The organism is Paenibacillus sp. LjRoot56, assembly GCF_964253335.1.
Classification (GTDB): Bacteria; Bacillota; Bacilli; order Paenibacillales; family NBRC-103111; genus Paenibacillus_E; species Paenibacillus_E allorhizoplanae.
This window is the reverse complement of the sequence record NZ_CAXURV020000003.1, coordinates 597,844-654,574: the sequence shown is the minus strand read 5'-3', so window position 1 is coordinate 654,574 and position 56,731 is coordinate 597,844. Positions and strand designations below refer to the sequence as shown.

The window sequence follows — 56,731 nt, the reverse complement described above, 5'->3', positions numbered from 1 at the left end:
TTTGGCCCAGACATCCCGATCAGATTACTTCCTGTTGGTAGTGTGAAGGTGGATTTAAACACACGAACTCAAAATGCTGGTATTAATATGGTGATGTTTGAAGTATATGTACACATTGTTGCTGAGGTTTCAGTTATAATCCCTTTTGATTCAGAAACTGAAATTGTAGAAACCGAAATTCCTATTTCATATTCGCTTGTTGTGGGGGATGTACCTACTTACTACTATGATAATAAAGGTAATCCAGTGGGAAGTTCGAAGGATGGCAGTCCACCGAGCATAACGTTACCAACTATTCCGCTCTCAGGGGCAACGAATTCAACGCCAAAGGAGGGCGCTATCAAGCCATAAGCCCCAAAAAATAAACCCACCGTGAAAAGTGGGTTTATTTCTTTTTACTTCGATCTTCGCGCTCCCATCTTCGTAAGGATGGATAAGGATCGTAGCTCCACTCTGTTGAGCCGTTATCACGGTATAGTCCGAAATGAAGATGAGGAGGAAATTTACCAGATGTACCTGGTTTTCCATAACCGGAGCTGCCGACCCAACCGATGGTTTGTCCGGGTTTGACGATATCGTTTATTTTGAGCGTTTTTTGAAAGCCGGAAAGGTGGGCGTAGTAGTGATAAATGTTGTTTAGATCACGAATGCCTACCCGCCAGCCACCGTATGGGTTCCATCCTTTGATTTCAACGATGCCATAGCAAGTGCTTCTAACAGGAACACCGTAGCCAGCGAACAGATCAGTGCCTTCATGAGTACGGTGCCCCCCCCAGCCGCGACTATCTCCCCACGTGCTGCGATAAGAATAGTCGGATGTAACAGGCAGTGGGAATGCATGAGCATTTGCTTCTAAAGTGCCTAAAGACTCATAGATCGCAGCGAATTGACGGATGCGTTCTACGCTACGTGCGTTGTGGTAATAATTCCAAAGGTTCATTTGTAAGTTATCGACTTTCGTTCCATTGTTGCCTAAGATCGCTGCCATAGCCGCTAGTACATCTAAATCGTTGGCCCTATCAGCGATGCCATCCCCCGATCCATCCCGCCCTAAACCATGGAAAAAGGTAATACTTTTCAAATTGGAATCTTGTGGATCTGGATTGAGCATACCCACCCAAACAAGTTCTGAAAAATAAATATTCGTGATGCTTTGTTGAACTGTTCTTTTTTTGGCAGTGTTCATTGTTTTCTCATATTGATCTACAGCAGCTAGGTATGTCCAGGGGATACCCGTGAGTAAGCCTATTTTTTCAAAAAGCTCTTTTCGCTCCGCTTGTGAAGGTTTGGTCGTTTGGGAGCTAGATATTGGAGCTATTTGGTCAGTTGTCATAGCTGCTGATACATCAATATTTGAAAAAGATGGTAATGTAATTGCTAATAGGAGGAGGCTAAGGACGAGAACCTTTGACCAAAATGCTCTGCTTTGCATCTCTATCATCCTTCCTGAAATGTTAGTTCTTAGGATGTACGGATGTCTTGTTGTTTATCCTTCGATCTTTCGTTGCCTCGAAATATTTGCTATGATGCCAATAAGAGGTGGGAAAAGTGACTTTTAACCATAGAGAAGAGCATGTTGACGATCATATGTTATTAGTTCAAGCCAATTTGGATGATATGAATCCTGAGTGGATGACTTATGTGATGGATAAGCTTTTTGATGCGGGTGCAAATGATGTATATATGGTACCCATAATTATGAAACGAGGACGTCCTGGAATCATGCTGAATGTATTAGTGGATGAAGGACGATTGTCTCTGATTGAGGAAATTATTTTTAGTGAAACAACCACACTTGGCATTCGATATCTGCATGCATCTTGTCATCGATTAGCCAGAGAATTTGAGCATGTAGAAACACCTTGGGGACACTTGACGGTAAAAGTTGGTTATCACGCAGGGAAACTGGTGCAATATGCACCTGAATTTAAGGAATGTGAACAAGTAGCAAGGATGCATGAAGTACCTCTGAAGATGGTCTATGAGGAAGTTAGGTTATTATTTATGCAACAACAGCGACAAAAAAACGCTCTTCCATTGTGATGGAAGAGCGTTTGTCATGTCTAATGCTATTGTGGGGTGCCAGGTGTGGCATCGCCATGATGCGTGTGAGTATGTGAGTGATCATGATGATGATGATCGTGATCGTGTTTATGATCATGGCTGTGTGAATGATCATCGTGTGTATGCGTATGATCATGAAGATGGTGATGATCATCGTGTGTATGTGCATGATCATGATGGTGGTGATGGTCGTCATGCGTGTGTGTATGTTCATGACTATGATCATGCGCTAGATGCTCATGACTAACTTGCCATTTACCAATAAACGGATCAATTCTACCAACTACAACGCGCAGTACATTGGGTTGCTTTGGCAAGTCTCTAGTGCCTGCACCATAGCCAATATGATCAACTACCATGGGTGGGAAGCTTTTGGAGAACTCATCAACAATTCCTGAAATTATACCGGCTCCAGTTGGGGTTGTCATTTCTAAACTATAAGGAGTTGAAGCGATAGGTAAACCTCTCATCATTTCCAATGTGGCAGGAGCGGGTACTGGATAAATACCGTGATCGATATGTATGGTACCGGATCCTAGCGGCACTGGAGACGAGAAAATACGCTCGATTTGCAACGAGTCGATGGCTAATGCAACACCTACGATGTCGACGATAGAATCTATGGCACCGACTTCATGAAAATGTACTTTTTCAATTGGGGTCCCGTGAATCTTAGCTTCGGAAATCGCGATTTTTTCGAAAATTGCCAAGCTTAGTGCTGTAACGCGCTCATTGAATTCTGCTTTTTGAATGGCATCGACGATTTCTGAATAATGTCTGTGTTTCTTTGGAGGATGTTCCGGATCGAGTATGACATCCAGCTTAAGGGCAGAAATGCCGCGTTTCACAACACGCTTCCATTCCAAGGTGTAGGGCTCTAGTTTGATTTTGGAAAGCTCATCCTCAATGTAAGCACGATCTGCTCCCGCATCAACCAAAGCGCCAAGGGTCATATCGCCGCTAATTCCAGAGAAGCAGTCCAAATATAAAATGCGCATGGTCGTAGTTCACGCTCGTTTCGACATATTTTTGTTAATGAGTCCCGCATAATAACCACCGCCAAAACCATTGTCGATGTTAACGACAGAGATGCCCGGCGAGCAGCTATTGAGCATGGACAGCAACGGAGCGATCCCGGCAAGGTTCGCTCCGTACCCAATACTCGTCGGCACAGCGACGATGGGTTTAGAGACAAGCCCGCCCATGACGCTGGCGAGTGCGCCCTCCATGCCGGCAACTACCACAATCGCGTTCGCGCCGCGAATGAGCTCGAGCCGGCGGAAGAGCCGGTGAATGCCAGCGACACCCACGTCGAACACACGTTCAACGTGGCTGCCTAGGCATTCTGCAGTAAGGGCCGCCTCCTCCGCCACGGGGAGGTCGGAGGTGCCTGCGCACACGACAGCGATATAGCCGTCGTGGACTTTGAGCAGCGGGCGCTTAAACCAGGTGAGCGCCCGTGCGGTTTCGTGGTAGGTGACACCTTCCACGTTGGCTACTACATAGGCGGCTTTGGCCGCGTCGACGCGTGTGGCGAGCACGCGGTCGGTGTGCTCCATCAGCCGCCGGAAAATGGCCTCGATCTGCTCGGGCGTCTTGCCTTCCCCGAAAATGACCTCGGGGAAGCCTGTACGCTTCTCGCGATCGATGTCGAGCTGCGCAAATCCAAGATCAAGATTGGCGGGACCTGACCCGCCTTCCTTGATGATTTGCTTCTTGGCTTCGTCGATGTCCAGATCGCCGGCCTGGACGAGTTTTAGGATCTTCTCTAAGTCCATCATAAGGAAGCTTCTTTCACCTTATCTTTCGTTTCTTGAGATAGCACTTCATTCATACTGCCTGTGCGGTAGCCTTGCAAATCTAATGTGACATACGTAAAGCCAAGTTTGCTGAATTTCTCATAGATCGCATCGCGATGTTCAACGACTTTGTGAATCTCGTCTGGCATGACTTCGATTCGAGCAATCTTCTCGTGATGACGCACGCGTACCTGATAGAGACCCAGTTGGGAAAGGAAATACTCGCCTTCATCCAATTGGTCAATCTTCCACTTCTCGATTTGCGTACCATAAGGTATACGAGAGGATAAGCAGGCAAAGGAAGGTTTGTTCCATGTGCTCAGCCCAAGCTCTTTGGAAAGCGCTCGGATCTCGTCTTTAGTTAAGCCGGCTTCTTGCAGCGTACTGCGGACGCCTTGCTCATTCTTCGCTTGTAGTCCTGGTCTATAGTCGCCTAAGTCGTCGACATTGGAACCATCCAAGAGAAACGGATAGCCCAGTTCCTTCGCGATGTCTTGTAAATGGGAATAAAGCCCCGTCTTGCAGTGGTAACAACGATCAGGATTATTGGCAACGAAATTTGCGTTCTCCAATTCCTTTACCTCTGTTTTGTGCAAGCGAACGCCAAATTGTTCAGCTAGTTGTGCAGCGGCATCGAACTCCCTCGTGGGAAACGTTTCAGATGCTGCGGTTACGGCAAGGACTTGGTCACCAAGCTCTTGCTGAGCACGTTTGAGGACGAATGTACTGTCAACTCCTCCGGAGAAGGCGACGATGACACGGCCCATGTTTCTTAAAATTTCACCAAGCTTACGATCTTTCTCGCGAGTCACTTCAGTTATGCTCATGTTTCTTTCCTCCCATACAGCCTTTATGTAGTAAGCTGAGCTGTTTTGGTCCATCTAAACAAGTGTATCACAAGTGAACCCCAAAGTGGATTGTTTTGTCAGTCATTCATGTTATAATAACATCATTGAGAAACCAAATAAAAAGGCGGGAATTACAGTGCCTAGAAAAGTATTAGAGAGAAAACCAGACTGGTTAAAGATCAATCTTAAGACCGATGAGAATTTCAAAGAAATTAAATCCATGATGCGTTCCAAGACGTTGCATACAGTTTGTGAAGAAGCCAAGTGTCCGAACATTCATGAATGCTGGGCGAATCGGACAGCGACTTTTATGATATTAGGTGATATTTGTACGCGTGCTTGTCGCTTTTGTGCAGTTAAAACAGGTCTCCCAACTGAGCTTGATTTGGAAGAACCGGAACGTGTTGCAGATGCAGCGCTACAAATGGGGCTTCGTCATTGTGTTGTTACTTCGGTGGCACGTGATGATTTAACAGATGGCGGTGCCATGATTTTCGCAGAGACGATCAAAGCGATCCGTCGTAAACTGCCAATGTGTACAGTTGAGGTGTTGATTCCTGACTTCCTAGGTCGAGAAGAATCACTAGCTACCGTGCTTGAGGCAAAGCCAGATATTCTGAATCACAATATGGAAACGGTTGAGCGGATGTCAGACCGCGTTCGTTCCAAAGCGAAATACCGTCGTTCACTTGAGTTGTTGCAACGTTCTAAACGGATAGCCCCGAACATTCCAACGAAATCCAGTGTCATGATTGGTGTAGGGGAAGAGTGGGACGAGCTGCTACAAACGATGGAAGATCTGCGTGAAGTGGATTGTGATATTATGACGATCGGTCAATATCTGCAGCCGTCTACGACGCACTTATCTGTTTCTAAGTATTACACACCTGAACAGTTTGCTATGTTGAAGGAAGAGGGCATGAAACGTGGCTTTAAGCACGTGGAGTCGGGCCCGCTGGTTCGCAGTTCCTATCATGCACATGAACAGGTGAAAGCAGCATCAAGCGTTTAGAATTCGAATTCAATGAACGGATCATAGAAAGGAGAGCTTCCTACCACCATGATTCATATTGCCAATAAAACATACGAGCTTGTTACCGATCACAAAAATGGTTGGAATTTCGAAGTGTTCAAGGAACGCTTCAGCGAAGTGTTGGAGCGGTACGATTATATTGTGGGCGATTGGGGATATAGTCAATTACGACTGAGAGGTTTTTTTAAAGAAATCCACCCAAAAGCGACCAAAGAATCCTCCATCGCAGCTCTTCAAGATTACTTGAATGAGTACTGCAACTTCGGCTGTGCTTACTTTATTATCGAGAAAGTAAATGCACCTAAACAACAAATACCGTCTGAAGTTATTAGTTCAACAACAGTTTAAATCAGCATGAACCAAATAACGCCATCTGAACTCCAACAAGTGTGGAGAGCAGATGGCGTTTTTCTCATACCTACGTTTAACGCTTATTTTACTTCAAGACCAACAAAGGCCTCGCGGACACGATTCCAGAAAGGAAACGGACGGAAACGTGCGAACTTTACTTTCACATTGGAAGCAACTCGGCAACGAATGGAAACGACATCAGCGCGCTGCATATATAAGTGGTCCAGCGATAAGAGCATATTCTGCTGTGCTTTTGGATATATGTCACAGTGGTGATGCTTCGGCAAGATCATCGATGAACCCAGTGTTCGATATACGCGATTGTTAATCGATGCGATCTCGGCAATTTGAATAGCTTCTAGTGATGGATGGACCATAGCGCCGCCCAAGCTCTTGTTGTAAGCCGTACTGCCTGCAGGAGAAGAGATACAGATACCGTCACCGCGAAACATTTCAAACATTTCATCGTTTACGTGTAGTCTTGCGACTAGTGAAACTTCGATCCCGCGAATCGTAAACTCGTTAAGTGCGAGGTGTGTTTCAACACCTTTGTCCGTCGTAATTTCGATTTCGACAACGGGGTAGCGCACGACTTGCAACTCCGCTGGTGTTGTGACACTAAACATTAAAGAAGCTAGATGATCTAATTCGTCAGGCTTCCAATCTGCAAAAAAGCCAAGATGCCCCGTATGAATCCCAACAAATGCGATATGATCTAACTTGTCCACATATTTATGAAAGGCTTGGAGCATCGTACCATCTCCGCCAATGGACAGGACGATATCGGGATGATCTTCATCCCTTGGCATGCCTTGCTTAGCGGCGAGAGCGTGGAAGCGTTCGGTCAGCCCCTTGGAGATGTCATCGCCTCGTTCAATGACGTTATATTTCAATCTTGTTCCTCCTAAGAGTTTTCGTTTCGTAGAATTATTGACTTAATAATTGGAGCAGAAGGCATCAATCTCTTGGAGAATGGAGTCAGGCGTATGCCGAAATTCTGCGGCAACCCGATAGCTGTCGTTGCTGAAATGCGTAACTCTTACAATTTCACCATAGACAGTCATAGGCTGAGAGACATTCGGGAGAATGAAGCTGAACTCCAGAATCAAAGGAAAGAAAAGTCGATTGGATGTGACAAAGGATAACCCGCCAACACTGATATCGAGGAGTTGTCCGGTAAAAGCGACACCCTTTTGAGCAGATAAGCTTCGTATGCCAGCGACACGCAGAGTAATCGGTGTGCGCAGCGTAAGCTTTGCACGAGGATGTCTGCGGTTTTGATGTTGAAAAACTTCCTCAGGAAGAGATAAGGTCAGAGAACAGATCGTTTTTTTGAGATCAAGCCCAATCAAATCGACATAAGCGTAATATAAAATAGCACCATCTTTGAAGGAAAATTCAACGAAAGAAACATGGTCGAGCTTGTCGAAGGGGTAAACACCCAATTGTTCAAGACATACGGTTATCGAATCTTCACTTATTTTGTCGATAGTAAAGTTATCTTCAAAGCAGAAAGGTTGTCCATCTTTACTTTCACCAACAATGATAATATGACAATCCTGATTTGGCGAAAAGGAAGCCAATTCTAGTACCTTATTCCAATCCATAGCATCACCAAGTCGTTAGATTTACATTCACATCTGCCTGTACATCCTGTAAATTCTCTTCTCATCATAATTTATCTAAGTCAATAAGAAAAGCCCCAAACGGGGCTTTAGCTTAGGTTAACCGATTTTACCACATAGGAAGTTAAGTTTTCGATACCGAAAACCGCTTTCCTATTGGCGATAAAACTTACCTCTAAACGCGGTCGCTCATCATTGAATGGCTTCGATAGAAGTTTTCTCATTATTAAGACAAGGTGCTCGTAACGAGGGATAGTTCAAACGAATGCGCAAAGTTGGTTGAGATCGGACGCACACGAATCGAGAAGTGTGGCCCATGAACAAGATGGGATGGAATGGTAGCTTGGAAGCACTGCGATTGCTCAATAAGTTCCCCAATAGGAGCCATGAGGATGATTCTCTGCTCCCACGTTTCGCCATTTTCTGCATAATAAATGACTTCTACTGCCGTATCCTGCGGCCAAATAGGCCCGAAATGGATTTGCGCCGTGATCTCTTTCGTTGATGGGGGAATCTCATCTAAAGGGACGTCAGAAGTCGATTTGTCGGCATGATCATCAATATTCATGATTCTTACTTGATGCCAATTACTGCGGATGAACTGCTTGTAATCGGCAACTTTCGTAGCCACATCATAATTGTCCGCGACAAAAAGACGAGCACGTTTGGCTGTTGGTACATACGAAAGATTCGTGTAGTCCTGCACCATTCGGTGCGTGTTATAGACGGGACTGAGCGATTGAACGGACCGCTTCATGCGTCCAATCCATTGATGAGGAATCTCACCCTGATTATAGTAAAGCGGGATAATCTCATTCTCCAAAAGGTGATAAATTGCTTTCGTATTTTCTTTCTCCTGTGCAGCCCAGTCCGCGGCTCCCGCAGATCCGATAGCCCAACCATTCATACCGTTGTAGCCTTCCTCCCACCAACCGTCCAGCACACTGAAATTAAGAACGCCGTTCATGGCAGCTTTCTGGCCGCTGGTTCCGCTAGCCTCAAGGGGTCTACGAGGGTTGTTTAGCCATACGTCGACACCTTGAACGAGATAGCGAGCCATGTTGATATCATAATTCTCGAGAATAACGACTTTACCGAGAAATTCTTTTAACTGAGAGATGCGATAAATTTCTCGGATGAGATCTTGGCCAGGGTAATCAGCAGGGTGGGCTTTACCCGCAAATATAAATTGCACGGGTCTCTCAGGATTATTGATTAATTTCTTGAGGCGATACAAATCATTGAAAATTAGATTGGCCCGTTTGTAGGTAGCGAAGCGTCTGGCGAACCCAATTGTAAGGGCTTTAGGATTTAAATAGTGTCGAACCTCTTCAATCCGTTCTTCGGATTCCCCGTTACGTTTACGTTGCTCCATCAGACTATTGCGAGCATAACGTACTAAATCTTCTTTCAAATGCTGATGGACCTTCCAAATGGATTCATCGGGAATAACCTCGATTTGTGCCCATTGATGCTCGTTAGACTGCTCTGCTCGCCATGTGCCAGGGAGGAATCGATCGAAGAGTTCCTTCCAAGCAGGGGCGGTCCACGTATCTAAGTGAACTCCGTTCGTGATCGAGCTGATCGGGACCTCACTGGCATCAATATGACCATGGAATTCTTTGAACATTTCGCGTGAAACCTGCCCATGCAGCTTGCTGACGCCATTGCGCAGTCCCGCTGTATTCATCGCCAGGTGTGTCATATTGAATTGACCGGACTTATGATCAAGCCCTAATGAAATAATGCTTTGTTTATGCTTAGGCAGCTCGCTGAAAAGGTGACCGAGATAGTGTTCCACCATCCCTACGGAGAACGTATCATGACCTGCTGGAACAGGCGTATGGGTTGTGAATACGGTGGCGGAGCGCACGGTCTCTACCGCAACATGAAAAGGGAGGCCCAAGTGAAGCAGTTCCTTCAACCTTTCTAACGTCAGGAAAGCCGCGTGACCTTCATTAATGTGGTACACATTCGGGTAAATACCGAGTGCACGAAGTACTTTGACACCACCGATTCCAAGCACCATTTCCTGGGCGATCCGCATATCTTGATTGCCACCATACAGCTGCGCGGTTAACGCTTTATCTGAGTCATTATTGACTGCGTGGTCAGTATCCAGCAAAAAGACCAAATTGCGTCCTACTTTAGCAGCCCAAACCAAGACGGTGATCGTGCGACCAGAGATATCAAGTGAGACCGTGAGCTGCTGGCCATTCTGAAGTACCGGACGAATCGGTAATTGCTCAAAATCATAGGGAAATAATTCACTCTGCTGACTGCCGCTAGCATCAATCTTCTGCGTGAAATATCCTTTTTTATAGAGTAGGCCCACGCCTGCAAGCGGTAATCCAAGGTCACTGGAAGATTTGATATGATCACCGGCAAGAATGCCGAGCCCGCCTGAATAAATCGGAAGCGATTCATGAAAACCAAACTCAGCAGAGAAATAAGCAATTTGCACACTAGCTTCGGCGGCATAGTTATTTGAATACCAACCGGGTTCGTTCATATACGTATCAAATCTTAGCATGACTTGGCGATAACGCTCGACAAAATCAGTGTTCTGGCTTAATGCTTCAAGCTGGGGAGCTTCTAGCTCGTGAAGTAATCGAACGGGATTGTGACCGAGAGATTTCCAACGGCTAGAGTCCATGCTTTCAAAAAGCTGCAGCGCATCATGATTCCAACTGAACCATAAATTAAATGCTAGCTCGCGAAGTCGCTCAATCGCCTGCGGTAAACCTTTCGTCTCTTGGGGGTCGGCTGCTATCATATCTGAATATTCTCTCCCTTTATAAACATCATCATAGTTACCCATATTATCTTGTTCCACCAACCTTTTCATACACCAGTCTAAGTAAGGAATATGCGAGGAAGAGACTCATGATGACAGCAAAAGCACCAACAAAGACCATCGCACTTATCGGGAAAATAAGCTTTAGATAGCTCAAAACGGGTGAATTCGCCTCGTAGTGCTGCAAGAATACAGCCTGGGGACTTCGAAATCGCTGCATAGGCTCCCAAATCAGGAGAACAATAGCAGCAGAGAGTATGCCATGAAGGAGGCGGGCGAAAAGGAACGGAAGATAGCGCATGTTGGTATGACTTAGTAAGCTGACAATTTGAGCATGCACGGACATGCCAGCCCAGGAGAGGATGAAGGCGCCAATCGCGACTTTACTGGAAAGGGCCATCGAAGCGGGGGCACTTCCTGCAGCTTTTGCGCCGAGTGTGACTTCGAATAACCCGTTCATGACGGCTTGTGAGAGCTCGTGAGGTAATCCTGTAATGGATAAGAGGGATGTAATCAACCAATAGAACACATTCATAACCTGGGCAGAGGTAAGCACCTCTAGAACGACAGAGAAGAAGACCACAAGTCCACCTACCACGAACATTAAGCGGAGGGAGTGGAGAATGGATTCGCTTAACAAAATACCTAAAGATCTTCCATCTCGTATTCTCGCGTTATGCATGGTCTCGAAGGCTTGTTTCCATATAGGGCCACTCTCCCTAGGCTGCCCAGGAGTAGGTAAGGCTTTCCGGCCGTGAAAACGCATGATGAGGCCAATCATCAACGAGCCTCCATAGTGGGCAATGGCCAAAATAAAAGCTAATGTGACGTCATGGAAAAAGCCAATCGACACAGCTCCGATTAGAAATATTGGATCCGAGCTCGTTGTGAAGGCAACAAGCCGTTCGCCTTCTTCCCGGTTAACCAGCTTCTGTTCCCAGAGCTGAGCAGTTAACTTAGCCGCTACGGGATATCCAGCGGCAAAACCCATTGCCATTACGAATCCGCCAATCCCAGGGATACGGAAGACGGGACGCATCATCGGATCAAGTAGTGTACCGAAGAAATGAACGATCCCGAAGCCAAGCATAATTTCGGAGATAACGAAGAAGGGGAACAGGGCTGGGAAGAGCACATCCCACCAAATGGAAACGCCGCGTAAAGCGGCTTGAAAACCGTCATGCGGGAATAGAACCAAGCATACAATGATGCCTATAATAACGAATGACATAAGCAAGGCTGGGGTGAAGTTTTGTTTCGGCATAGACGGTAGATACCTCCTCTTATTCAACTATATGAATAAGCTTGGACATACATGCCGTCCCGAGTTTCATGAAATAGTAGGTAGATGAGCACCTATGTCCAAGTAGGACTGTGTGGTCGTTTATTTTGGTTCATGGGACTGTTCAGTCCTTGTTTTTATGGTAAAATAGAACTAGTAAAACTTAAATCCTATACAGCGGGAGTGATTCAAATGACAGGTGTCATTGCCGGATTGGTAGTCTGCATGTTCGTGTTTGTCATTCGAGAAACGCTCATGCGCGCAGGGGACGAGGATTTAGAGAACTATTGAATACGAATTGCGAGGTTTCTTGGTATGTCAGAGAGCAAAAACAGAACCATATTTGAGTTAATGGGGGGGGCGGAGACGGTAAGTCGTTTGGTAGAGGCCTTCTATCCGAAAGTACAGCAGCACCCGTTACTTTCGCCGCTTTTTCCTGCTAACATAGACCCAGTTATAGAGAAACAGACGTTGTTTCTAACCCAATTTTTCGGTGGCCCAACCTTGTACTCCGATCGCCACGGTCATCCGATGATGCGTGCTAGGCATATGCCTTTTCCGATTACAAGAGAGCGTGCGGATGCATGGTTAGCTTGTATGACAGAAGCGATGGCTGACATAGGCATGCCGGATGATTTACAGGATTTTCTCATAGAACGGCTTAGAGGTTCTGCCTATCATTTCATCAACACACCTGAGGAAGACTAGTCCATTCTTCCTAAACAATATTAATTAGGGAAAAAGGCGGGAGTTCAAGTGGTCGAACCCTTATATGAGATATCAGTGACATGCACCTACTGTACTAATACGTTTAAGTCGAAGAAGGTTCGACCTAGCTTCAAGAAAGCGAGTAAATCTGATTCAGATTTCTGCCTTCACTATAAGGATGTTAATCCCGATTACTACGTTGTACGTATCTGTCCTTTCTGCGGGTACGCACATACTGAGAACTTCTCGGATAAATGGACTGCGGGAGAACGAGCTGTGTTCCATGAAAAAGTAGCTCAGAACTGGTCGATGCGCGACTATTGCAGGGAGAGAACGTGGGAAGATTCCCTTCAGTGCTTTAAGCTAGCACTTCTAAGTGCGCAAATCAAAAACGAGAAGTCACGCGTGATTGCTGGATTATTGCATCATTTGGCTTGGCTTTACCGGGGTAAAGGCGACTGGGAGCAAGAAGAACGTTTCCTCTCATTTGCACTAGATGCGTACGTGAATGTCTTCGAAACCGAAGGTATGGATTTGAATAACGCGAAGCTCATGTATCTAATGGGCGAGTTGAACCGGAGATTAAAACGTTTTCCCGATGCGGTTAAATGGTTTTCACGGATTATTAATGATCGTAAGATTATGGATGCCGGGATGATTAGGGCTAGTCGCGAACAATGGGTGACAACGCGAGAAGATATGCTTGCTATGCGTTTAGAACTGCCGGATGAGATGAAACAAGCTACGTAAATGCACAATAAATCTGCAAGAAAATAAAATGAACGCTTAGCCATGACACGGTATCTAACCGGATGGTTAAGCGTTCATTTTTTGTGCGATTCCCTGTGGCTGCTTGAATAGTGTGGGACGGTTTTTGCCAGTATGCTTGGATTGATAGAGGGCGTGATCGGCTTCCGAGATCAGTGTTTTAAGATCCATGTGTGGAGATTCAGCTGTTGAGATCCCGATAGAAATAGAGATGGGAGCCGCTTCCAAGCCATTTTTTTTGTAGAGAAATAATTCCGAAATGGAGGTACATAAGGTTTGGCCGTAGCTAAGGACTCGAGCAGGATCTGTTTCCGTACAGAGCAGAATAAATTCTTCTCCCCCATACCTCGCCAGGTAATCTTGCTCATGAATCAAATGACGAAGAACAGAACTTACTTCTTGGAGTAACTGATCGCCTTCTAAATGTCCGAATCGATCGTTATACAGCTTGAAATTATCGAGATCAATCATCATGATAGATACTTTACGCTTATGTAAGGTACTCTGAGCGATAGGCATAAAACTTCTTAAATTGGGCAGCTTGGTTAAACCATCTTGATTCGCTTGCATTTCAAGCTTGCGTTGCAGTCGCCAATTGTTGTTCTCGTCATTCACCATAATGATGATCATGAAGAGGGTGGCGGACGTAATAGCAAACATGAACAATTGATCAAGGGTATATGACCAAGATAAGCTGCGTTCCAGAAAGCTGTGGGTAAGTATACGCATAATGAAAACGAAACCACATATTTGTAGAGCGAGTCGAATAGGTATGTCCAAGAAGCCGTTTCGATATTCTTTGTTATGGAAAAAGGAGCTAATGAAGGCCGGGGCAATGAGGTCTTGTGCGATGATGAACCAGGCTTGATTTTCTTGTGAGATTATACTAGAACCAGCAGGCAATATGGTCGAGAAGAGGGCAACAGGTAATCCATATCGCAATCCGGCCATGAAGATGGGTAACGAGCGAAGATCGATTAAGCCGAATGTCTCAGGAAGTGGAACCAGCATCATGATGATGCTGGCTAAACCTGTAAGCAAAGAGGCGAATAGATGTTCGTGCGAATCGATTAACATCTTGCTATGAACTTTCAATGCTAAATAATTTAAGGTCACTAATGTACATGCGCTTGTCAAAGGAATGAGGTACTCATTCATAAAGGTTCGTTTGCTCCTTGCGATGAACTACGAATTATGTTTATTTCGTACCGCGGTGTCCGCTAGTAAATAATCGCGATCTGTATCTACAAGCGTCAACTTGTTATGACAACAAGGGAAGACAAGCAGTTTCTTTTTACCCTCGTGTATGGACTCGAGCTCGTGAATTTTGAGCGGCAGTAAGACATTTGAGCTTAGACAGAACGGACATTGGGCCACATAAATGTCCTTCATGATGATGTCGTAAGGCCATGTGTTAGCAAAAGGTATCAAGGGCTACTTCGATTCCGGTTCGCTCGTGTCTGACGATGTGCTTTTCGCGAGCTCAGCTAATTTCTGAAGAAGAATATGTTGTGGCATATGCATGAGATGTTCTAAAGGTACTTTAAGCTGCTCCGCTAACTTAACAGCTGTTTCAGGAGAAATTTGTAACGGTTTCATATTATAGAAATCACCCATCCTGTTCCGATTTAGTCCGAAGGAACTATACATAATTGAATCATACTTTTTGAAGAGAAGCAATGAGGAAGATGCGGATAGTTGGCGAATGCCTGGTGGATATGATTTAATTAAAAGTGGAAAGGAAAGGTGATCGCATTGTTAACATTACCTCTTAATCAAACATGGAATCTTGAAACATTTTTCCCTGGAGGAAGTGATTCTCCTGCATTCGCTGCACACCTGAAGAAACTTCAGGAGTCCATTGCATCTTTTCAAGAGCAAGTACGTCGTACAGCTTCTCCGCAAAGTGTAGAGGATACCTCGTCGCTGGCACAATTGATTGAATTGCTTCAGCATAATGTGATGCATATTCACGAGGCAGATTCTTTCGTAGGCTGTTTGCAAGCCGACAATCAGAAGGATAAGAAAGCACCTGTGTTAAGCGGACAAGTCAAAAGCTTATATGCTGAGCATTTATCTTCCCTTACTCATTTTGATCAGCTTCTGACAGGGGTGCCAGATCAGGTTTGGGCAGCCGTGTTGCAACAAGAGCCTTTTCAAGCCATCGCCTTTTCGCTCGATGAACGTCGCGCACTGGCGAAGGAGAAGCTCCCGCCTGAGCAAGAAGCTTTAATTAATGATTTAGCTGTTGACGGCTATCATGGGTGGAGCGATTTGTATAATTCGACCGTAGGTCAATTCAGCATGGCTGTTGAAGTTGACGGGAAGCAGGTAGAACTATCCGCAGGTCAAGCTTTCAATAAGCTGCATACCGAGAATCGTGAAGAACGTTTAGACTTATTTGATAAATGGGAACAAGCATGGACGGATAAAGAAGAATACTGTGCAGAAGCATTAAATCACTTGGCTGGCTTCCGTCTTCAGGTTTATAAGGCAAGAGACTGGAAAAGCATACATAAAGAACCACTTGCAATTAACCGCATGGAAGAAAAGACCTTGAACGTGATGTGGGACGTTATTGACCGCAATAAGGGACTTTTCGTGGAGTATCTGAATCGAAAAGCGAAGCTCCTAGGCGTTGACAAGTTGGCGTGGGTTGATGTGGATGCGCCGCTTGGCGATTCATCCAAGAAGATTTCCTACGACGAGGGTGCGAGTCTGATTATTGATCAATTCAAACGCTTTAGTCCGAAGCTTGCTGCCTTCTCTGAGGAAGCTTTCGAGAAGCGCTGGATCGAAGCGGAGGATCGCCCTGGCAAACGCCCTGGCGGCTTCTGTACTTCATTCCCGCTAGCAGGTGAGACACGTATCTTCATGACGTACGGAGGAACCCTGAATAACGTCTCTACGCTCGCTCATGAGCTAGGGCATGGTTACCACCAGCATGTGATGACGGATATGCCGGCGCTCGCGCAGGAATATGCGATGAATGTAGCTGAAACAGCTTCTACTTTCGCTGAAATGATCGTAGCAGATGCGGTCGTGAAGAGTGCATCGACTGATGAGGAGCGTATTGTGTTGCTCGAGGATAAAATCCAGCGGGCTATCGCTTTCTTCATGAACATTCATGCACGGTTTATTTTTGAAACGAACTTCTATGCTGAACGTAGTCAAGGCTTAGTAAGTGTAGAGCGCCTTAATGAGCTCATGGTCGATGCGCAGAAGCTTGCTTACAAGGATGCCTTGAGCAGCTACCATCCGCATTTCTGGGCAGCTAAGCTGCACTTCTATGCGACAGACGTTCCATTCTACAATTTCCCATATACGTTCGGGTACATGTTCAGTGCTGGTATATATGCAAGAGCTGTGCAGGAAGGCGCAACTTTCGAAGACAAGTACATCTCCTTGCTTCGAGATACAGGAAGCATGAACGTAGAGGAACTAGCGCATAAGCACTTAGGCGTGGATCTCACTGAGCCAGATTTCTGGCAAAGTGCTGTTGACATGGCAGCACAAGATGTGAAGCAGTTTATGGAGCTAACTGAATCGAAGGTACGTGTGTAGGTTTGGTTGGTGGCGGTAGGTGATTACACTGGGGAGCAGTAGGCAATGATTAAACCTTACTGTCCCACTAAGGTTCCAACCAAAGTTCTCAAAGCACTTGGTGCTGTCAAAATTGCAAAAGTGCACTATTGAATGGGTTTTCACTTGTTTTATTGGAAATTGATGCAAAAAGGCATCAATTTGGAGGAAATTGAGTGGAGATTGTTGAAAATCGATAAAAAGGATGCCTATTTGCACGTATTTTCTAGTTTTGAGGAAGAATGAGGAAATAAGGTTGCCTATTTGCATTTTCAGGGAGAAATCATCCGTCAACGTTGACTTATCCCGCACATGCATCCCTCAATGTTGTCAGTTAACCTGATAACATAGGCGCTCACGCTGCTTTCCGTCTCGTATCGGATAAATAAACAGCCCCTCGGAGAAGGTCTCTGAGGGGCTGTTCTTTTATGTATTAAAGCTTAAAAATTTGAATGGTTTGCTGCAACTGGGTCACAACCCGCGTCATTTCTTCCGCTTGCGTTACGATGCCTTGTACAGTTGAAATTTGCTCATTCATGGAAGCAGACACTTCTTGCGTACCCGCCGCGGACTCTTCTGTGATGGCTGAAATATTTTCCATCGCTGCTGCGATTTGTCCAGAGCTTTGAAGCATGCTTTCACTTTCTTCTGCGAAGCGTGTAATTTCCTCTGAAATGAAGCCGACGCTGCCAACAATCTCAGCGAATACAATTTCGGTTTGATCGATTAAGACCGTTTGTTTCTTAACGACATCTTCATTGACTTGGATGCTGCGAATCGCATCTTGAATGCCTTGCTCAATGCTCTTAACGAAGCCGAATACTTCACGTGTGAGGGAAGTGGATTCTTCAGCAAGCTTACGTACTTCTTGCGCTACAACAGCGAAGCCTCGGCCATGTTCACCAGCTCTAGCAGCTTCAATGGATGCGTTGAGGGACAATAGGTTCGTTTGCTCAGCAATCTCGGAAATGGAGCGCGTAACGCTCGTAATACCAGCGGCTTGGCGAGCAAGCATATCAATCGTATCTGAAACCTGTCTAGTTACTTCTACATTTCGTTTCATGCCGACGCCTTGGCTTTCAACCGATGTGCGTCCTTTTTCTACGAGGGTCATCATTAGATCCGAACGGTGCTTCATTTCTTGGGCAGATCCAGCATAATTAACGATTTTCACTTCAATATCTTTGGAAGTGATGGATACGCCAGAAATCTCCTCGGAGATTTGTCCCGCACCAGCAGCCAGCTCATGGGCCGAAATACTCACTTGCTCAAGAACAGTACGAAAGTTTTCATTCTTCACATAGATATCACGGCTTGTCTGGAAAACCTGCTTCGAAATAGATCCTGTATCGCGTAAAATATCGCGGAGCTTGTCAATCATTTTATTAAAGGATTGGCCGAGTTGACCGAGTGAATCGTCAGATGTGATAGCCACCTTTTGAGAGAAGTCCCCTTTGGAAATGTTAAGGGCAATTCGGGAGATACCATCGATTGGCTCCGTAAGCTGACCTTCAAACCAACGGATGAAAGGAAAGCTTCCAGCTAAGATGATAATCAGGAAGATAATGCCAAGTAAGCGGTTCCAGTCTGAGGCGAAAGTTACAATTAACATGAAAAGCGAGTTTAAACCAATTAGTGCAAAACAACCAAGTTGTAGTTTCTTTCTAAACGATAAGGATGAGATTTGTTCCAATCCGATCGACTCCTCTGCAAAATTTGTTTACTTATGGAGAAAAATAATAGGTGTATTTGAAAATTATATCACCGAACATGGAAACATTCTACAGTTTTTCGACACCAATCGTTCGGTATTTACAAAAAAATTGGAAATTACATTAAGTGAATATAAAGAATATAGTGAATTATTCAAATATTGGAAATAAACTGTTGAATTATGTAAATTGTCTGGGTATAATAGGTCTACAGTCACAAAATTAACATAATTAGTAAATATACGTAATTTAAGGAGGAGTATTATAAAATTGGAACAGTTTACACTCGCGAGACAAATCGATATGGTATTTCGTAAGATTAAAGATGAGCTTTCTCATGTGAACTCAGGCACAGTGTTTGTTCAAATTCGCAACAATGAGATTGGCAAATTTGGGATTAAACATTTGCCGTTTGAAAGCTCAGAGGGTGTATTGCCTGCAGCTGTTAGCGCAGGGTTAACAGAAATACAATTCCAAACGTTTCGTCAAATGGCAATCGAATCACTTAAGCGTAAGAAGAGCTGGACGCATGGGGAAATTATGTTTGACTTTACGGTAAGAAAGAATGTTGTTTCAATTAGCATCATGTTTGAGAGCAATTATAATATGGCTACATACGCACGTACGATTTAGCACTTATTCCTAATCCTATTGAAAGAACCCCGATCACAATTGTGATTGGGGTTCTTTCGTTAACAATATGCGACCTTTGCCATACGGAATGCACATCGGTGTCCCGAAGATAGGGTCAGTTGTTACCTGACAATCCATCCCAAACACTTCACGCAACAAAGGTGCATTGACGATGTTCTCTGGCTTGCCTTCCGCATATATGGAGCCTTTTTTGATGCTGACAATGTGGTGTGCGTAGCGGCAAGCTAGATTAATGTCATGTAAAACCATGACAATTGTGCGCTGTTCTCTCTCATTCAGTTCGAATAATAAGTCCAACACTTCAATCTGATGGGTAAGATCGAGATACGTGGTCGGTTCATCAAGGAGTAATGTAGGTGTGTCTTGTGCTAAAGTCATCGCGATCCATGCGCGCTGGCGTTGTCCGCCAGAGAGTGAATCGACAGTTCGATCGGCAACGTCTAGCATATCCGTAAGATCGAGTGCCTTCATTACCTTGTTTTCATCCTCTTGACTCCATTGCTGCAACCAACTTTGATAAGGGTAGCGCCCTTGTTTAACAAGTTGTCTGACGGTCAGGCCTTCTGGAGCCGTTGGCCCTTGGGGCAAGATCGCCATTCGCCGTGCGATCTCTTTGGTCGAGAGCTTCGCAATCTCATGTCCATCCAATAGAATGTTGCCTGAGGTTGGTTTCATAAGTCGAGCAAGTGAGCGTAGAAGTGTGGATTTTCCACAACCATTACTGCCGATAAATACCGTGATTTTGCCCTTAGGGATTTGCACGTTTAAACTATGGAAAATTGTTGTATCACCATATGTCAATTGAAGCGATTGGGCTTCGAGTGCTTGGTCTGAGGTTGTCATAAGCTCGTTCTCCTTTTTCGTAGACATGGGGGTTATCCCCGATTCCTACTGCGATATAGGACGTAGATGAAAATAGGTGCGCCAATGGCTGCTGTGAATACACCTGCTGGGATATCGAGTGGCTTGAACAGGGAACGACCACATAAGTCTGCCATAAGCAACAGTAGAGAGCCTGTGAGCGCAGAAACAGGAATCAAGGAGCCGAAGCTAGGACCAACAAGTTTACGTGAAATGTGTGGAGCCATGAGCCCAATGAAGCTTATCGCACCGCCAAAGGCCACAGCAGCTCCAGCCAAGGCAACACTAAGCATTATTAATAGAAACCGTTGACGCTGTACATGGCTTCCAACACTCTGTGCAATATCTTCTCCTAGGGACTGGATGGTAATGTGCCGCGCGTAGAAGAAGATGACGGGTATCAGCACAGCCACCCAAGGAAGCAAGGGGTAAACCGCTTTGGCCCAAGATACGCCATAGATACTGCCCGTCATAAAAGTTAGTGATTGTTGGGCGAGTACGATAGGTCCCGTTAGCATCATGAGATAGGATACTGCGCTCATTGCAGCTGTGAGCCCTGTCCCTATGAGGACAAGTCGCAGCGGTGTAATGCCATTTTTCCAAGAAAACAGGTAAACCAGCAAGGTTGCAAGAAATGCGCCTAGGATCGCTGCGACCGGCAGCCAATGAATGCTGAGTTTATCTGAGAAAAAGAAGAAGAAAGAAACAGCGCCTAGCGTTGCACCGCCTGTTGTTCCAATCGTATCTGGTGAAGTGAGCGGGTTGCGGACGATCCCTTGTAGAATTGCCCCAGCTACACCTAAAGATGCGCCGATTAGAACGGCTACAATAACACGAGGCAAACGTAATGAGCGAACGATCATCGTACTAGAGTCTGTTCCATAACCGAAAACGGCCTTTACGACATTCAAAGGTTTAATCGTAATACTGCCGACGCCTGTGCTTATAATCATCATGAGGATGACGGCTAGGAATAGAGATAGCGTGACGATAACGGCTTTTTTGCTTATTAAAAAAGAGTAACTTTTGCTTCGAATCGTAATATCTCGCTTAGAAGCTCTCATTTCAGGAGTCCTCCTTTTCGCGCGATGTAGATAAAAAAAGGAACGCCAAGGATAGCGGTCATCACACCGACATGGACTTCCTTCGGCATAATAATAAAGCGAGCTCCGATATCCGCGCTTACCAACAGAATACCGCCTAGCACAGCGCAATAAGGAATGACCCATCGGTAGTCAATCCCGATAAGAAAGCGGACGATATGAGGTATCATGAGGCCGACGAACACAATTGGGCCAGCAACAGCCACAGATCCGCCAGCAAGAATAATAATAAGGAGTGCAGTAATTAGTTTTATGTACACTGTTTGTTGCCCTAATCCTTTGGCAATATCATCACCCATGGATAAGACATTGATGTGGGGGGATAGCAGAATAGCCCCGATCCAAGCGAGCAACATATATGGATACACGGATTGCAGCATAGCCATTGTACGCCCTTCTACAGAACCTACAAGCCAGTAGAGTACTTGTTCGAAGGCTTTGCCATTGCCTAGCAATATTCCCTGTGTGAGTGAAGCGAAAAAAGCCGTCATCGCGGCGCCTGCAAGCGTGATCTTCATGGGTGTCAAGCCGTCGCGTCCTAGCGACCCAAGCCCATAGACCAATGTAGCACTCACGGCAGCACCCAAAAAAGCAACCCATGTAAATTGCGTTAGGCTGGATATGTTGAAAAAGCTAACAGCTACAACAATAGCAAACGCAGCCCCAGAATTAATTCCGAATATACTCGGCGAAGCGAGTGGATTTCGAGTCATTGCTTGCATAAGTGCACCAGCAACGGCCAAACTGCCACCAACGAGTGCGGCAATTAAAGCTCTAGGAATTCGCACAGTTTGAATAATAATCGATTCATTCGTTGGTTTGTCAGAAGGATCAAAAGAAGTCATGATTTGATCCCAGGAATACGTTTTGAGGCCAAATCGGACACTGCTAAGTATGAGTACAAGTAGAACACAAACGGCTGCTAGTAACCCGATACTTTTATAAATATGAGAGAGACGTTCTGTTGTTGGTGAATGCACGGTGGTTACCCTCTTCCTTCCTACCTCTCTTGCTTCATATATTTTAAAGTCAACGGTATTTGAAGTCAATGAATATGAGAATCATTATCAAAATTGTTGACAAACTAGGTCCAATTCTAGTATTATGTGCAAAGTAGTGAGAACCGTTATCACAATTAGTACAACTAGGGGGAACAAAATTATTATGTTTAGTCAAAAACGCCGCACGTTTGGAAGAGCGTGGGCTCTTGTTGCATGTCTCTTTGTTTTTAGTATGATCATAACGGCATGTGGAGAGAAAGCAGAAACGAAGTCGTCTGCCTCTGCAGCTCCGCAAGAATCAGCGAAATCGGATGCTCCTCGTACAATTAAGCACGCTATGGGAGAAACAGCAGTACCTGCTAACCCTAAACGTGTTGTCATATTAACGAATGAAGGAACTGAAGCTTTACTTGCTCTAGGAATTAAGCCGGTTGGAGCTGTTGAATCCTTCTATGGTAATCCTTGGTTTGACCATTTCAAAGCGGATATGCAAGGTGTTACAACAGTAGGTGTAGAAGGACAGCCGAACTTGGAAGTCATAGCATCACTAAAACCTGATTTAATTATTGGTAATAAGCTTCGCCAAGAGAAAGTATACGAGCAATTGAAAGCTATTGCGCCAACAGTTTTCGCAGAAACACTGCGTGGCGAATGGAAAAATAACTTCAGTCTGTACGCAGATGCATTGAATAAGAAAGCCGAAGGCGCCAAAGTGATCGGGGATTACGATAAACGTATTGAGGATTTCAAATCCAAAGCAGGCGACAAGCTGAAAGAAAAAGTGGCTGTTGTCCGGTTTATGGGTGGTAAATCGAGATATTACTACGGTGACATGTTCTCTGGGGTTGTTTTCAAACAAATTGGCTTCGCTCGTTCGGATGCTAAGAGTGATGAGAAGTCGTTCGAAGACATTACTAAAGAACGTTTGACTGAGCTGGATGCTGCGGATCGCGTTTTCTACTTTACGTATGAAATCGGTGATGGCAAAGGGAATAAGCAAGAGCAAGAGTGGATGAATGATCCACTTTGGAAAAACCTTAAAGTGGTGAAAGATAACAAAGTCATCAAAGTTAACGATGCTACTTGGAATACAGGCGGCGGCGTTCGATCAGCAAACATCATGTTGGATGATTTGTACAAAATCTACGACATTAAATAGGTTGAAAAAAAGGGCTTTCTCCGAGTATCTACCCGGAAGAAGGCCCTTTTGTTGCTTAAGTATTTTGGAGCGAAATTATCTGCTGAATTTATTGCTAGTACCAGCAAGTTGTTGCTCAGCAATTTGAACGAGACGACGAGTGATGCTGCCTCCGATAGAACCTGTGTCATAAGACGTCATATAACCGTAGTAGCCATCTTGAGGAATTTGGATGCCCAATTCTTGAGCAACTTCATACTTCAATTGGTCTAGGGCTGATGAAGCTTGAGGAACTACTAAGGAGTTACTGCTGCGAGATTGTCCTGTAGCCATCTGATATCACCTCCAGTAATAGGTAGTATGAACAGTTTTGTAAATATTACTCATACTTTTTTTGGGAATTTAATCCTTTTTATAAAAGCGTAAAAGCAGGAATGTTTCGACTTTGTTATAATGGAAAATGGGACATCGGGAAAGCGGGGAGAAAGCATGTTTGAACTTGTGATTAAAGGTTGGTCCTTAGATAAAGATTTACAAATTATTCAAGCGGATGTTCATATGTCTGTGGATGATAGTCTAATTATTGAAGAACCTCTGTGCATTGATGTTGGTCTTCCTGCTTTGTTATATAGTGCACTGCATGATACAGCACCGAACCGCTTCGCCCCTGCCGATCAGTGGGAGCGGATGCCGTTTTTCGTATGCGGATGCGGTGACCCAGAGTGCAGAGGTTTCTCATTCGTTGTTCGGCATTTGCCCGAGGAGCAGCTTGAACTCTCTTCTGTGGAAGAGCGAACGAACGGTACATATCGCGAGCTGGAGACGCATGTCATCCCGATTCGCGAATATCGCGAACAGATTGTAGACATAGCTGAAACGTATCTGCAATTTATCGCCGATTTGGATTACCGTCCTTATTTTCAGAATACGGTGAAGGTCGTCGAAGAGCTGGTAGAGCAATTACAACTAACGTTACGGAGTGAATAATATGGCTGCATCGAAGTTTTATGTGGTTTGGGTTGGGCACAAGCCAGGTGTGTATCGTTCATGGGCTGAATGCCAAGCGCAAACGAATGGCTATCCACAAGCGAAGTTCAAGTCTTATGAATCTGAAGGTGAAGCCCGTCAAGCATTTGAGAAGGGATGGCAGAAGTCGCTGAATTTTGCAGCAAAAGGGACTGGAGGAGCTCAAGGAGCTGCTAAAAAGTCGGCAACGCCAGAGTCAGCGCCTGAGGTAGATTATGATAGTATTTCTGTGGATGTTGGCTGTTCCGGAAATCCAGGAATCGTGGAGTACAAGGGTGTGGATACGCGGACTGGTGAAATCATATTCTATCAAGGACCGATTTCGAAGGGTACGAATAATCTAGGGGAGTTTCTAGCCATCGTCCATGGACTGGCTTACCTGCAGAAAAAAGGAAGTAAACAAACCATATATACCGATTCGGTTACTGCACTAAGTTGGATTCGGAAGAAGGAAGTATCTACTAATTTAGTGCGAGATGCATCTACCGCGGAAATATGGACCTTGGTGGATCGCGCGTTGAAATGGCTGCATACGAATACGTATACCAATAAGATCGTCAAGTGGGACACGAAAAAATGGGGCGAGATCAAGGCGGATTTTGGGAGGAAGTAAGTAAACACAATCCTCTTGTAGAATATTGTCGAAAAGGTACAGAATTATATTGACGGAAGTTCCCTCTAATGCTACTATAATCTAAATTCCTAGTAGATGACTCGGCATAATAATCCGATAGATTCAGTGGGAAATAGAGAGAGTATGATCGGGAGGGAAATTCATGAAAAGAACCAAATTACTTAATGTTTTCATTAGTTTAGCATTAGTAGGAAGTGTGCTTTCAGCTTGCGGACAAAAAAATAGTGCAAGTGAAACAGCAACTCCTGCAGCAAGTGCAAGTGCATCGAACTTATCAGGTAAGAAAATTGCCCTTGTTATGCAATTCAATACAGGAACGTTTTCTTCACAGTATGTTGAAGGTGTGAAAGAGCAAGTTGAAAAACTTGGCGGCAAGGTTACGGTTTTCGTAGCAGATACAGATTTGGCGAAAATGGCTTCTAATTTAGATGCTGCGATTAACCAAAAATTCGATGGAATTCTTATCGATCATGGTACAGCAGAAGCACTTGAAGCTGGTGTGAAAAAAGCGGTAGAGAAGAAAATTCCTGTTGTAAGCTTTGACTCGATCCTAACAGTTCCTAATGTAACATCTCTGGAGCAAGGCGATCAAAAAATGGCGGATGCCACGCTGGAGCAACTTGCTAAAGATGCTGGTGGCAAAGGGAATATCGTTAAAGTATGGGTAGCTGGCTTCGCACCAATGGAGCGCAGACAACTGGCTTACCAAGCTTTCCAAAAGAAATATCCGGATATCAAAGAAGTAGCCGCTTTCGGAACAGCGAAAGATCCGGCATTAGATACACAAACACAAATGGAAGCGATCTTGAAAAAATACCCAAACAAAGGTGATATTACAGCGGTTTGGGCGGCATGGGATGAGTTCGCAAAGGGCGCTTCCCGAGCCATTCAACAAGCAGGACGTACCGAAATTAAAGTTTACGGTATCGACTTAAGTGATGAAGATCTACAGCTTCTGCAAGATCCGAAAAGCCCTTGGGTAGCTTCTTCAGCCGTAGATCCAAAAGATATCGGTCGTGTACAAGTTCGTTATTTGTATCAAAAGCTGCATGGCGATCAAACGCCTGAGAAAGTGGTTTTGGAGCCTGTATATGTATCCAGAGACCAACTGCCTAAAGACAAACAAATCAACACTACACAACTTAGCGAGTACGTAAAAGGATGGGGCGGAAGCCAACAAGGCTATACGGACTGGATGAAAGCAGCAGAAAAAAAATAAGGTTTTCTATGCAGTCCCATCGCTACTTTGCGGTGGGACTTTCAGATTAAGAAGCGAGGTGAAATTAGATGCTGAAGGATCAGGAAGACTTAACTTCATTATTGCAAATGAAGGAGATTACAAAATCCTTCCCAGGTGTGAAGGCACTGCAGGAGGTGGATTTCGACCTGCAAGCGGGAGAAATTCATGCCTTGCTCGGGGCTAATGGTGCAGGTAAGAGTACCTTGATGAAAATATTATCCGGTGCTTATACGCACGATACGGGGCATCTTTCTATTCATAATCAACCGTTGGTCATTCGTACACCCAAGGATGCTATGGATCACGGTGTCTATTGTGTCTATCAAGAGGTGGATACAGCTTTAGTATCGGAATTAACGGTTACGGAAAATGTCATGATCGATAAACTCGTCCAAGGAGAAGCTTGGGTGAGCTGGCGTAAGCTGCATAAGGAAGCTGAGGCAATACTGGCGAAAATTGGCGCGACGTTCTCCGTGCGGAGCAAAATTGATGAGTTGAGCATTTCGCAGAAGCAGTTAGTGTTAATTGCAAGAGCTATGGCGCATAAAGCAAAGATTATTATCTTCGATGAGCCGACGGCACCGCTGAGCTTAGAAGAGTCTGAGCGGCTGTTCCGTATTATGGAAAGCTTGAAGCAAGAGGGCGTGGGAATTATTTTCATCTCCCACCGCTTGCAAGAAGTGTTCCGTGTTGCTGACCGGATCACGATCATGCGTGACGGCTGTCATGTGCTCACGCAGCCGGCCACAAGCATGGACATCGCCTCCGTCATTGAGGCGATGTTGGGTAAAACCTTCACCGAGGAGTTCCCCAAAGCCAATGTGCCCATTGGCAGTACGCTCCTCGAGGTGAAGGGCTTGCGCCGCGGCACCAAGGTGCGCGGCGTCTCCTTTGACCTCCGCCGAGGGGAAATACTCGGCGTCGTCGGTCTAGTTGGCGCCGGCAAAACGGAGTTAAGCCGACTGATCTTTGGCGCCGACGCCGCGGACGGCGGTGAGGTGTGGCTAAACGGGCGCAAGCTCGCGCTGCGCCAGCCGGAGGATGCCGTGCGCGCCGGCATTGCGCTCGTGCCTGAGGAGCGCCGCAAACAGGGTGTCCTCGTGGAAGAGACAGTGAAGCGCAATCTGTCGCTGCCGATTTTGCGTAAGCTGAGCACGCTTGGCTTCGTGAAGCGCAGCGAGGAAAATGCGTACGCTGCGAAAATGGTCAGTCAGCTAGGCGTACAGCCAGGCGATCCCAATCGCACGGTGAAGCACCTGAGCGGCGGGAATCAGCAGAAGGTGGCGGTAGGCAAATGGCTGCCGACGAACGCTGACGTGTACATGTTTGATGAGCCGACCAAAGGGGTTGATGTCGGCGCCAAAAGCGATATCTATCGCTTAATCGGTCAGCTGGCTTCGGAAGGTAAAGGAATTATTTATTTATCATGTGAACTGAATGAAATTATAGGAATTGCCGATCGCATCATCGTGATGAGCTATGGGTCTGTGGTGAAGGAGCTGTCCCGCGCGGAAGCGACGCAGGATCTCATTTTAACGTATGCGAGCGCGGGGGAGGCTGAATAGCTTGAAGGAAAAAAGCTTGGATTTTTCATTTAAATACGGTGCTTTGTTTATTATTGCACTTGTTCTTATTGTATTTTCCATTATCAATGAAAACTTTATGACGTATGACAATATCGCGGATATTTTACGCTCGATCTCGATTGTGATGTTTGTCGCGATCGGTGTTACATTATCTCAGATTGTCGATGGTTTCGATTTATCCGCTGGGTCAACTGTGTCATTAGCTACCGTATCAGCAGCAGCCATGATGGTTTGGTACGACCAACCGTTCTATCTTGTTATTCTAGTGCCGTTACTTATCGGTGCGATCATCGGATTCTTAAACGCTGTGTTGATCGTGAAAGTGCGTATTCCCGATCTACTAGCCACACTAGCCATGATGTATATCATTGGTGGAATCCAAAAAACGTATACCAAAGGTTTCTCGATTTACAACAATATGAGATTCCAAGATGGCACGGTGGCACCAGGGAAATTTACTTCCGAATTTCTATGGATTGGACAAGGCAAGCTAGTAGGTGTTCCTGTTCCTGTTGTTATTATGCTTGTTGCGGTTATTGCGGTGCATGTGTTCCTTACTTACACACGTTGGGGTCGCCAGCTGTATATTACAGGAGGGAACCGCGAAGCGGCTCGTTTATCCGGTATTTCCGTTAACAAAATCCGCTTTGCGGCTTATGTGCTTTCTGGTATTTTTGCAGCAATTGGCGGTATTCTGTACGCATCTCGTGTAGGTTCTGGGCAAATTGATGCCGGTTCACCGCTCTTGATGGAAGCAGTAGCCGCTGTATTCGTAGGGTATTCTGTTCTAGGAGCAGGGAAACCTAATGTAATTGGTACGTTCTTTGGAGCTGTACTAATCGGGGTACTTTTGAATGGACTCACGATGCTCAACGTTCCATATTTCGGGTTCGATATTGTTAAGGGCGGCGTGCTTGTTTTGGCGCTAGCAATTACATTCGTTCATTTGAATCGTCGAAAAGCTTAAAGGATGTTGTGCGCGTGTTTCTTGTACGTTGATGCGTTATCACACTAAAGGGAGAAATATTGCGAGAAGTGTGGTATGATAGATTCATTATTTTTATTTCTGAAATGAAATTTAGGAGGAATTATAGAATGGCACAACAAAAACAGCGCAGCGACATGATCAAAAAAGGTTTCGACCGCGCTCCACATCGCAGCTTGCTGCGTGCAGCCGGCGTTAAAGAAGAAGATTTCGGCAAGCCGTTCATCGCGGTTTGTAACTCCTATATAGACATTATTCCCGGACATGTTCATTTGCAAGAGTTTGGTAAAATCGTAAAAGAAGCTATCCGTGAAGCAGGCGGCGTTCCATTTGAGTTCAATACAATCGGCGTTGACGATGGTATTGCGATGGGTCATATCGGTATGCGTTATTCCTTGCCAAGCCGTGAGATTATTGCGGATTCCTTGGAAACTGTTGTTAATGCTCACTGGTTTGATGGTATGGTTTGTATTCCTAACTGTGACAAAATTACACCGGGTATGATCATGGGTGCCCTTCGCGTTAACATCCCAACAATGTTAGTCAGCGGTGGACCAATGAAAGCTGGTAAAGATAAAAACGGTAAATCCATCTCCCTATCTTCCGTATTCGAAGGTGTTGGTGCATTCCAAGCTGGTAAATTGGATGAAGCGGGTCTGGAAGAACTTGAACAATATGGTTGTCCAACTTGTGGATCATGTTCCGGTATGTTCACAGCGAACTCCATGAACTGTTTGGCTGAAGGTCTTGGACTTGCAATGCCAGGTAACGGAACAATTCTAGCCGTTGCTGAAGAGCGTAAACAATTCGTTAAAGATTGCGCGAAACAGTTGATGGTTCTGATCGAGAAAGACATCAAGCCGCGTGATATCGTTACGATTGATGCGATTGATAATGCATTTGCTTTGGATATGGCGATGGGTGGATCTACAAACACAGTTCTTCACACATTGGCTATCGCGGCAGAAGCAGGAATTGATTACCCGATCGCTCGTATTAACGAAGTGGCTGAGCGCGTTCCTCACCTTGCGAAAATCGCTCCAGCTTCCGATTACCACATTGAAGATGTGCATTTGGCAGGCGGTGTGAGTGCAGTAATTAATGAGTTGCTCAAAAAACCAGGTGCTTTCAACGGTGACTGTCTATCCGTTACGGCACAAACACTTCGCGAGAACGTGGCTGGACGTGAAATTCAGAACTTTGACGTTATCCGTCCACTGACGAACCCGCACAGTGAGCGCGGTGGTTTGGCTGTTCTATTCGGTAACTTGGCTCCAGAAGGCAGTATCGTAAAAGTTGGTGCTGTTGATAAGTCCGTTGGCGGACGTCACGTGGGCCCAGCGATCTGCTTCGACTCCCAAGACGAAGCTTTGTACGGTATCGCGAACGGGAAAGTAAAAGAAGGACACGTTGTTGTCATTCGTTACGAAGGACCGAAGGGTGGACCTGGTATGCCGGAAATGTTGGCACCAACATCCCAAATCGTAGGTATGGGTCTTGGCGCGAAAGTAGCCTTGATTACAGACGGACGTTTCTCCGGCGCATCCCGCGGTATCTCGCTTGGTCATATGTCGCCTGAAGCTGCTGAAGGTGGACCACTTGCTTTCGTACATGATGGCGACATCATCGACGTAGATATGGATGGACGCAAAATCGAATTGCAAATCAGCGATGAAGAGTTTGCTAAACGTCGTGAGTCATGGGCAGGATTCCAACAGAAGATTACTTCTGGTTACCTAGCTCGTTATACGAAAATGGTAACGAACGCGAGTGCTGGCGCTATTTTGAAAATCTAATTCTCTTTACAAGATAAAAGCCCTATCCGACTTGTGTCGGGTAGGGCTTTTTGTACAACTATTGGATGTGAGACACACTGTCATCACTATCCCCTAAGCTCAGTTCAGCCTTCGTTGAACCGACACCTGAGCGAAAGGGATAGTGGCCATACATGTAGCTGTCATGAAGAACCTTGATGAAGTGTTACAAATATATCGTACGAATCAAGAGTGTAGGGAATTCAAGCCAGAAAAAAATGCATAAACAAAAGAGAGCCGCTCAAAACTGTCATCGCAACAACAATTGAAATTGTTAATACAAATCGTGCCTTAAAAATTGATAGCATCATTAAGGTGCTCTTCACGTCGATCATGGGCCCGAAAACTAAGAAGGCTAGCAGGGAGCCAGGTGAGAATGACTTGGCGAAGGAGACTGCGACGAAGGCGTCTGTGGTTGAACATAAGGAGAGCAGGTAGGCGAAGCCCATCATGAACACATGAGAGATGAAGGCGCCTTGCCCAATGGCACTCAGGCTGTCCTGTGCCACAAATGTCTGAATCAACGCCGTCAGAAGCGCGCCCAGCATTAAGTATTTGCTCATCTCGAACAGCTCGGAGGAGCCGTGGCTGACCATGGTCATAAGCTGGCTGTCTCCATGGGCGTGGTTGTGGCCATGATGGTCATGTCCATGATCGTGATGCTTATGATTGTGACTATGATCATGAGCATGACTGTGATCGTGCTTGTGATCGTGATCGTGATCGTGAACGTGGCCGTGATGATGATCATGCTGATCGATGTGCTGGCTTCCATGCGTATGGTTATGGCGAGTCAGGCTTGCTGCTGCAGGCTCAATTGGATGCCGTAAAGGGTTGCTCTTGAGAAATCGCGTGAGCAGGAAGCCAATAACCAGGGCGACGCCAAAAGTGAGCCCCATACGTGAGTAGGCCATAGCAGGGTTATCGCGAAAAGCCATCCAAGTGGAAGCGAAGACGATGGGGTTAAGGATAGGTCCCACTAGAATGAAAATAACAGCGATATAGACCGGCATGCCTTTGCGCATCAACCTGCGAACGAAAGGGATCATGCCGCACTCACAGAGGGGGAACATAATTCCCAGCACGCAGGCGAATAACACACCACCGAGGGGGTGTTTGGGGGTCATTCGCTGAATTACACCTTCGGGAATGAAGTTTTCTACGATGGTAGAGAGAAGAACGCCGAGAATCATGAACGGAAGGGCATCTAAGAAGATGTCCATAAAAGCCATAAAGACATGGCTGATAGGTTCGATGACCATCCCCATTGGGGGGAGTTGTCTTGTTGTTACAATCAGAAACAAGAGAAACGCGCACATCACCGTGGAGACGGGAAGACTCCAGCGGTATAGAGTTGAGGACAATGCGTTGACACCCCTTTGCCGAAGGAATTGGTATGTAACTATCCTATGTACATGCTCGGCTATCTAGGACAATGTCCTTGATTGACATTGATACTTAAGCGTGTATAATTATAGGAAATCAATTGCGATGATAGGAACAAGTACGTTTGTCTCCCGTTTCTCAGAGAGCCGGTGGTTGGTGTGAACCGGTGAAACAAGCAAACCGAATGGATCCTTGAGCTTGAAGCTGAACACTGTGTAGAATCACCCGGAACCTAGGCCGGACTCCAACCACAGTTAACTATGCTAAACGGTAGCTCTCCGTTATCAGAGCCTGAAGGTTTACATGTGCATAACTTCGGTTATGTAGGTAGACAAATTAGGGTGGTACCACGGTCTCTCGTCCCTTGCGGAGGGAGGCTTTTTTGTTGTCTTTTTTAGCGATACGAATGAGAAATAGTGAAAAATCATTGGAGGTATTTGGAATGAAACGTGTATTATCTGGCATGCAATCCAGCGGTCAGCTGACGATTGGCAATTATATTGGGGCGCTTCGCAACTTTGTGAAGCTGCAAGAACTTCATCGCTGTTATTTCATGGTGGTCGATATGCATGCGATCACAGTACCGCAAGATCCAGCCGCGCTGCGGGAACAAACGGAGTCCATCGCTTCTTTATACATTGCTTCGGGACTAGATCCGAATAAGGCTTCTGTCTTCCTACAGTCCCATGTTCACGCACATGCAGAGTTAGGCTGGATTATGACGACACTGACGCACATGGGCGAGCTTGAGCGCATGACACAATTTAAAGATAAGTCCGAAGGGAAAGAATCTGTCGGTGCAGGACTATTTACGTATCCATCTCTGATGGCGGCTGACATCTTGTTATATAACGCAGATCTTATTCCAGTTGGAGACGATCAGAAACAGCATTTGGAACTGACGCGTGATCTGGCTAACCGATTTAATAACCGTTTCGGCGATATGTTTACAATGCCACAGCCCTATATGCCTGAGGTAGGCGCCCGTATTATGTCACTAGATGATGCTTCCAAGAAGATGAGCAAGAGCAGTCCGAATGCCGGTAGTTACATCGCGATGCTCGACGAGCCAGATGTTATTCGTAAGAAGCTTAGTCGTGCTGTTACGGATTCTGGGCGTGAAGTGAAGTATGATCCTCAAAATAAACCTGAGGTTAGTAACTTGATGTCGATTTATTCTCACTTTGCGGAGATGAGTTTAGCGGAGATTGAGGCTCGATATGACGGGCAGGGTTATGGTCCTTTCAAAAAGGAACTGGCCGAACACATCGTTTCTGTTCTGGAGCCGATCCAACAGCGCTATCGTGAGATTCGTAGTTCGGGAGCTATTTTTGACATTTTGAAAAAAGGTGCGGACGAAGCTGCCGAAGTGGCGAATCAAACGCTGCTTGAAGTAAAGAAACGGATGGGCTTTATTGTTCGCTAAGTGCATCTCTACACATACAAAAAAGCTCAAATCCCACTAACAGAGGATTTGAGCTTTTTTTGTTCATTCGGAAGGTGTATTATTCCGACGACGCATTTTGGCTTTTGTTACGAAGCCGTAACCGATAAACCCTAACGAAATGAGGGAAAAAAGGAGCACCATCCACGGCTCGCGTAGAGCGATGAATAGGGAAATGCAAGCGAGCAGCAGCGTCCCAACAACTGCGAATAGGAGAGCAAGTGGTTTACTCAAAATAGGCGACCTACTTTCTTGAAGTTCATGACATCTTCTTATATTAAACTTTTTTTAGCGCTGTGCATATAAATTCATTTCCTCCACATACTATCTTTGCAAGCTTGCAAATACATCAAAGATTATAGCTGACTGAAAGGAGTACGATCCTGATGGCACAATCTCGTAGCAACACACTGGTAGTTCCGCAAGCCAATCAAGCTCTAGACCAATTGAAATATGAGGTAGCTCAAGAGCTGGGCATTCAAATTCCTCAAGACGGTTACTATGGAAACATGGCAACTCGTGACACTGGTTCCATTGGTGGTGCGATTACTCGCCGATTGGTACAAATCGCCGAGCAAACGCTAGCGGGGCAATCTGGTTCTAATTTCCGTTAATTAGATACTTGTATCCGTACTAGCATACCCGAATTAAGTAATAATAAAGCCCAGGAGCCTAAATAGCTCCTGGGCTTTTGGTGCGTGTGGTAAGCGAAGCTACGAAAAAGAAGGCCCCTGCAACCATGCAAGGGCCTCATTTTAATAAAGATCAACTTTTAACTTCTTCTCAAGTTTCGTATCGTTCACCCAGCCTACATAAGAATCAAGCGTCTGGAAATTGCGGTCCATCCGAATGACGCCGACGAACGGGAATTGCTTGCGATGGCGGTAGCGGACGTCCGCCCATCGGACTTCATACCCCCACCGATGTTCTTTGACCTCAGCACAGGTGAAAGAGGAGAAATAGAGCAGCGCTTGGATGTCCTCGTGCTGCTTGGAAACCTCGACGGCAGGGTGGTCAGAGCAGGTGATGGTGTCCAGCCATTTTAGCTTGCCATTTTTGAGCTCGCCTAATTGGTAGGTTCCATCTATGCACTCTTTCACAACATTCCAGACATAGAGGTTGAATGTTACAATAAGGGTATATTTATCACCGGGCTGATAAGTGGCATCTTTGCGATAGAGCCCTTTTTCAATAATAGCATGGTCCAGAGTTCGCCAAATGTAGTACAACGCAAGTAAGCCGTATAAGGTAGGGAAAATCAGCTGCGGCTTCGCTAGATGGAAGGACCACATGAAGATCGCGGCAATGTGGCTTGTGAATATGAAAGGATCAAAGATGTGAATGATGTTCCATGACACCCATTTTTCCGAAAAAGGTCGAATAGCTTGCGTACCATAAGTATTGAAACAGTCGGTGAACACATGAACGCAAACCGCGATACCGATCCACATAGCGAGATGCAGGAAGGATATGCCGTGGAAAAATGGCGCAAGAGCACCAGTAATCAACAACGTCCACAAGGGAAGGGCGGGCAAGGAATGTGAGCGGCCACGATGATTGCGAATATAGAGGGCATTGCCCTTGAATCGTAGCAGTCCATCAATATCGGGAATCTGAGAGCCGACGACAGTTCCAATGAAAACAGCAGTTGTTGCTGCCGTATTTGCGGAAATACTAGGATCGATTTGCGAGAGCCCTGCTAATCCTAAACCAATGACGAGATGAGTGCCTGTATCCAACTGGTTATCCTCCTAAGTGTTCTGTACACATGGTTTCTTCTGTATCTGAGCTGAGGGGTCAAATTTACATCTTGCTCTTAGTTTACCATTTTAGAGCAAAAAATAAATCAGAAGGAGATCTAAAAATGTCTAAAGTTTTTGTAGAGTATGCCATAAAACCGGAATTTCGAGCTTCTTTTCTCATCTATATGCAAGGACAACAGCTGCGGGAAGGGCGTTTGGAGCTATTGGAGGGGACCGATCAAGAAGGACTATATGTAGAAATTTGGCATGATGTAACGTATGAAGACTACTTGAGCATGAAGGAGGAACGATTGAACGTTGAACGATTGCGTGATGGGCAGCATGGCGATTGGGAGCAATGGATCAAAGGCGGCATCCCAAAACTGCACATGTGGCATTTCTCACCAGCTACGTATTCTTAAAACAAAAAAACCGCTGCTCTCTATTCGAGCAACGGCTTTTGTATGCGATTCAGTTATTATCTGGAGAGTGCTCCGCCCCGGAAGGGGTAGGTGTAATTGAGTTCTTCATCAAATGTAATGTAATCCAAATTCACCATAAGTAATAGGAAACGCATGCCAGTAACAGGATCACTGATAATGATATGATCTCTTCCTGCGGCTTCTAGTCTTCCTTTGAAAATTTTGGCGTTCCACTCGGAGTTGTTTTCATATGTCATATAGATGGTTGCCATTTTACCAAGGTTCAAACGAAGAATATTTTCGATATACGATTCTTCAAATGCTGGAAGTCCCGGTACATTCACGCCTGTTTGTAAACCGCTTCCTGATGGTGTGAGTACAGATCCGGCTGGTGTTTGGGGAACAACTTTATTCGTAATTGCAGTTGGAACGGGGTAAGCTGGATACGGATTACCATATTGCATTTGCGGCATTGCTTGATTACCTATTTTGTAGGGGTTATTCAACATGATGATAATTTCCTCCTTGAGCTTTCCATACGAAAGCTTTCTTCATAAATGTGTTTGAGCGATCGAAAAGGTCATTTTCCATAATCATCATATTGTACTTCTGCCTAATTGGTGACGAATTTGTGGGCATTTTATAAAACAAAAAAGCTCCCGAAGGAGCTTTATCAAAGTAGAAATTTATAACCGACACCCCACACCGTCTTGACGTGCTTGGGTTCTTTAGGATCATCCTCGATTTTTTTGCGAAGGTTGGCGATATGTACATCGATTGCACGCTCAGTTACCTGGGAATCAAAGCCGCGAACACGATTTAACAATTCTTCTCGACTGTAAACCCTGCCTTGATTTTGCCAGAAAAGCTTCATAATTTCGTATTCGGAGAAGGTTGTCTCGATATTCCTGCCGTTAACATATAGGCAGCGCTTTTCCAAATCCAAGTGGATCCCTAGGGGATCCAGCACGTCAGATGGCGATTGGGCCTGTGAAGGGTAGGCGTTGGAACGTCGAAATAAGGCTTGTATTCTGGCTGATAGCTCTCTCATCGAAAATGGTTTGCATAAATAGTCATCAGCACCTGTTTGAAGGCCCTTCACACGATCCGAAACTTCATTCTTGGCGGATACCATCAAGATCGGTATGGTTGAAGTCTGACGAATTGTTGTACACAGCTGAATCCCATCCATATCAGGCAGCATAAGATCAAGAATAATCATATCAGGTTGAAAATCCCGGAATAAGACCTCGCCTTGTCGGCCGTTCTCTGCTCGTTTCACTTCATAGCCATCTTCGTATAAGTAAATGGACATCATTTCACCGATACTTAAATCGTCTTCGATGATTAAAATTTTGGACATACAGGTTCCCCTCCTTTTCCTTTAAAAGGCTAGGTGCTCGATATGCCTTCCCGCAAAAATCGATCCTATCTATATGACATGTTATCCTATCCATTTTGTGACGTCCAGTTTTAACTTTTTTAGAAACAGAGAAAAGAAGCTGATCTTTACTTGAACCTTCAATCTTTAGGTCAAGTTAGTCAGCTTCATTCGGTTAGGGGGAGTAAGGATGAGGACGATCATACCGTCAAATGCTTCCGGACGAGATCTTCGCTTAGATGCTCTGCTTTCCCTTCGGCAGCAATGGTGCCGCGGTCAAGTACATAGTAGTAATCAGCGATGCTTGTAGCGAATTCTAAGCTTTGCTCTACTAAGAGAACGGCAATTTCGCGATTGCGCTTAATTGTTTCAATGATCGCCTCAATCTCCATGACGATAGATGGCTGTATCCCCTCCATAGGTTCATCCAGGAGCAACAGTTTAGGTCCTGGAGCCAATGCCCGTGCGATAGCTAATTGCTGCTGCTGACCGCCGCTGAGATCCCCTCCTTTTCGATGGAGCATTTGTCGAAGTACAGGAAACGTATCGAAGATCGAATCGGGTAATTTCTTGCGACGATCCGATGAGGCTTCTAAGCCTAATAAAAGATTCTCTTCGACAGATAGCTGGGGAAATATTTCCCTGCCCTGTGGTACATAGCCAATGCCTGACTTGGCACGGCGATCTGGTGAAAATGAAGTGATGTCTGTATCTGAGTACTGAATGGAACCCGATCGAGGCTTAATGAGTCCCATAATGCTTTTCATTAATGTTGATTTTCCAACCCCATTGCGCCCCATTAGACAAACGATCTGACCAGGTCTTACTTCGAGGTTGACGTTACGGATGACCATACTTTCGCCATAGCCGGACTCTATACCTTGTAGTTTAAGCACCGCGTTCAACTCTCCTTCCGAGGTAGACTTCCGCCACTTTATCGTCATTCTGAATCTCTTGCATGGTGCCTTCGCGCAGGACAGTTCCTTCATGGAGAACTGTTACCATTCTAGCGAATTGGCGTACGAAAGCCATGTCGTGCTCAACGACGATAATCGTTTGATTAGCTGCAATTTCATGGAGCAGCTCCCCTGTCTTCTCTGTTTCACTATCCGTCATGCCAGCAGCGGGCTCATCGAGCAGCAAGAGATCAGGCTCTTGCATGAGCAGCATGCCGATTTCAAGCCACTGCTTCTCCCCATGGGAGAGGGAGCCTGCACGTTCTTTGGCTTTACTTTGCAGACCGATCATATCAAGCCTGAGGTGAAGTCGTTCTCTTTGTTCACTTGTGGTTTTGGCCCAAAGCGCGCTGAGAAGGCCGCGCTGCTGCTTCATGGATAGCGCCAAATTTTCAAACACTGTCAAAGTCGAGAAAACGGTTGGTGCCTGGAATTTGCGTCCAATCCCAAGTTGAGCAATTTGGTGCTCTTGATGCTTGGTGAGATCAATCGAATCCTTGAATAAGACGTGGCCTTGGGAAGGCTTTACTTTGCCGCAAATGACATCAAGCAGCGTTGTTTTGCCTGCACCATTCGGACCGATAAGGAAGCGGAGTTCTCCTTGTTTTAACGAGAAATCAAGATTTCGCAAGGCTTTGAAACCGTCGAAGTTCACCTCAAGTCCCTTGACGCTCAGGATTGTCTCGTCAGTTGTCGGTTGTTGTTTCGCTAAATGTCCTAGCATTGAAATGTTCCCCTTTCCGGTTTGCGTAAGCGCGGTTAAGTTTCTATGACTTCTTGCGATGCAGAGATCTGCTTCGGATGCTGTTTTCTGTCTCTTTTCCAATTAGAGAAAAAGTGGGTCGATGTGCCAACGATTCCCTTCGGTAGTAAAAGTACAACGACGATGAACATGGCGCCAAGCATGATGGGCCACCAAGCTGGATAAGCTTCGCTAAAGGTTGTTTTAGCTGCATTCGTAACTAATGCTCCAAGAACAGCGCCGCCAATCGTTGAACGACCGCCAATGGCTACCCATAGCACCATTTCAATAGATGGTACAATACCCATTTGTGCAGGGGAGATAATCCCTTCTTGAAGTACGAAGAGCACGCCGGCAAGCCCAGCTAAACCTGCGGAAAGGCAGTAGATAAATACCTTATACGTAACGGGATTATAGCCAATGAAACGCACCCGATTCTCACCATCACGAATGGCTGTGAGAATGTTGCCAAGTCTGCTAGTCACTAGCATCGTGCTAAGGATCAACACGACGAGTACGACAGCTAAAGTGAGATAGAAAAATAGCAGCTTTGTTGATTGTGACTGTAGATTCAGACCGAGAAAGGTCGTGAAATTCGTCAAACCATTCGTCCCGCCCGTATAACCTTGCTGCCCAACGAAGAGCGTCACCGTAATGATGACTAAGGCTTGGGATAAAATGGAGAAGAATGCGCCTTTGATCCGATTGCGGAACGTGAAATATCCAAGGATGAAGGCGACGATCATCGGTACAATAAGCGCTAATAGGAAAGCGGCCGCGGCACTGTGGAACGGCACCCAGAACCACGGCAAGCTTTTGACACCACTCCAGGACATGAAATCAGGCAATTGATTTGGCGTGGAGGCCAGCTTCAAGTGCATGGCCATACAATAAGCGCCGAGACCGAAATAAACGCCATGACCAAGGCTCAAAATGCCGGTATATCCCCAGATTAAATCAATTCCGATCGCGATAATGGCATAAGCCAGGAATTTGCCGAGTAAGGATAAACGAAAGTCAGACAAGAATAGGGGGGCAAGCGCGATGAGTAGTAGGCATATCCCATAGATGGTTAGTTTGAGCTTAGATTGTTTGGCAAAAAGCATAGATGGTAGTCACATCCTTTCTTCAATCTAAGGATCTCGAACGCATCGTTACAAGTCCCATTGGTTTCCATTGTAGGAAGGCGATAATCAGTGTAAACACAAGTACCTTACCGAGTGTAGCGCTGGTTGTATATTCCAATGCTGTATTGAATACGCCGATTCCTAACGCACCAGCTACAGTGCCGATTAGCTTGCCGATTCCGCCAAGTACGACGACCATGAAGGCATCTACAATATAATAGGTCCCAATTGTGGGCCCGATCGGTCCAAGCAAGGATAGGGCACAACCGGCGATACCTGCCATAGCGGATCCAAAAGCGAAGGATTGGGCATCAACTCTACGGGTTGATATTCCTAAACATGAAGCCATTTGGCGATTTTGCATAACCGCTCTCATGCGTCTTCCGCCAGCAGAGTGATAGAGATACAGATAGATAATCAAGATGCATAATGCTACAAGCCCAATGATAAAGAGTCTCTTATATGGAAGAATTAAGTCTGCCGTTACATGCCATCCGCCTTCTAGCCATTGCGGTGCTTTCACTGCGACGTTGGGAGCCCCGAAGATGGATCGCGCAATTTGCTGTAAGGCAAGGGAGACGCCCCAGGTAGCGAGTAGGCTATCCAACGGTCTGCCGTACATGAAACGAATGAGCACAACTTCGAGCAGCCAGCCTATGGCGAAGGCAACGACAAAGGCAACGCCGAGTGAAACGACGAAATACCAGCCGAATGCAGAAGCGGGCATATACGATTGAAACCATTTCTGTACGAGGTAGGCCATATAAGCACCGATCATAATAAATTCGCCGTGCGCCATATTCATAACGTTCATGAGACCGAAGGTAATGGCGAGACCGATTGCGATCAAAAGCAGAATGGAACTTAAGCTGAGTCCGTTAAATATTTGGAGCAGCAGCAAACTCATGACGACCTCTCCTTTCTGAAATCGGAGTAAAATGATGAAATCCAGGACTGCGGTTAGGCAGTCCTGGTTTCTGAGTACCAACTTGTAAGTATTATTTCGTTACTTCTGTGCCCCAAGGGTATGTTTTGAGGAATGGATCTGGTTTGAGTGCTTTACCAGAATTCCAAATTTCTTTGATTTGGCCATCTGCTGTAATTTGGCCGATACGTGCTGTTTTGTAAATATGTTGATTCTCACCATCAATGGTGACCTTACCTTCAGGTGAATTCCACTCGATGCCTTTGGCTGCTGCTTTTACTTTCTCTACATCAAAGGAACCTGCTTTTTTCACAGCTTCAGCCCACAGATACACAGCAGTGTACCCAGCTTCAATTGGATCATCCGTTACGCGGTCCTTACCGTATTTGGCTTTGTAAGCTTCAACGAACTTCTTGTTTTCAGGTATATCTGTTGTTTGATAATAGTTCCATGCTGTGTAATGACCATCGAGAACGGAAGCACCGATACCACGGACTTCTTCTTCGGCAATACTCACGGACATAGTTGTTAAATCTTTAGCCGAAATTCCAGCATCTTTCAGCTGCTTGAAGAAAGCAACGTTACTATCACCGTTTAATGTGTTGAAGACAACGTCTGGTTTTTCCTTTTTAATCTTACTAATGATTGTATTGTAGTCCGTGTGTCCAAGCGGTGTGTATTCTTCAGCAACCAGTGTTCCGCCATCCGCTTTCAACTGCTCTTTAATAATTTTGTTTGCTGTTCTAGGGAAGACGTAGTCGGAACCAAGGAGGAAGAATTTCTTGCCTTTGTTTTGCAGAAGCCATGTTACTGCGGGGATGATTTGTTGGTTCGTTGTTGCGCCGATGTAGAAGATGTTAGGTGAGGATTCTACACCTTCATACTGTACCGGGTACCACAGTAATCCTTTGTTTTGCTCGACAACCGGTAGTACTGCTTTACGGCTAGCCGATGTCCAACAACCGAAAATTGTTACTACGCTGTCTTTTTGCAGGAGCTTCTTTGTCTTCTCTGCAAAAGTTGGCCAATCCGATGCCCCATCTTCGATCACGGGTTTAATCTTTTTGCCCAATAGTCCCCCAGCTGCATTAATTTCATCAATCGCCATGAGCTCAGCATCTCGAACAGATACCTCACTGATGGACATTGTACCTGTTAGTGAGTGAAGAATTCCCACTGGTACGGTATCGCCAGATGTTGAAGCCACAGGTGCAGTCGTCGTAGAGGTGGTAGATTCTGTCTTCGCACAACCGGCCGCTACTAACATCAAAGCCATACTTAGTGCAACTGTAAGCTTACCTTTGTTTCTTATCTCTCTCATTCACGTCCCACTCCCTTGCCTTACAAGATTTGGATTACATGGCTTATGATAAATGGCGATACAAGTTAATGTCAACATACATGACACTAATTAAATATTATTTGGTGAAAATGCACAAATCTACGTGAAATTCTTGTAAAATTCACATGAAAACGAAATATTTGTTCAGTTAATACGGTTTTTATGTCAATATACATAACATTAAAGATTTACAATCGTGAAATACACGAATATAATGAGTGTAAAGGATTGCCATTATTCGGATTTAGAAGAGGTGAGAAACGTGCATTTAACGGAAAGAGAGAAAGAGAAGTTACTCATTACCGTAGCTGCTGACTTAGCTAGACGAAGGCTTGCCAGAGGCTTAAAGCTGAATTATCCAGAAAGTATTGCTCTGTTGACTTCCGAGATTATGGAAGGTGCAAGGGATGGCTTGACGGTCGCACAGCTCATGGCATTCGGTACGACTATATTGAAGGCAGATCAAGTAATGGAAGGTGTGCCTCAAATGATTCACGAAGTGCAAGTGGAAGCCACGTTCCCCGATGGAACCAAATTAGTTACCGTACATGAACCTATTACTTAATTACCGAAATAAAGGGCTACACCGTCCTCTTAGGACGGATGCGTTTATCTAGAAATTAAGCCAACTTATTGTGTGAAACATATTAATTCTTATATTTTCATGAAAGGGGCGAGCACATGGTTCCCGGTGAATATCGAACAGCCAAAGGTTATATAGAAATGAATGTCCTCAGACAGACAATAGAAATCATCGTTACGAATACAGGAGATCGACCGGTTCAAGTGGGGTCGCATTTTCATTTTTTTGAAGTCAATCGAGGGTTGGATTTCTCAAGAGAGCTAGCCTTTGGCATGCGCCTAGACATTCCGGCAGGGACGGCTGTCCGTTTCGAGCCTGGCGAGCAGAAACCGGTTCAACTTGTCGAATTAGGCGGAGCCAAGTTGAGCTACGGACTTAACAATTTGAGTCAAGGATTAGCGGTAAAAGACAAAATGCCGGCCGAAACAAAAGCCAGATGGCAGACTTGGGAGGGGATGCTCGGTGAGTCGAATAGATCGTAAGAACTATGCACTGATGTTTGGCCCTACAACAGGCGATGCCATTCGATTGGCAGACACAGAGCTCTGGGCACAAATTGAGCATGATTACACCGTATATGGGGATGAATGTAAATTTGGCGGCGGCAAGGTCATTCGTGACGGTATGGGACAATCCAGCGGTGCAACCCGGGCACAGGGTGTTTTAGATACTTTGATAACGAATGCTGTCATTATTGATCACTGGGGGATTGTCAAAGGTGATATTGGTATTCGTGATGGCCATATTGTTGGTATTGGCAAAGCAGGCAACCCGGATATTATGGATGGCGTGCATCCGAATATGATCGTAGGTGCGAGTACCGAGGTTATTGCGGGTGAGGGTAAAATTGTAACGGCTGGCGGCATCGACGCGCATATCCATTTCATTTGTCCGCAGCAAATTGAAACTGCGCTTTCCTCAGGTGTGACGACGATGATCGGCGGTGGGACAGGGCCAGCAACAGGAACGAATGCAACAACCTGCACGCCAGGCGCTTGGCACATGCAGCGGATGTTGGAGGCAGCCGAAGCATTTCCGATGAATCTGGGCTTTACCGGTAAAGGGAACTCTTCCTTCTTGGAGCCTTTGACGGAACAAATTGAAGCTGGCGCCATTGGTTTGAAGCTTCATGAGGATTGGGGAACAACGCCTGCAGCAATCGACATGTGCTTGGAAGCAGCAGATCGTTATGATGTGCAAGTGGCGATTCATACGGACACATTAAATGAAGCGGGATTTCTTGAGGATACGCTTGCAGCGATCAAAGGACGTACCATTCATACGTATCATACCGAGGGGGCGGGTGGCGGTCATGCACCGGATATTATCCGAGCTGCCGCTGAGCTGAATGTTCTGCCCTCCTCGACAAATCCGACACGCCCGTACACGATCAATACAATAGAAGAACATTTGGATATGTTGATGGTATGCCATCACTTGGATAGTCGAATTCCGGAAGATGTTGCTTTCGCCGATTCTCGGATTCGCCCTGAGACGATTGCAGCGGAAGATATTCTGCATGACCTAGGCGTGTTCAGTATGCTGAGCTCCGATTCACAGGCGATGGGGCGAGTGGGTGAGGTCATTATTCGAACGTGGCAAACGGCGGATAAAATGAAAAAACAGCGCGGACCGCTAGCTCCCGATACCGAAGACAATGATAATTTTCGAATCAAACGCTACATGGCGAAATATACAATAAATCCAGCGATTACCCACGGTATCTCGCATCTGGTAGGGTCGATTGAACCAGGTAAATTCGCAGATTTGGTCGTTTGGAGTCCGATGTTTTTCGGTGTGAAGCCGGATCTCGTCCTTAAAGGCGGCAGCATTGCTTATGCCCAAATGGGAGATCCGAACGCATCCATCCCAACACCGCAGCCTGTATTCGGTAGACCGATGTTCGCTGCATTTGGGAAAGCGTTGACGCAAAGCTCAATTACCTTCGTTTCTCAGGCAGCGTATGACAGCGGAATCAGGGAGCGATTCGGATTGCAGAAGCGGATTGAGCCGGTGAAAGGCTGCCGCAGCATTTCGAAGAAAGATATGATTCATAACCACGGAACTCCTTCTATAGAAGTGAATCCGGAAACCTACGAGGTGAAGGTTGATGGCGAAGCCGTGACCTGTGAGCCTGCGACAGAGCTGCCGATGGCACAGTTATATTTCTTGTTTTAAATAGAATGGAAGAAAGTCCCGACTGAGGTGACAACAATGACTGCGTTAGAACATCCACCGTTCCATTGGTTAGCCTATCAGCAACTGTTGGATTCGGCGCTTCCGATTGGTGGGTTTTCCCACTCCTTTGGACTGGAAACACTTGTCCAGCAAGGGAGATTGACGACAATCTCCGAACTGGAAGCCTATATTCGGTCGATGCTTGCGGGCAGCTGGGCATCTTCGGATGCCATGGTCATTAAAGCGGCTTATCTACACATCCCGCGAGGGGAGTTAGGACAGCTTTGGGATCTCGACCACATGCTTCATGTGCAAAGGGTAGGGAGTGAGACGCGGAGCGGCGTTCAGAAAATGGGGCGCAGATTGCTCCAATTATCACGTTCGCTGTATCCGGAGCTGAATTGGCAACCGCTCGATGATGCGGTAAGTGCTGGGAAATGCAGCTCGAATCATCCCGTTGTTCATGGTTGGGTGAGCTACCATTTAGGTGTTCCTCTCCATCAGGCTGCTGAAGGTTATCTATATACGTGTATCATGACTTGTATCAATAGTGCGCTCAGGCTAATGTCCATTGGACAAACGCAAGGTCAGATGCTGCTTGCGAAGCTCGTTCCTTTGACAGGAAGTGAATGGCAGCGAGTTTCACATCTGGATCCAATGGAGGCTTACACGAATTCACCAGCGGCTGATTTAGCTATGATGCAGCATGAAACGTTATATTCACGTTTATTTATGTCATAGAAGGAAATCTAAGTATATATCTGAGGAGGAATTACAATGTGTCAAGGAAACGGTCATCATCATCATCACGAATGGGAGAAGCCAGCAGCAGATCGCAATCGCCCGATGCGAATTGGGATCGGAGGTCCTGTAGGTTCAGGCAAAACGGCGCTAGTAGAACGCTTGGCAAGAAAGCTGAATGACCGCTATAGTATCGCAGTTATTACGAATGACATTTATACGAAGGAAGATGCACGTATTCTGATTAGTTCTGAGGCATTGCCAGAAGAGCGTATCATTGGAGTAGAAACAGGTGGATGTCCACATACTGCGATCCGTGAGGATGCGTCGATGAATTTCGAAGCGATTGAAGAACTGGAGAAACGATTTGAGAATCTCGATATTATTTTCATTGAGAGTGGTGGCGATAATTTGGCAGCTGCATTCAGTCCGGAGCTCGTGGATCGCTTCATCTATATTATTGACGTGGCCCAAGGGGAGAAAATCCCTCGAAAAGGCGGACCTGGCATCATGCGTTCGGATATGCTAATCATTAACAAAATCGATCTTGCCCCTTATGTCGGCGCCAGCTTAGAAGTAATGGATTCCGATACGAAAAAAATGCGCGGCGAGCGTCCGTATATCTTCTCAAACCTGATGGGTGGTACAGGATTGGATGATATCGTGTCTTGGGTGGAGACGGAGTTCAGCCATGCCTAAGCTGACTGGGGAGATATCCGCACAATTTGCGGTGCGCAGCGGCTTCACGCGGCTCGTACACAAATATCATGCCTCCCCGCTCAAAATCGCCAAAACGTTTCGTTACGAAAATGAAACGTGCATGGATGGTGCCGCCCCTATGGATCAATTGGGCGTTTATATGATGGATTGCTCGCCTGGGCTGATGGCCGGTGATCATTATGAAATTAGCGTGCGCCTTGAAGAGGGCGCACGTGTTTTTCTAACGAACCAGTCGTTCACGAAGGTACATCCTTCTGGTGAAGATCAAGGAAGCACGCAGCATCAGATACTTCGACTGGAAGCTGATGCGCTGCTTGAGTATATGCCGGAGCCTTTAATGCTCTATAAGGATGCTAACTTATTCGCAGAAACCGAGGCACATCTATCGAGCGGATCGACATTGATTTTCTCTGATGTCCTTTGTCCCGGTCGCACGCAGCGAGGGGAAATATTTCACTATACAAGGTATGTGAACAGGATGAAGGTCTGGTATGAAGGCGAGCTGATCTTCTATCAGAATCAGCGTGTTGAACCAGGGACGATGGAGCTGTCTTCACCAGGTTGCTGGGAAGGCGAGACGCATATGGGCAATCTGTTTATCTTCTCAGACCGGCTTGGTCCACGTCACCTTGAAGTCATTGTGGACAAATTAAGTCAGCTGGAACGCCAAACGGTTCGAGTAGGAGCAAGTCTAACTTACAAATATGGACTTGTTGTGAACGTCATGGGAAGGCATGCCTGGGAGCTGCAAGATGTCTTGACGAAGGCATGGCATCAAATCCGCCGCAGCTTATTTGATTTAACGCCGTTGCTAGTGAATAAATAGAAAGAGGAGGCAGGTTTCGACCTGTCTCCTCTTTCTATTTACCACATAACCTGCCTGCGGGTGGGGAATAGGTTTAACGCTAAAGCTTATGGACACTATCCCATTGGCTCAGAATCGTCGACGCTTACTAACCTGAGCGAAGGGGATAGTGGCGATAGATCGCTTTATGTGCGCATAGATACGGGCGTTAAGGTGTTCCACGCGTTAATCCTCACAACTTTTTCACATATTCCAAAATGGAATCGAATGGTAAGTGCATTTTCCACGCATACTGGAAGGGAGAATCGACAATATGATGACAACTGCCCGTGCTTCATTGTCAAATGATGTAGGGGTTGGTATGATGAGAATGTTCATTAAGATGTAGGATCGGAAATTCGACATAGAGGAGGTAAACGCACATGGATAATCAAGTCACTTACGAAAATGTTTCAACCGGCTCGTCCCAAGGGCAAGCTGGAACTGATGCCATAGATGCTAGCTCGACGAAAGGTGCAAATGGGCCTGTGACCTTGAAGGAATATTACCGACTGGTGAAACCGGGAATTATTTATTCCAATTTGATGACAGCATTCGCTGGATACTGGGTAGCAGCCAAGTGGGAGGTTGACTGGCTCCATTTAATTATGACGATGCTAGGCACAGCACTTGTTATGGCTGGAGGTACGGTACTGAATAATTATCTGGACCGTGAGATGGATGCGAAGATGGAACGCACACAGAATAGAGCACTGCCAAGTGGACGGTTAAGCGCCAATTTTGTTCTTTGGTTCGGAATTATTCTGGGTACGATTGGATTAGGGGTTCTCTATTTAGGGGCGCAGTCACCATTAGCTACATTAATGGGTTTACTTGGATTGTTCTTTTATGTTTGGATCTATACAGCGTGGTTTAAAAGAACATCGGTATGGAGCACATTCGTAGGCGCGATCTCAGGAGCAGTACCACCTCTAATCGGTTATTGCGCGGTTAGTGGGAATATTGATTTGGGAGCGATCTTGGTTTTCTTGTTCTTATTCCTATGGCAGCCACCGCATTTCTGGGCGCTTGGTATTCGCCGAATGGAAGAGTATCGTGCAGCGGGCTTCCCGTTATTGCCGGTAGTCAGAGGAACTTTTGTAACGAAAATTAGTATGGTTCGTTATGTCGTTCTATTAGTACCTGTTACAGTCATGTTAACGGCATATGGTTATGTAGGGACGATCTTCTTAATCGTATCAACAATTCTTGGATTAACGTGGGTTTTCATGAGTGTTAAAGGCTTCAAAGCAAATGGGGAAGCGGAAATTGTATGGGCAAAGCGCATGTTCTTGTTCTCCCTTTTATATTTAACGCTGTTATCGATCTTGATGGTCATTGATACGACAGCGAAAATTTAGTCTGGGGGACGAAAACGATGGGGACGTTTTTGGAGAAAAACTGGTTTAAGCTAGCGCTTGGTGCGATTTTAATTGCGATGATTGCATCCTTCGCTTATAAATTAGTGTCGAACGGAAGTAAGCCGGATGAAAGATTAACAGCAATGAAGGCTGCGCCTTCTTTTACACTGCAAGATTTAGATGGTAAAACAGTTACCTCCGAAAGTATGAACGGTAAAGTACGACTCGTGTATTTCTTTTACTCTTTTTGTCCGGATGTATGCTTACCGACAAGTTTCTTGATTTCACAGGTGCAGGATGAATTGAAGAAAAAGGATTTACTGGGATCCAAAGCGGAAATATTATCGATAACTGTGGATCCAGTAAGGGATACGGCAGAGGTGCTAAAAGCATTCGGAAATCGCTTCGAATCGAAGCCGATTCCAGGCGGATGGACGTTCCTCCGAGGTGAAGAAGCGAAGGTTCATAAGCTTGCTGAAGATTTCGGTATTATGGTGATCAAAGAGAAAGACGGCAATTTCTCGCATTCCAATGCGATCTTGCTCGTCGATCCAAAGGGTCAGCTAAGAAATTACTATGATGCAAGTAATCCAGAGTTGGATGCAGATCATATCGTGAAGGATGTTGTAACCCTTTCAAAAGGGAAATAACGCAAAGTGATTATTCATAAGCAGGGTTGGGCGCAGGGTAGATAATATACGCGTCCAGTCCTGCTTTTTCTAATTGCCCAATGAGATATTCTTCTGGCGTGCCTTCAACACCTGCGTAGCCCTTACGGGTATAAATGTGTTCGGCATCTGGAAATGTATCGCGCAGCAAATAACGGATTTTTTTGCCGGATGCATCGTTGTCAGTGAATATATATACAGGCAGATCGCCTACTTTTTTTCGCAACGTGTCAAGCGTAATGGAACTGGGAGTGCCGAAGGTACAGTGGATGATGACGGTATCATCAACGACTCGCTTCAAGCGACTCTTATCATTTTTTCCCTCAACAATAATGGCAATGGACATGGGATACCTTCACTCCTTTTTAGAGTAGTATACCCCGTTTGGAGCGGCGATCCAAGTAATGCGAAGCTGCGATATTTCCTGGGAAATGACAAGGATTTACAGCATGTGACACATGGAAAAGGCCTGACGACATCAAGCCTTTGTAGTGAAGAGAAATTATGAAGTTAACATAGGTGATTTGAACGTGCGAAGCGGTAGAAGTGATAGGGCTAGCATAAGGATGAAGAATGCAATGAAGTAGGAGGAAATATGATCGCGAAGCTGACCGGCCATCATGGGTCCGATAAAGGCACCGACCGAATAAGAAATCGATAGCAAAGAAAACACACGACCATATCTAGAGCTGCTGGTAATACTGGCAAGTAAAGCCGCAAGTGCGGGATAAATGACACCTTTGGCCATGCCGATTAAGAAAAGGGATACGGTTAATGGAATTGGCCACTGGATGGCTAATCCGAAGAAAACTGCGGCAAGCCCGATGCTTCCGCTGATTGTTCGTAGAAATGGTGATATTTTATTCAAAAACCAGAATGAGATACTAAGCAATGCGCCTAAACTGACTAATGTGAAAAATACGCCAGAAGTAAGGATTGACTCCCGTGCCGATTGCATTAAGGGCAGCTCGAAGAACAAAATGCCCTGTGAGCAAGAGAGTGCCATGGGAATGAGGAAGAAAAGCCAGGGGATAGAGACACCATCACCGTCATCACCTTCTTTGATATCCTGAGATGCATGGTGACCGTGCGGATCTAAGAGGGCCTTAGAGCTCAACTTGTCCGCTTTGTGAGACAGCATTTCTTTCTCTTTTACACCGAAAATAGCAAGAATACCTGTAATAATAAGGATCCAGCCTAATACGGAAAAAGAGGTTGTAAAGCCAATTTTGGCTACTAATACAGCACCTGCCGCAGGTGAGACTACGGATGCTAGGGTGTGGACCAGACCGTTGCCTGCCATGAGCTTGCTTTGATGAATGCGATCACGCGCTATGCGGGCTAGTAGAGATAAACAGGCAGGTGATAGGAAGGCAAGTACAAATCCACTGATGGAACGAATGTAAAGCAGATGCCACGGATCTTTCACGTTGGATTGAAATAGTAAGATGATCCCTGCTACAATTAAACTACAGACAATGAAAAATTTACTGCCGTATTTGTCTACACCATAGCCTGCAATGAGATTGCCAGGAAGATGTGTGAGTGAATACACGCCCATAATGAGCCCTATAAATGAAGGAGCAGCTCCTAGCGATAAGGCGAAAGGGGATAAAATCGGGTATTGCGCGTGTAAATCAAAAAATGCAACAAACATAAATAGGTACAACCATATGGCTGTTCGCACGGTTTTACCACCTCGATCCTTTAGTTTCATCTCTTCTTAAGTTTTACGCCGCTCGTCCCAAGGATATGACCGTTCGGGACAAATGACACAAATTCGAAACAGGGAGGACACATGGACCCTATCGTTTTTATACTTTTGGCTGCAGTCGGAATTTTTCTTGTTTTTCGTTTAAGGCAATCTTATCGTAGAACTGGAAAAAGCATAGATAAAACCAAAGAAATTGAGCAAAAGCTAGCACAGTTAAGGAAAAAAAGAGATGAAGATTAAGGAGTCCATGTAGTATGATAGGAAGGGACTTTTGGATTATGAGGAGGGGTTAAAGATGGATCAGTGGATTTCGTTTGCACAGGATCGTTGGTATTTAATAGTAGGGGCTATTATTGTTTTATTTATTGTGATAGGTATTGTTAAAACCGTGGTGAAATGGGTCGTAGTCCTTGTCATCGTTGGGGCGCTTATCGTTTATGGAGCGAGTTATAAGGATAAAATAAAAGATATTGGGGCAACGGTTATTTCTCAAGTCAGCGATGATATCAAGGATAAGGCGGTTAGTGCCTTGACTTCCGAAGCCAAAGAGGCGAAATTCAAGGCTAACCCGGACGGTTCCTTTTTAATTACGACGAAAAGTTTGCAAGTAGAAGGGAAACCAGGATCCGACGAGGTTCAGGTCACTTTTCTCGGAAAAACATTCAAAATGAATGCAAATGCTGCCGTGAATGCGTTCATCGAGCAAGCAAAGAAAAATGCCTAGTCACTAGCTGGGCTAGCCTATCAAAGGAAGGTGAGCACACATGACGGATAACGCGTGGTTTTCAACCATTTCAATCAATTTTATATCCATCTTGATAGGTCTCACGATTGCAGCTTCTGTGCTGCAGGGATTTTTCCGTGGTGGCTCTGGCTCAGCCAGGCATTTCGTTGCTATGTTCGTGGAAGCGGTGCTCGCTATCCTTGCCATGTTTATTGCTTGGAAGGGTGTGCAACTAATTTCACCATGGATTCAAACGTGGTTGAAAGATCAGAACTTGCAGATTCCGACGGTGGACATAAGTGCGTTAAAACAAGCTTACTATACCGTCATTACTAGTTTGCGCGATTTTCCATTACTCCGTTTTGGCGTTTTATTTATCCTTGGCTATGTGATTATCAAACAAATCCTGAATCACTTGGTTGATTTAGTGTTAGGGCGTTGGTTGGCTGAACGGTTTGCCATGCCTAAACGGAGCCATTCGATCTTGAGCTCGGTTTCAGGCGGGGCCATTGGATCCATTGCTGGATTTGCTAGAGCTCTTATGCTTATCGCTATTTTATTCATTTATGTCTCCTTATTCCCTCACTCGATGCTAACCCCATATATTGAGTCCTCACATATGTATCAAAAAGGAGCTCAAGAAGTGATCTCACCGTTCACAGGTGATTTTATTGCGGAGAAGGCGCCAGTGTTCACACGTGCTGTAGAGCAAGAATTCACGAATATTTTGCAACGAAAATATGAAGTTCTTGACGCGAAAATCCCGGGTAACATTGCGGATGCGGCCAAAGAAATTACAGCGAATGCGACAACGGATGAAGAGAAGGCTAAATTGCTGTACAGTTGGGTTGGAACCCGAGTTCAGTATGATTGGAATAAAGTGAAGCTATATGAAGAACAGCGAATTTGGAAGGAGCAAACACCTGAGGATACGTTCAATACCAAAGAAGGCGTTTGTATTGATTATTCAAGGTTATACGCACAAATGGCCAGATCCATTGGACTTGATGTGAAGGTTGTCACAGGTTTAGGATATGATGGTCAGGGAGGATATGGCCCGCACGCTTGGAATGAAGTGTATCTCAAGGAAACGAATAAGTGGGTACCTCTGGATTCCACTTGGGTGGCAAGCGGAGCAAATTGGTTCAATCCGCCGAATTTCGATCAAACACATGTGAGGGACGTTTAGAGGAGAGAATATGCGGAGAGAGTTAAATTCTTATAAAATGATTTATTTGGATGCAGGTGATACGTTAGTAACGATTCCTGCGGCACAAACGATTTTGAAGCAGTACTTGCAGCTGCGCGCAGTTGACCGGGATGAAGATCATATTAATGAACTTTTTACACAAGCTTTTCGTCTATTTTATTATGTTGAAAAAAAAGATAACTTCGTGGTGTGCAGTCCAGAGTCAGATCGTGAATTCTGGGTTAACCTATACCACTATGTCCTGCATAAGTTAGGCGTTCATGAGGATTGGACGGAGGAAGAGATCTTCAACTGCTGTCATGAATTATATGAAATTTTCACAGCGCCGGAGTATTATGATCTATTTGATGATGTGAAGCCATTTCTGGAAGAGCTGAAGACACAAGGTTTCCGTATTGGAATTATTTCTAATTTTGCTCCTACGCTGAAAGCCATTCTGGCTGACAAAGGGGTATTACACTATTTTGACCCCGTACTGGTATCAACTGAAGTTGGTCTGGAGAAGCCTGACCCTGCTATTTTTCGGCTTGCTTTACAGATGGCAGACGTTGAGGCTAGTGATGTACTGTATGTCGGGGATCATGAGACGAATGATATTTGGGCCCCTAATCAAGTTGGAATAGATGCTGTTCGTATTATTCGGTACCCTTATCACACGGGAGATGGAATCCGATCCCTACTCGAGTTGATTCAGGAGCCTGCCGGTGAAGTACGGCCTAATTGAGAAAGGATATGAACCCGCATGAAGTCATCCATTATGGATGATCCGAAGAAAAAAGAAATCACTAAAAAACGGCACTTTTCGTTTCGGATCAATATATTTTTCTTCGTTACTTTTTTACTTTTTTCCGTACTCATTGTGCGGTTAGCGATTCTTCAATTCGTTCAAGCCAAGGATCTGAAGGCTGCAGAGAATACCAACACGAATCAAACCAACAAAATCGCTCCGATTCGCGGCAATATTTATGATTCTACGAAATCCCCACTGGCGTATACCATTCCCGTACAGTCTTTATTTTTCCGTATTGAACCAGGTCAGGATAAGGATGCTAATATTGATTTAGCCAAACGCATTAAGAGCGAAGTATTTGATAAGTTTGCGAAACCGAATACCGTTAGCCCAACAGCTGAAGAGATTGTCCTTGCAATGGACCTGGGTTATGACATTAATAAAAAGCCAGTGAAAGATCCGAGCTACTATTCCGTACCACGCCGTATTAAAGCGGATTTATCCAATGCTGAAATTGCGTTTTTGCTGGAACACCGGGATGAATACAAAGGGCTGGAAGTAACGGAAGAAAGCATCCGCACCTATGAGGTAGAGGACGATAAGACAACAATTGCTACGCAATTAGTGGGATATACGAATGCATTTTCAACCGAAACAGCGAAAAAAATCTATAAGGATAATCCGAATAGTGAAGAATATTTAAGCAATGAGAATGTCGGTTTCGATGGAATCGAGCGGATGTATCAAGATGAGCTGCGCGGCAAGAACGGCAGTAAGAAGTATCCGGTAAATGCCGCGATGAAAATCATTGGAAGAGCCGAAGTGACAGCTCCCATTAAGGGGAATAATCTGTATCTGTCGATCAACAAGGACGTTCAGAAGGCGACGGAGAAAATGCTCCATGATCATATCCAGTATCTCCGTTCTCCTTCCAATGCGAATGATGCGTATTTGAAATATGGGGTAAAGGCCTCCTCGGGCTTCGCAGTAGCGATGGAAGTGGACACTGGACGTGTCATTACGATGGCGAACTACCCGGATTATGATGCGAATGCCTGGACAGGTGGGATGGCAACAGCCACCTATAAGGAGATCGAGACTTATATACAGAATGGTACGATCACTACAGCCAAAGCCAAATATCCAGACGCCAAAGAAAATGCAAAGCATCCTTCTTCCATTGTTTTCATGGGTTCAACGATTAAACCGTTATCCGTATTAATCGGATTGAAAGAAAAGTTCTTTTCAGCGGGGGTTCAAAATTACAATGATACAGGTACATTCACCTTTGGTAGGGATGGCAATAGCTCCATTTCAAACTCCGATAGACACGCTTATGGCAGCTTAAACGCGTCGTCCGCCATTGAGGTTTCCTCGAATACGTATATGTCGGCGATGGTAGGTATCCCTTTCTGGAATAAATACGGGCGGGAAAACGCAAAGGTGACAGCCAAATGGGCGGAGTATTTAGCTAAGTTCGGCATGGGTGTGCAAACGGGCAGTGGATTGCCTGGTGAGTACGCAGGATCCAATGACTTTATTAAAAATGCGGAGAAAGACAGTTATCAATCCGCGATGGTTTACGCATCCTGGGGACAGAATGAGAAAACGACAACGCTACAACTTGCGCAGTATACAGCAACGCTTGCTAGCCGTGGGAAACGAATGAAGCCTCAGTTCGTAGAAGAAATACGTGATTATCAAGGCAATCTGGTGAAGACGATTGAGCCTGAGGTCCTAGATGATTCATCCAAGGAGTTTTCTCAAGCGGACTGGAATACAATTATTCATGGGATGAAAAGCGGCGCTCAAGGCATTGACGAATTACCCTTCAATGTCGCTCGTAAGACAGGAACATCCACGCAGGATGTGGCTGGCGGAAGGGTTGAGAATGCCGTATTGATCGCCTTTGCACCAGTTGAGAATCCAAAACTGGCTGTAGCGGTCGTAGTACCAGAAGGTGGTTTCGGACGATATGGAGCATCACCGATTGCGGCGAAAATCTTCGAGGCTTATGATGCGGCGTACGGTGGCGTTCTGACGAAGCTTGGCGGCGGAAAGAGACCTTGGTAAGAAAGCGGAAGAAAGATTGTGGAAGAGATATGAATGGGAGAAGAGCTTGCTGCGGCAGGCTCTTTTTTTTTTTGCAATTAGATGGATTTCCTGTAGCTAATTCTTCGTAAAATCGATATAAATCGAGAATAGCTGGATTTTGTACAGTTAATTTCAGGGAATTTTCGCCGATACACGCTGTTGGGGGAGAATTAGCTACATGTTTTCCATCAAATACGATTTATCGGGTGAAATTCGCCGAAATATCTGTAGAATTTACAGTTGAGATGCTGGGAATAGCTTGGGCATGCACCAGTTTCTGCCCAACGGCATATCCTATTCCAAGGGTAGGAACTTACTTCACCCTAAATGTTGCCCGAGGTAAACTTTTGTGCACAGAGGAAAGGTGGTCGAATCTCATGAAAAAAAGCCGGTTATCTGCTTCTCTAAAACGACTTCTCATTTCCATCATTTTTCTATAGGATACAGCCATTCTCGTACGCTCACGGTATTTCCTGAAAGACGGGCTGATATGGTATACTAATATATCGGTTGTCCAAAAGAAAGAATGATGAGAGTACGGAGGAGTGAGTCTCACCATGTGTGGTATTACGGGTGTAATGTATTTTGAAGATAGAGAACCAACTGAGGCAAGCTTGAAGCAAATGACAGATGTGATCGTGCATCGGGGGCCCAATGATGTCGGCTTCTGGACAGAGAATCGCATTGGCTTAGGATTTAGACGATTATCCGTTATTGATATCAAAGAAGGCCATCAGCCATTAGCGAATGAAGATGAAACCGTCTGGATTATTTTCAACGGTGAAATTTATAATTACAAAGAGCTGCGCACGATGTTGAAGGAGCGCGGCCATATTTTCCGCACGCAGAGCGACACAGAAGTTATCGTCCATCTTTATGAGGAGTTTGGCGAGGATTGCGTGAAGCATATGCGTGGTATGTTCGGTTTTGTGATCTGGGACCGCAAGAAAAAGCAGCTGTTTGGTGCGAGAGACCACTTCGGCATTAAGCCGTTTTATTATCATGTGAGTGACCGTCAATTCCTGTTCGGCTCGGAGATCAAGAGCTTGCTTGCGGCGGAAGGCATGAATCGGTTGATCCATACGG

61 protein-coding genes and 1 other annotated feature (2 of these 62 running past the window's edge) are annotated in these 56,731 nt (G+C 45.4%); of the genes, 33 read left to right on the top strand and 28 right to left on the bottom strand.

Translation table 11 applies throughout. The annotated features are described in order from the left end of the window. On the top strand, positions 1-351 hold the final stretch of the coding sequence (gene yunB / locus ACSQ8O_RS21970; protein ID WP_235550443.1) for a sporulation protein YunB. 417 nt of this gene lie to the left of the window's left edge; the window shows 351 of its 768 coding nt (coding positions 418-768); its start codon lies off the left edge, out of view; it ends in the stop codon at positions 349-351. Positions 352-385: 34 nt separating this feature from the next. Here yunB and ACSQ8O_RS21965 read toward each other — a convergent pair whose 3' ends face one another. After that, entirely contained in the window at positions 386-1,441 is a 1,056-nt protein-coding gene (locus tag ACSQ8O_RS21965; protein WP_436243358.1) for a M23 family metallopeptidase, read from the bottom strand. 107 nt (positions 1,442-1,548) lie between these two features. On the opposite strand from ACSQ8O_RS21965, the gene larC reads away from it, so the two are divergent. After that, complete coding sequence (larC, locus tag ACSQ8O_RS21960; RefSeq protein ID WP_436243357.1) at positions 1,549-2,043, top strand: nickel insertion protein; 495 nt, start codon at positions 1,549-1,551, stop codon at positions 2,041-2,043. 26 nt (positions 2,044-2,069) lie between these two features. Here larC and ACSQ8O_RS21955 read toward each other — a convergent pair whose 3' ends face one another. Genes ACSQ8O_RS21955 through larE form a run of 3 tightly spaced genes read right to left on the bottom strand, consistent with a single transcriptional unit; the run spans position 2,070 to position 4,690 of the window. Further along, on the bottom strand, positions 2,070-3,062 hold the full coding sequence (locus ACSQ8O_RS21955; protein WP_436243356.1) for a LarC family nickel insertion protein: 993 nt from the start codon (positions 3,060-3,062) through the stop codon (positions 2,070-2,072). A gap of 9 nt (positions 3,063-3,071) precedes the next feature. Continuing rightward, on the bottom strand, positions 3,072-3,845 hold the full coding sequence (gene larB, locus ACSQ8O_RS21950) for a nickel pincer cofactor biosynthesis protein LarB (RefSeq protein ID WP_436243355.1): 774 nt from the start codon (positions 3,843-3,845) through the stop codon (positions 3,072-3,074). Continuing rightward, the gene (larE, locus tag ACSQ8O_RS21945) at positions 3,842-4,690 is read right to left on the bottom strand and encodes an ATP-dependent sacrificial sulfur transferase LarE (RefSeq protein WP_056613311.1); all 849 of its coding nucleotides are present in this window, start codon (positions 4,688-4,690) and stop codon (positions 3,842-3,844) included. The genes larB and larE overlap by 4 nt, the downstream gene beginning before the upstream one ends. Before the next feature lie 73 nt (positions 4,691-4,763). On the opposite strand from larE, the gene lipA reads away from it, so the two are divergent. Further along, a complete protein-coding gene (gene lipA / locus ACSQ8O_RS21940) occupies positions 4,764-5,723 on the top strand; it encodes a lipoyl synthase (protein ID WP_436243354.1) in 960 nt (319 codons plus the stop codon). 48 nt (positions 5,724-5,771) lie between these two features. After that, entirely contained in the window at positions 5,772-6,092 is a 321-nt protein-coding gene (locus tag ACSQ8O_RS21935; protein WP_056613316.1) for a YutD family protein, read from the top strand. A gap of 83 nt (positions 6,093-6,175) precedes the next feature. On the opposite strand, the gene ACSQ8O_RS21930 is transcribed toward ACSQ8O_RS21935, so the two are convergent. The 4 genes from ACSQ8O_RS21930 to ylbJ all read right to left on the bottom strand — a co-directional run bounded on the left by ACSQ8O_RS21930 (position 6,176) and on the right by ylbJ (position 11,781). Beyond that, a complete protein-coding gene (locus tag ACSQ8O_RS21930) occupies positions 6,176-6,988 on the bottom strand; it encodes an NAD kinase (RefSeq protein WP_236288921.1) in 813 nt (270 codons plus the stop codon). Positions 6,989-7,030: 42 nt separating this feature from the next. Continuing rightward, entirely contained in the window at positions 7,031-7,702 is a 672-nt protein-coding gene (locus tag ACSQ8O_RS21925; RefSeq protein ID WP_056613320.1) for a flagellar brake protein, read from the bottom strand. A 244-nt stretch (positions 7,703-7,946) separates the two neighbouring features. Next, entirely contained in the window at positions 7,947-10,541 is a 2,595-nt protein-coding gene (gene glgP / locus ACSQ8O_RS21920) for an alpha-glucan family phosphorylase (protein ID WP_436243353.1), read from the bottom strand. A 1-nt stretch (position 10,542) separates the two neighbouring features. Next, a complete protein-coding gene (gene ylbJ, locus ACSQ8O_RS21915; protein WP_436243352.1) occupies positions 10,543-11,781 on the bottom strand; it encodes a sporulation integral membrane protein YlbJ in 1,239 nt (412 codons plus the stop codon). A gap of 84 nt (positions 11,782-11,865) precedes the next feature. Here ylbJ and ACSQ8O_RS21910 point away from each other — a divergent pair, with 84 nt between their 5' ends. From ACSQ8O_RS21910 to ACSQ8O_RS21900, 3 genes are read left to right on the top strand one after another with little or no spacing between them, the layout of a single operon-like run. Further along, the gene (locus tag ACSQ8O_RS21910) at positions 11,866-12,090 is read left to right on the top strand and encodes a hypothetical protein (RefSeq protein WP_436243351.1); all 225 of its coding nucleotides are present in this window, start codon (positions 11,866-11,868) and stop codon (positions 12,088-12,090) included. A 24-nt stretch (positions 12,091-12,114) separates the two neighbouring features. Continuing rightward, complete coding sequence (locus tag ACSQ8O_RS21905; RefSeq protein WP_056613325.1) at positions 12,115-12,507, top strand: globin; 393 nt, start codon at positions 12,115-12,117, stop codon at positions 12,505-12,507. A 48-nt stretch (positions 12,508-12,555) separates the two neighbouring features. Further along, the gene (locus ACSQ8O_RS21900) at positions 12,556-13,257 is read left to right on the top strand and encodes a DUF2225 domain-containing protein (RefSeq protein WP_436243350.1); all 702 of its coding nucleotides are present in this window, start codon (positions 12,556-12,558) and stop codon (positions 13,255-13,257) included. Between the two features lie 66 nt (positions 13,258-13,323). On the opposite strand, the gene ACSQ8O_RS21895 is transcribed toward ACSQ8O_RS21900, so the two are convergent. From ACSQ8O_RS21895 to ACSQ8O_RS21885, 3 genes are read right to left on the bottom strand one after another with little or no spacing between them, the layout of a single operon-like run. Next, positions 13,324-14,433, bottom strand: coding sequence for a diguanylate cyclase (locus ACSQ8O_RS21895; RefSeq protein ID WP_436243349.1), 1,110 nt, complete (start codon positions 14,431-14,433; stop codon positions 13,324-13,326). Positions 14,434-14,460: 27 nt separating this feature from the next. Next, positions 14,461-14,706 carry a hypothetical protein gene (locus tag ACSQ8O_RS21890; RefSeq protein WP_082595376.1) on the bottom strand — a complete coding sequence of 82 codons (246 nt, stop codon included), beginning with the start codon at positions 14,704-14,706 and terminating at the stop codon, positions 14,461-14,463. A 3-nt stretch (positions 14,707-14,709) separates the two neighbouring features. Continuing rightward, the gene (locus ACSQ8O_RS21885; protein ID WP_082592644.1) at positions 14,710-14,874 is read right to left on the bottom strand and encodes a YycC family protein; all 165 of its coding nucleotides are present in this window, start codon (positions 14,872-14,874) and stop codon (positions 14,710-14,712) included. Positions 14,875-15,030: 156 nt separating this feature from the next. On the opposite strand from ACSQ8O_RS21885, the gene ACSQ8O_RS21880 reads away from it, so the two are divergent. Further along, entirely contained in the window at positions 15,031-16,839 is a 1,809-nt protein-coding gene (locus ACSQ8O_RS21880) for a M3 family oligoendopeptidase (protein ID WP_436243348.1), read from the top strand. A gap of 451 nt (positions 16,840-17,290) precedes the next feature. On the opposite strand, the gene ACSQ8O_RS21875 is transcribed toward ACSQ8O_RS21880, so the two are convergent. Further along, complete coding sequence (locus tag ACSQ8O_RS21875) at positions 17,291-18,550, bottom strand: methyl-accepting chemotaxis protein (protein WP_436243347.1); 1,260 nt, start codon at positions 18,548-18,550, stop codon at positions 17,291-17,293. A 289-nt stretch (positions 18,551-18,839) separates the two neighbouring features. Between ACSQ8O_RS21875 and ACSQ8O_RS21870 the strand changes: the two genes are divergently transcribed. Continuing rightward, on the top strand, positions 18,840-19,202 hold the full coding sequence (locus ACSQ8O_RS21870; RefSeq protein WP_436243346.1) for an O-methyltransferase: 363 nt from the start codon (positions 18,840-18,842) through the stop codon (positions 19,200-19,202). 33 nt (positions 19,203-19,235) lie between these two features. Here ACSQ8O_RS21870 and ACSQ8O_RS21865 read toward each other — a convergent pair whose 3' ends face one another. The 3 genes from ACSQ8O_RS21865 to ACSQ8O_RS21855 are packed head-to-tail and all read right to left on the bottom strand — an operon-like array spanning position 19,236 to position 22,167. After that, a complete protein-coding gene (locus ACSQ8O_RS21865; protein ID WP_436243345.1) occupies positions 19,236-20,066 on the bottom strand; it encodes an ABC transporter ATP-binding protein in 831 nt (276 codons plus the stop codon). Positions 20,067-20,098: 32 nt separating this feature from the next. Further along, positions 20,099-21,148: a FecCD family ABC transporter permease gene (locus ACSQ8O_RS21860; RefSeq protein WP_436243344.1), complete on the bottom strand. Its 1,050-nt coding sequence runs from the start codon at positions 21,146-21,148 to the stop codon at positions 20,099-20,101. Further along, complete coding sequence (locus ACSQ8O_RS21855; RefSeq protein WP_436243343.1) at positions 21,145-22,167, bottom strand: FecCD family ABC transporter permease; 1,023 nt, start codon at positions 22,165-22,167, stop codon at positions 21,145-21,147. Before ACSQ8O_RS21855 ends, ACSQ8O_RS21860 begins: the two co-directional genes overlap by 4 nt. 184 nt (positions 22,168-22,351) lie before the next feature. Here ACSQ8O_RS21855 and ACSQ8O_RS21850 point away from each other — a divergent pair, with 184 nt between their 5' ends. Further along, positions 22,352-23,347 (top strand): ABC transporter substrate-binding protein, encoded by a 996-nt coding sequence (locus ACSQ8O_RS21850; protein WP_436243342.1) that lies wholly within the window; start codon positions 22,352-22,354, stop codon positions 23,345-23,347. 75 nt (positions 23,348-23,422) lie between these two features. On the opposite strand, the gene ACSQ8O_RS21845 is transcribed toward ACSQ8O_RS21850, so the two are convergent. Continuing rightward, on the bottom strand, positions 23,423-23,659 hold the full coding sequence (locus tag ACSQ8O_RS21845) for an alpha/beta-type small acid-soluble spore protein (protein ID WP_056613391.1): 237 nt from the start codon (positions 23,657-23,659) through the stop codon (positions 23,423-23,425). A gap of 120 nt (positions 23,660-23,779) precedes the next feature. Here ACSQ8O_RS21845 and ACSQ8O_RS21840 point away from each other — a divergent pair, with 120 nt between their 5' ends. From ACSQ8O_RS21840 to ilvD, 6 genes are all read left to right on the top strand, one after another. Then, positions 23,780-24,313, top strand: coding sequence for a hypothetical protein (locus ACSQ8O_RS21840; protein ID WP_436243341.1), 534 nt, complete (start codon positions 23,780-23,782; stop codon positions 24,311-24,313). A gap of 1 nt (position 24,314) precedes the next feature. Next, positions 24,315-24,965 (top strand): ribonuclease H, encoded by a 651-nt coding sequence (gene rnhA, locus ACSQ8O_RS21835; RefSeq protein WP_436243340.1) that lies wholly within the window; start codon positions 24,315-24,317, stop codon positions 24,963-24,965. Positions 24,966-25,128: 163 nt separating this feature from the next. Further along, on the top strand, positions 25,129-26,205 hold the full coding sequence (locus ACSQ8O_RS21830) for a sugar ABC transporter substrate-binding protein (RefSeq protein WP_236288887.1): 1,077 nt from the start codon (positions 25,129-25,131) through the stop codon (positions 26,203-26,205). Positions 26,206-26,273: 68 nt separating this feature from the next. After that, positions 26,274-27,791, top strand: a complete 1,518-nt coding sequence (locus ACSQ8O_RS21825) for a sugar ABC transporter ATP-binding protein (RefSeq protein WP_436243339.1) — start codon at positions 26,274-26,276, stop codon at positions 27,789-27,791. A gap of 1 nt (position 27,792) precedes the next feature. Continuing rightward, complete coding sequence (locus ACSQ8O_RS21820) at positions 27,793-28,779, top strand: ABC transporter permease (RefSeq protein WP_028558551.1); 987 nt, start codon at positions 27,793-27,795, stop codon at positions 28,777-28,779. A gap of 128 nt (positions 28,780-28,907) precedes the next feature. After that, entirely contained in the window at positions 28,908-30,593 is a 1,686-nt protein-coding gene (gene ilvD, locus ACSQ8O_RS21815) for a dihydroxy-acid dehydratase (RefSeq protein ID WP_028558552.1), read from the top strand. 221 nt (positions 30,594-30,814) lie between these two features. Here ilvD and ACSQ8O_RS21810 read toward each other — a convergent pair whose 3' ends face one another. Further along, entirely contained in the window at positions 30,815-31,873 is a 1,059-nt protein-coding gene (locus tag ACSQ8O_RS21810) for a permease (RefSeq protein WP_436243338.1), read from the bottom strand. A 220-nt stretch (positions 31,874-32,093) separates the two neighbouring features. Next, positions 32,094-32,365, top strand: a binding site (T-box leader). Between the two features lie 74 nt (positions 32,366-32,439). Here ACSQ8O_RS21810 and trpS point away from each other — a divergent pair. Next, positions 32,440-33,423, top strand: coding sequence for a tryptophan--tRNA ligase (gene trpS / locus ACSQ8O_RS21805; protein WP_436243337.1), 984 nt, complete (start codon positions 32,440-32,442; stop codon positions 33,421-33,423). A 63-nt stretch (positions 33,424-33,486) separates the two neighbouring features. Here trpS and ACSQ8O_RS21800 read toward each other — a convergent pair whose 3' ends face one another. Next, entirely contained in the window at positions 33,487-33,675 is a 189-nt protein-coding gene (locus ACSQ8O_RS21800; RefSeq protein ID WP_436243336.1) for a DUF5325 family protein, read from the bottom strand. A gap of 152 nt (positions 33,676-33,827) precedes the next feature. Between ACSQ8O_RS21800 and ACSQ8O_RS21795 the strand changes: the two genes are divergently transcribed. Beyond that, the gene (locus tag ACSQ8O_RS21795; protein ID WP_056613405.1) at positions 33,828-34,055 is read left to right on the top strand and encodes an alpha/beta-type small acid-soluble spore protein; all 228 of its coding nucleotides are present in this window, start codon (positions 33,828-33,830) and stop codon (positions 34,053-34,055) included. A 141-nt stretch (positions 34,056-34,196) separates the two neighbouring features. On the opposite strand, the gene ACSQ8O_RS21790 is transcribed toward ACSQ8O_RS21795, so the two are convergent. Then, positions 34,197-35,180, bottom strand: coding sequence for a metal-dependent hydrolase (locus ACSQ8O_RS21790; protein WP_056613407.1), 984 nt, complete (start codon positions 35,178-35,180; stop codon positions 34,197-34,199). Positions 35,181-35,305: 125 nt separating this feature from the next. On the opposite strand from ACSQ8O_RS21790, the gene ACSQ8O_RS21785 reads away from it, so the two are divergent. Continuing rightward, entirely contained in the window at positions 35,306-35,605 is a 300-nt protein-coding gene (locus ACSQ8O_RS21785) for a hypothetical protein (protein ID WP_056613408.1), read from the top strand. Between the two features lie 56 nt (positions 35,606-35,661). Here the strand turns inward: ACSQ8O_RS21785 and gerQ are convergent, their stop codons facing one another. From gerQ to urtA, 7 genes are all read right to left on the bottom strand, one after another. Beyond that, positions 35,662-36,114 (bottom strand): spore coat protein GerQ, encoded by a 453-nt coding sequence (gene gerQ, locus ACSQ8O_RS21780; RefSeq protein WP_056613410.1) that lies wholly within the window; start codon positions 36,112-36,114, stop codon positions 35,662-35,664. Positions 36,115-36,278: 164 nt separating this feature from the next. After that, positions 36,279-36,968: a response regulator transcription factor gene (locus ACSQ8O_RS21775; protein ID WP_436243335.1), complete on the bottom strand. Its 690-nt coding sequence runs from the start codon at positions 36,966-36,968 to the stop codon at positions 36,279-36,281. Between the two features lie 218 nt (positions 36,969-37,186). Then, positions 37,187-37,882, bottom strand: a complete 696-nt coding sequence (gene urtE / locus ACSQ8O_RS21770; protein ID WP_436243334.1) for an urea ABC transporter ATP-binding subunit UrtE — start codon at positions 37,880-37,882, stop codon at positions 37,187-37,189. After that, complete coding sequence (gene urtD, locus ACSQ8O_RS21765; protein ID WP_436243333.1) at positions 37,875-38,666, bottom strand: urea ABC transporter ATP-binding protein UrtD; 792 nt, start codon at positions 38,664-38,666, stop codon at positions 37,875-37,877. Before urtD ends, urtE begins: the two co-directional genes overlap by 8 nt. A 35-nt stretch (positions 38,667-38,701) precedes the next feature. Next, the gene (urtC, locus tag ACSQ8O_RS21760; protein WP_436243332.1) at positions 38,702-39,790 is read right to left on the bottom strand and encodes an urea ABC transporter permease subunit UrtC; all 1,089 of its coding nucleotides are present in this window, start codon (positions 39,788-39,790) and stop codon (positions 38,702-38,704) included. A 22-nt stretch (positions 39,791-39,812) separates the two neighbouring features. Next, on the bottom strand, positions 39,813-40,718 hold the full coding sequence (gene urtB, locus ACSQ8O_RS21755; protein ID WP_056613419.1) for an urea ABC transporter permease subunit UrtB: 906 nt from the start codon (positions 40,716-40,718) through the stop codon (positions 39,813-39,815). Between the two features lie 91 nt (positions 40,719-40,809). Continuing rightward, positions 40,810-42,057: an urea ABC transporter substrate-binding protein gene (gene urtA / locus ACSQ8O_RS21750; RefSeq protein WP_436243331.1), complete on the bottom strand. Its 1,248-nt coding sequence runs from the start codon at positions 42,055-42,057 to the stop codon at positions 40,810-40,812. A gap of 283 nt (positions 42,058-42,340) precedes the next feature. On the opposite strand from urtA, the gene ACSQ8O_RS21745 reads away from it, so the two are divergent. The 8 genes from ACSQ8O_RS21745 (at position 42,341) to ACSQ8O_RS21710 (ending at position 49,155) form a co-directional block, all read left to right on the top strand. Then, positions 42,341-42,643, top strand: coding sequence for an urease subunit gamma (locus ACSQ8O_RS21745; RefSeq protein ID WP_056613424.1), 303 nt, complete (start codon positions 42,341-42,343; stop codon positions 42,641-42,643). Between the two features lie 116 nt (positions 42,644-42,759). Beyond that, a complete protein-coding gene (gene ureB / locus ACSQ8O_RS21740; RefSeq protein ID WP_436243330.1) occupies positions 42,760-43,143 on the top strand; it encodes an urease subunit beta in 384 nt (127 codons plus the stop codon). Continuing rightward, on the top strand, positions 43,124-44,839 hold the full coding sequence (ureC, locus tag ACSQ8O_RS21735) for an urease subunit alpha (protein ID WP_436243329.1): 1,716 nt from the start codon (positions 43,124-43,126) through the stop codon (positions 44,837-44,839). Before ureB ends, ureC begins: the two co-directional genes overlap by 20 nt. Positions 44,840-44,875: 36 nt before the next feature. Further along, a complete protein-coding gene (locus ACSQ8O_RS21730) occupies positions 44,876-45,580 on the top strand; it encodes an urease accessory protein UreF (RefSeq protein ID WP_436243328.1) in 705 nt (234 codons plus the stop codon). A 36-nt stretch (positions 45,581-45,616) separates the two neighbouring features. Continuing rightward, on the top strand, positions 45,617-46,279 hold the full coding sequence (ureG, locus tag ACSQ8O_RS21725; protein ID WP_436243327.1) for an urease accessory protein UreG: 663 nt from the start codon (positions 45,617-45,619) through the stop codon (positions 46,277-46,279). Further along, entirely contained in the window at positions 46,272-47,126 is an 855-nt protein-coding gene (locus tag ACSQ8O_RS21720; protein WP_436243326.1) for an urease accessory protein UreD, read from the top strand. Before ureG ends, ACSQ8O_RS21720 begins: the two co-directional genes overlap by 8 nt. Positions 47,127-47,527: 401 nt before the next feature. Next, on the top strand, positions 47,528-48,505 hold the full coding sequence (cyoE, locus tag ACSQ8O_RS21715; protein WP_436243325.1) for a heme o synthase: 978 nt from the start codon (positions 47,528-47,530) through the stop codon (positions 48,503-48,505). A gap of 17 nt (positions 48,506-48,522) precedes the next feature. Continuing rightward, positions 48,523-49,155 carry an SCO family protein gene (locus ACSQ8O_RS21710; protein WP_056613437.1) on the top strand — a complete coding sequence of 211 codons (633 nt, stop codon included), beginning with the start codon at positions 48,523-48,525 and terminating at the stop codon, positions 49,153-49,155. Between the two features lie 10 nt (positions 49,156-49,165). Here ACSQ8O_RS21710 and ACSQ8O_RS21705 read toward each other — a convergent pair whose 3' ends face one another. Beyond that, a complete protein-coding gene (locus ACSQ8O_RS21705; protein WP_056613439.1) occupies positions 49,166-49,519 on the bottom strand; it encodes a toprim domain-containing protein in 354 nt (117 codons plus the stop codon). Between the two features lie 156 nt (positions 49,520-49,675). Further along, entirely contained in the window at positions 49,676-50,860 is a 1,185-nt protein-coding gene (locus ACSQ8O_RS21700; RefSeq protein ID WP_436243324.1) for an MFS transporter, read from the bottom strand. A 111-nt stretch (positions 50,861-50,971) separates the two neighbouring features. Here ACSQ8O_RS21700 and ACSQ8O_RS21695 point away from each other — a divergent pair, with 111 nt between their 5' ends. The 6 genes from ACSQ8O_RS21695 to asnB form a co-directional block, all read left to right on the top strand. Further along, positions 50,972-51,127, top strand: coding sequence for a hypothetical protein (locus tag ACSQ8O_RS21695; RefSeq protein WP_157256887.1), 156 nt, complete (start codon positions 50,972-50,974; stop codon positions 51,125-51,127). A 55-nt stretch (positions 51,128-51,182) separates the two neighbouring features. Beyond that, positions 51,183-51,611, top strand: coding sequence for a hypothetical protein (locus ACSQ8O_RS21690; protein WP_236288848.1), 429 nt, complete (start codon positions 51,183-51,185; stop codon positions 51,609-51,611). A gap of 40 nt (positions 51,612-51,651) precedes the next feature. After that, entirely contained in the window at positions 51,652-52,800 is a 1,149-nt protein-coding gene (locus tag ACSQ8O_RS21685; RefSeq protein WP_436243323.1) for a transglutaminase domain-containing protein, read from the top strand. Positions 52,801-52,810: 10 nt separating this feature from the next. Further along, positions 52,811-53,545: an HAD-IA family hydrolase gene (locus ACSQ8O_RS21680; protein ID WP_436243322.1), complete on the top strand. Its 735-nt coding sequence runs from the start codon at positions 52,811-52,813 to the stop codon at positions 53,543-53,545. A gap of 18 nt (positions 53,546-53,563) precedes the next feature. Continuing rightward, positions 53,564-55,624, top strand: a complete 2,061-nt coding sequence (locus ACSQ8O_RS21675) for a peptidoglycan D,D-transpeptidase FtsI family protein (protein ID WP_056613449.1) — start codon at positions 53,564-53,566, stop codon at positions 55,622-55,624. Positions 55,625-56,202: 578 nt separating this feature from the next. Next, positions 56,203-56,731 carry the 5' end (the start) of an asparagine synthase (glutamine-hydrolyzing) gene (asnB, locus tag ACSQ8O_RS21670; RefSeq protein WP_436243321.1) on the top strand. Its footprint extends 1,346 nt past the window's final position, so only the first 529 of its 1,875 coding nucleotides appear in the window; it begins with the start codon at positions 56,203-56,205; the stop codon falls past the right edge of the window.

Bases quoted from the DNA above. Each gene is read 5' to 3' on its own strand.
- ACSQ8O_RS21730 (WP_436243328.1), top strand. From the start codon at position 44,876: ATGACTGCGTTAGAACATCCACCGTTCCATTGGTTAGCCTATCAGCAA.
- ACSQ8O_RS21685 (WP_436243323.1), top strand. From the start codon at position 51,652: ATGACGGATAACGCGTGGTTTTCAACCATTTCAATCAATTTTATATCC.
- ACSQ8O_RS21785 (WP_056613408.1), top strand. From the start codon at position 35,306: ATGTCTAAAGTTTTTGTAGAGTATGCCATAAAACCGGAATTTCGAGCT.
- ACSQ8O_RS21935 (WP_056613316.1), top strand. From the start codon at position 5,772: ATGATTCATATTGCCAATAAAACATACGAGCTTGTTACCGATCACAAA.
- ACSQ8O_RS21830 (WP_236288887.1), top strand. From the start codon at position 25,129: ATGAAAAGAACCAAATTACTTAATGTTTTCATTAGTTTAGCATTAGTA.
- ACSQ8O_RS21865 (WP_436243345.1), bottom strand. From the start codon at position 20,066: ATGACAACCTCAGACCAAGCACTCGAAGCCCAATCGCTTCAATTGACA.
- ACSQ8O_RS21850 (WP_436243342.1), top strand. From the start codon at position 22,352: ATGTTTAGTCAAAAACGCCGCACGTTTGGAAGAGCGTGGGCTCTTGTT.
- ACSQ8O_RS21965 (WP_436243358.1), bottom strand. From the start codon at position 1,441: ATGATAGAGATGCAAAGCAGAGCATTTTGGTCAAAGGTTCTCGTCCTT.
- ACSQ8O_RS21705 (WP_056613439.1), bottom strand. From the start codon at position 49,519: ATGTCCATTGCCATTATTGTTGAGGGAAAAAATGATAAGAGTCGCTTG.
- larB (WP_436243355.1), bottom strand. From the start codon at position 3,845: ATGATGGACTTAGAGAAGATCCTAAAACTCGTCCAGGCCGGCGATCTG.
- ylbJ (WP_436243352.1), bottom strand. From the start codon at position 11,781: ATGCCGAAACAAAACTTCACCCCAGCCTTGCTTATGTCATTCGTTATT.
- urtA (WP_436243331.1), bottom strand. From the start codon at position 42,057: ATGAGAGAGATAAGAAACAAAGGTAAGCTTACAGTTGCACTAAGTATG.
- rnhA (WP_436243340.1), top strand. From the start codon at position 24,315: ATGGCTGCATCGAAGTTTTATGTGGTTTGGGTTGGGCACAAGCCAGGT.
- glgP (WP_436243353.1), bottom strand. From the start codon at position 10,541: ATGGGTAACTATGATGATGTTTATAAAGGGAGAGAATATTCAGATATG.
- ACSQ8O_RS21795 (WP_056613405.1), top strand. From the start codon at position 33,828: ATGGCACAATCTCGTAGCAACACACTGGTAGTTCCGCAAGCCAATCAA.
- ACSQ8O_RS21910 (WP_436243351.1), top strand. From the start codon at position 11,866: ATGAGCACCTATGTCCAAGTAGGACTGTGTGGTCGTTTATTTTGGTTC.
- ACSQ8O_RS21955 (WP_436243356.1), bottom strand. From the start codon at position 3,062: ATGCGCATTTTATATTTGGACTGCTTCTCTGGAATTAGCGGCGATATG.
- ACSQ8O_RS21905 (WP_056613325.1), top strand. From the start codon at position 12,115: ATGTCAGAGAGCAAAAACAGAACCATATTTGAGTTAATGGGGGGGGCG.
- gerQ (WP_056613410.1), bottom strand. From the start codon at position 36,114: ATGTTGAATAACCCCTACAAAATAGGTAATCAAGCAATGCCGCAAATG.
- cyoE (WP_436243325.1), top strand. From the start codon at position 47,528: ATGGATAATCAAGTCACTTACGAAAATGTTTCAACCGGCTCGTCCCAA.
- ACSQ8O_RS21695 (WP_157256887.1), top strand. From the start codon at position 50,972: ATGGACCCTATCGTTTTTATACTTTTGGCTGCAGTCGGAATTTTTCTT.
- urtC (WP_436243332.1), bottom strand. From the start codon at position 39,790: ATGCTTTTTGCCAAACAATCTAAGCTCAAACTAACCATCTATGGGATA.
- trpS (WP_436243337.1), top strand. From the start codon at position 32,440: ATGAAACGTGTATTATCTGGCATGCAATCCAGCGGTCAGCTGACGATT.
- ACSQ8O_RS21840 (WP_436243341.1), top strand. From the start codon at position 23,780: ATGGAAAATGGGACATCGGGAAAGCGGGGAGAAAGCATGTTTGAACTT.
- larE (WP_056613311.1), bottom strand. From the start codon at position 4,690: ATGAGCATAACTGAAGTGACTCGCGAGAAAGATCGTAAGCTTGGTGAA.
- ACSQ8O_RS21680 (WP_436243322.1), top strand. From the start codon at position 52,811: ATGCGGAGAGAGTTAAATTCTTATAAAATGATTTATTTGGATGCAGGT.
- ureB (WP_436243330.1), top strand. From the start codon at position 42,760: ATGGTTCCCGGTGAATATCGAACAGCCAAAGGTTATATAGAAATGAAT.
- ACSQ8O_RS21720 (WP_436243326.1), top strand. From the start codon at position 46,272: ATGCCTAAGCTGACTGGGGAGATATCCGCACAATTTGCGGTGCGCAGC.
- ACSQ8O_RS21825 (WP_436243339.1), top strand. From the start codon at position 26,274: ATGCTGAAGGATCAGGAAGACTTAACTTCATTATTGCAAATGAAGGAG.
- ilvD (WP_028558552.1), top strand. From the start codon at position 28,908: ATGGCACAACAAAAACAGCGCAGCGACATGATCAAAAAAGGTTTCGAC.
- ACSQ8O_RS21690 (WP_236288848.1), top strand. From the start codon at position 51,183: ATGGATCAGTGGATTTCGTTTGCACAGGATCGTTGGTATTTAATAGTA.
- ACSQ8O_RS21675 (WP_056613449.1), top strand. From the start codon at position 53,564: ATGAAGTCATCCATTATGGATGATCCGAAGAAAAAAGAAATCACTAAA.
- ACSQ8O_RS21810 (WP_436243338.1), bottom strand. From the start codon at position 31,873: ATGGTCATCGAACCTATCAGCCATGTCTTTATGGCTTTTATGGACATC.
- ACSQ8O_RS21860 (WP_436243344.1), bottom strand. From the start codon at position 21,148: ATGAGAGCTTCTAAGCGAGATATTACGATTCGAAGCAAAAGTTACTCT.
- urtD (WP_436243333.1), bottom strand. From the start codon at position 38,666: ATGCTAGGACATTTAGCGAAACAACAACCGACAACTGACGAGACAATC.
- ACSQ8O_RS21895 (WP_436243349.1), bottom strand. From the start codon at position 14,433: ATGAATGAGTACCTCATTCCTTTGACAAGCGCATGTACATTAGTGACC.
- ACSQ8O_RS21845 (WP_056613391.1), bottom strand. From the start codon at position 23,659: ATGGCTACAGGACAATCTCGCAGCAGTAACTCCTTAGTAGTTCCTCAA.
- urtB (WP_056613419.1), bottom strand. From the start codon at position 40,718: ATGAGTTTGCTGCTGCTCCAAATATTTAACGGACTCAGCTTAAGTTCC.
- ACSQ8O_RS21925 (WP_056613320.1), bottom strand. From the start codon at position 7,702: ATGGATTGGAATAAGGTACTAGAATTGGCTTCCTTTTCGCCAAATCAG.
- ACSQ8O_RS21775 (WP_436243335.1), bottom strand. From the start codon at position 36,968: ATGTCCAAAATTTTAATCATCGAAGACGATTTAAGTATCGGTGAAATG.
- ACSQ8O_RS21710 (WP_056613437.1), top strand. From the start codon at position 48,523: ATGGGGACGTTTTTGGAGAAAAACTGGTTTAAGCTAGCGCTTGGTGCG.
- ACSQ8O_RS21885 (WP_082592644.1), bottom strand. From the start codon at position 14,874: ATGAAACCGTTACAAATTTCTCCTGAAACAGCTGTTAAGTTAGCGGAG.
- ureG (WP_436243327.1), top strand. From the start codon at position 45,617: ATGTGTCAAGGAAACGGTCATCATCATCATCACGAATGGGAGAAGCCA.